The 57,671-nt window shown below is 43.3% G+C and carries 48 protein-coding genes and 2 pseudogenes (1 of these 50 running past the window's edge); 34 read left to right on the forward strand and 16 right to left on the reverse strand.

All coding sequences use genetic code 11. The annotated features are described in order from the left end of the window. On the forward strand, nucleotides 1–432 hold a 432-nt coding region (locus JMX94_RS10170; RefSeq protein ID WP_201565237.1), incomplete at its 5' end, for an NnrS family protein. 177 nt (nucleotides 433–609) lie between these two features. Next, nucleotides 610–1,197, forward strand: a complete 588-nt coding sequence (locus JMX94_RS10175; RefSeq protein WP_201565238.1) for an Rrf2 family transcriptional regulator — start codon at nucleotides 610–612, stop codon at nucleotides 1,195–1,197. 247 nt (nucleotides 1,198–1,444) lie between these two features. Here the strand turns inward: JMX94_RS10175 and JMX94_RS10180 are convergent, their stop codons facing one another. Continuing rightward, nucleotides 1,445–2,191 carry a hypothetical protein gene (locus JMX94_RS10180; protein ID WP_201565239.1) on the reverse strand — a complete coding sequence of 249 codons (747 nt, stop codon included), beginning with the start codon at nucleotides 2,189–2,191 and terminating at the stop codon, nucleotides 1,445–1,447. A 321-nt stretch (nucleotides 2,192–2,512) separates the two neighbouring features. Beyond that, nucleotides 2,513–3,517 (reverse strand): dienelactone hydrolase family protein, encoded by a 1,005-nt coding sequence (locus tag JMX94_RS10185; RefSeq protein ID WP_201565240.1) that lies wholly within the window; start codon nucleotides 3,515–3,517, stop codon nucleotides 2,513–2,515. Nucleotides 3,518–4,069: 552 nt separating this feature from the next. Here JMX94_RS10185 and JMX94_RS10190 point away from each other — a divergent pair. The 8 genes from JMX94_RS10190 (at nucleotide 4,070) to mmsB (ending at nucleotide 16,184) form a co-directional block, all read left to right on the forward strand. Continuing rightward, nucleotides 4,070–5,254 carry an MFS transporter gene (locus tag JMX94_RS10190; protein ID WP_201565281.1) on the forward strand — a complete coding sequence of 395 codons (1,185 nt, stop codon included), beginning with the start codon at nucleotides 4,070–4,072 and terminating at the stop codon, nucleotides 5,252–5,254. 415 nt (nucleotides 5,255–5,669) lie between these two features. Further along, nucleotides 5,670–7,340 (forward strand): fatty acid--CoA ligase, encoded by a 1,671-nt coding sequence (locus JMX94_RS10195; RefSeq protein ID WP_201565241.1) that lies wholly within the window; start codon nucleotides 5,670–5,672, stop codon nucleotides 7,338–7,340. 309 nt (nucleotides 7,341–7,649) lie between these two features. Further along, complete coding sequence (locus JMX94_RS10200) at nucleotides 7,650–9,758, forward strand: propionate--CoA ligase (RefSeq protein ID WP_227673603.1); 2,109 nt, start codon at nucleotides 7,650–7,652, stop codon at nucleotides 9,756–9,758. Between the two features lie 281 nt (nucleotides 9,759–10,039). Beyond that, complete coding sequence (locus tag JMX94_RS10205) at nucleotides 10,040–11,524, forward strand: CoA-acylating methylmalonate-semialdehyde dehydrogenase (RefSeq protein WP_201565242.1); 1,485 nt, start codon at nucleotides 10,040–10,042, stop codon at nucleotides 11,522–11,524. A 196-nt stretch (nucleotides 11,525–11,720) separates the two neighbouring features. Then, the gene (locus JMX94_RS10210; RefSeq protein ID WP_201565243.1) at nucleotides 11,721–12,881 is read left to right on the forward strand and encodes an acyl-CoA dehydrogenase family protein; all 1,161 of its coding nucleotides are present in this window, start codon (nucleotides 11,721–11,723) and stop codon (nucleotides 12,879–12,881) included. Nucleotides 12,882–12,999: 118 nt separating this feature from the next. Beyond that, on the forward strand, nucleotides 13,000–13,782 hold the full coding sequence (locus JMX94_RS10215) for an enoyl-CoA hydratase (protein ID WP_201565244.1): 783 nt from the start codon (nucleotides 13,000–13,002) through the stop codon (nucleotides 13,780–13,782). A gap of 72 nt (nucleotides 13,783–13,854) precedes the next feature. Further along, the gene (locus JMX94_RS10220) at nucleotides 13,855–15,123 is read left to right on the forward strand and encodes an enoyl-CoA hydratase/isomerase family protein (RefSeq protein ID WP_227673604.1); all 1,269 of its coding nucleotides are present in this window, start codon (nucleotides 13,855–13,857) and stop codon (nucleotides 15,121–15,123) included. Between the two features lie 101 nt (nucleotides 15,124–15,224). Next, entirely contained in the window at nucleotides 15,225–16,184 is a 960-nt protein-coding gene (mmsB, locus tag JMX94_RS10225; RefSeq protein ID WP_201565245.1) for a 3-hydroxyisobutyrate dehydrogenase, read from the forward strand. Between the two features lie 157 nt (nucleotides 16,185–16,341). On the opposite strand, the gene JMX94_RS10230 is transcribed toward mmsB, so the two are convergent. Then, nucleotides 16,342–17,100, reverse strand: a complete 759-nt coding sequence (locus tag JMX94_RS10230; RefSeq protein ID WP_201565246.1) for an IclR family transcriptional regulator — start codon at nucleotides 17,098–17,100, stop codon at nucleotides 16,342–16,344. 653 nt (nucleotides 17,101–17,753) lie between these two features. Between JMX94_RS10230 and JMX94_RS10235 the strand changes: the two genes are divergently transcribed. Further along, nucleotides 17,754–18,611, forward strand: a complete 858-nt coding sequence (locus JMX94_RS10235; protein ID WP_201565247.1) for a hypothetical protein — start codon at nucleotides 17,754–17,756, stop codon at nucleotides 18,609–18,611. 120 nt (nucleotides 18,612–18,731) lie between these two features. Here JMX94_RS10235 and JMX94_RS10240 read toward each other — a convergent pair whose 3' ends face one another. The 3 genes from JMX94_RS10240 to JMX94_RS10250 all read right to left on the reverse strand — a co-directional run bounded on the left by JMX94_RS10240 (nucleotide 18,732) and on the right by JMX94_RS10250 (nucleotide 21,074). Continuing rightward, nucleotides 18,732–19,532 carry a 4'-phosphopantetheinyl transferase superfamily protein gene (locus JMX94_RS10240; RefSeq protein WP_227673605.1) on the reverse strand — a complete coding sequence of 267 codons (801 nt, stop codon included), beginning with the start codon at nucleotides 19,530–19,532 and terminating at the stop codon, nucleotides 18,732–18,734. Between the two features lie 206 nt (nucleotides 19,533–19,738). Beyond that, nucleotides 19,739–20,257 (reverse strand): peptidoglycan-associated lipoprotein Pal, encoded by a 519-nt coding sequence (gene pal / locus JMX94_RS10245; RefSeq protein ID WP_183618461.1) that lies wholly within the window; start codon nucleotides 20,255–20,257, stop codon nucleotides 19,739–19,741. Between the two features lie 151 nt (nucleotides 20,258–20,408). Further along, nucleotides 20,409–21,074 carry a DUF6231 family protein gene (locus JMX94_RS10250; protein WP_201565248.1) on the reverse strand — a complete coding sequence of 222 codons (666 nt, stop codon included), beginning with the start codon at nucleotides 21,072–21,074 and terminating at the stop codon, nucleotides 20,409–20,411. A 272-nt stretch (nucleotides 21,075–21,346) separates the two neighbouring features. Here JMX94_RS10250 and pepN point away from each other — a divergent pair, with 272 nt between their 5' ends. Continuing rightward, nucleotides 21,347–23,989 (forward strand): aminopeptidase N, encoded by a 2,643-nt coding sequence (pepN, locus tag JMX94_RS10255; RefSeq protein WP_201565249.1) that lies wholly within the window; start codon nucleotides 21,347–21,349, stop codon nucleotides 23,987–23,989. Nucleotides 23,990–24,139: 150 nt separating this feature from the next. Here pepN and JMX94_RS10260 read toward each other — a convergent pair whose 3' ends face one another. After that, nucleotides 24,140–25,222 (reverse strand): 3-deoxy-7-phosphoheptulonate synthase, encoded by a 1,083-nt coding sequence (locus JMX94_RS10260; RefSeq protein ID WP_201565250.1) that lies wholly within the window; start codon nucleotides 25,220–25,222, stop codon nucleotides 24,140–24,142. A 552-nt stretch (nucleotides 25,223–25,774) separates the two neighbouring features. Between JMX94_RS10260 and lpxB the strand changes: the two genes are divergently transcribed. Next, on the forward strand, nucleotides 25,775–27,031 hold the full coding sequence (gene lpxB, locus JMX94_RS10265) for a lipid-A-disaccharide synthase (RefSeq protein ID WP_374220417.1): 1,257 nt from the start codon (nucleotides 25,775–25,777) through the stop codon (nucleotides 27,029–27,031). Between the two features lie 82 nt (nucleotides 27,032–27,113). Then, nucleotides 27,114–27,986 carry a ribonuclease HII gene (locus tag JMX94_RS10270; RefSeq protein ID WP_201565252.1) on the forward strand — a complete coding sequence of 291 codons (873 nt, stop codon included), beginning with the start codon at nucleotides 27,114–27,116 and terminating at the stop codon, nucleotides 27,984–27,986. 151 nt (nucleotides 27,987–28,137) lie between these two features. Here JMX94_RS10270 and JMX94_RS10275 read toward each other — a convergent pair whose 3' ends face one another. Beyond that, complete coding sequence (locus JMX94_RS10275) at nucleotides 28,138–28,803, reverse strand: DUF924 family protein (RefSeq protein ID WP_201565253.1); 666 nt, start codon at nucleotides 28,801–28,803, stop codon at nucleotides 28,138–28,140. Nucleotides 28,804–28,979: 176 nt separating this feature from the next. Between JMX94_RS10275 and JMX94_RS10280 the strand changes: the two genes are divergently transcribed. Together JMX94_RS10280 and JMX94_RS10285 are read left to right on the forward strand one after the other, a co-directional pair. Continuing rightward, nucleotides 28,980–30,206, forward strand: coding sequence for a carboxynorspermidine decarboxylase (locus JMX94_RS10280; RefSeq protein WP_201565254.1), 1,227 nt, complete (start codon nucleotides 28,980–28,982; stop codon nucleotides 30,204–30,206). Between the two features lie 271 nt (nucleotides 30,207–30,477). Further along, on the forward strand, nucleotides 30,478–31,752 hold the full coding sequence (locus JMX94_RS10285) for a saccharopine dehydrogenase family protein (protein ID WP_201565255.1): 1,275 nt from the start codon (nucleotides 30,478–30,480) through the stop codon (nucleotides 31,750–31,752). Between the two features lie 169 nt (nucleotides 31,753–31,921). On the opposite strand, the gene htpX is transcribed toward JMX94_RS10285, so the two are convergent. Next, on the reverse strand, nucleotides 31,922–32,836 hold the full coding sequence (gene htpX, locus JMX94_RS10290) for a protease HtpX (RefSeq protein WP_201565256.1): 915 nt from the start codon (nucleotides 32,834–32,836) through the stop codon (nucleotides 31,922–31,924). A gap of 301 nt (nucleotides 32,837–33,137) precedes the next feature. On the opposite strand from htpX, the gene JMX94_RS10295 reads away from it, so the two are divergent. The 4 genes from JMX94_RS10295 (at nucleotide 33,138) to JMX94_RS10310 (ending at nucleotide 35,201) form a co-directional block, all read left to right on the forward strand. After that, the gene (locus JMX94_RS10295) at nucleotides 33,138–33,599 is read left to right on the forward strand and encodes an isoprenylcysteine carboxylmethyltransferase family protein (RefSeq protein WP_201565257.1); all 462 of its coding nucleotides are present in this window, start codon (nucleotides 33,138–33,140) and stop codon (nucleotides 33,597–33,599) included. Between the two features lie 62 nt (nucleotides 33,600–33,661). Continuing rightward, nucleotides 33,662–33,991, forward strand: coding sequence for a DHCW motif cupin fold protein (locus JMX94_RS10300; protein WP_200662139.1), 330 nt, complete (start codon nucleotides 33,662–33,664; stop codon nucleotides 33,989–33,991). Between the two features lie 58 nt (nucleotides 33,992–34,049). Continuing rightward, entirely contained in the window at nucleotides 34,050–34,856 is an 807-nt protein-coding gene (locus JMX94_RS10305; protein WP_201565258.1) for a PhzF family phenazine biosynthesis protein, read from the forward strand. Nucleotides 34,857–34,868: 12 nt separating this feature from the next. Continuing rightward, nucleotides 34,869–35,201 carry a YnfA family protein gene (locus JMX94_RS10310; protein ID WP_200662141.1) on the forward strand — a complete coding sequence of 111 codons (333 nt, stop codon included), beginning with the start codon at nucleotides 34,869–34,871 and terminating at the stop codon, nucleotides 35,199–35,201. Between the two features lie 155 nt (nucleotides 35,202–35,356). On the opposite strand, the gene JMX94_RS13420 is transcribed toward JMX94_RS10310, so the two are convergent. Continuing rightward, on the reverse strand, nucleotides 35,357–35,479 hold the full coding sequence (locus JMX94_RS13420; RefSeq protein WP_020443648.1) for a hypothetical protein: 123 nt from the start codon (nucleotides 35,477–35,479) through the stop codon (nucleotides 35,357–35,359). Between the two features lie 389 nt (nucleotides 35,480–35,868). Here JMX94_RS13420 and JMX94_RS10315 point away from each other — a divergent pair, with 389 nt between their 5' ends. The 11 genes and pseudogenes from JMX94_RS10315 to radA all read left to right on the forward strand — a co-directional run bounded on the left by JMX94_RS10315 (nucleotide 35,869) and on the right by radA (nucleotide 47,184). Then, on the forward strand, nucleotides 35,869–36,492 hold the full coding sequence (locus JMX94_RS10315; RefSeq protein ID WP_201565259.1) for a 6-carboxytetrahydropterin synthase: 624 nt from the start codon (nucleotides 35,869–35,871) through the stop codon (nucleotides 36,490–36,492). Next, nucleotides 36,485–37,009 carry a tRNA (adenosine(37)-N6)-threonylcarbamoyltransferase complex ATPase subunit type 1 TsaE gene (tsaE, locus tag JMX94_RS10320; protein ID WP_201565260.1) on the forward strand — a complete coding sequence of 175 codons (525 nt, stop codon included), beginning with the start codon at nucleotides 36,485–36,487 and terminating at the stop codon, nucleotides 37,007–37,009. The genes JMX94_RS10315 and tsaE overlap by 8 nt, the downstream gene beginning before the upstream one ends. 93 nt (nucleotides 37,010–37,102) lie before the next feature. Beyond that, a complete protein-coding gene (gene mutL / locus JMX94_RS10325; protein WP_201565288.1) occupies nucleotides 37,103–38,875 on the forward strand; it encodes a DNA mismatch repair endonuclease MutL in 1,773 nt (590 codons plus the stop codon). A 100-nt stretch (nucleotides 38,876–38,975) separates the two neighbouring features. Beyond that, a pseudogene (miaA, locus tag JMX94_RS10330) lies at nucleotides 38,976–40,125 on the forward strand (tRNA (adenosine(37)-N6)-dimethylallyltransferase MiaA). A gap of 404 nt (nucleotides 40,126–40,529) precedes the next feature. Continuing rightward, entirely contained in the window at nucleotides 40,530–41,069 is a 540-nt protein-coding gene (gene hfq, locus JMX94_RS10335; protein WP_201565261.1) for an RNA chaperone Hfq, read from the forward strand. A 445-nt stretch (nucleotides 41,070–41,514) separates the two neighbouring features. Next, entirely contained in the window at nucleotides 41,515–42,507 is a 993-nt protein-coding gene (locus JMX94_RS10340) for a KpsF/GutQ family sugar-phosphate isomerase (RefSeq protein ID WP_201565262.1), read from the forward strand. A 97-nt stretch (nucleotides 42,508–42,604) separates the two neighbouring features. Beyond that, nucleotides 42,605–43,171 (forward strand): HAD family hydrolase, encoded by a 567-nt coding sequence (locus JMX94_RS10345; protein WP_201565263.1) that lies wholly within the window; start codon nucleotides 42,605–42,607, stop codon nucleotides 43,169–43,171. Further along, nucleotides 43,168–43,752, forward strand: a complete 585-nt coding sequence (lptC, locus tag JMX94_RS10350) for an LPS export ABC transporter periplasmic protein LptC (protein WP_201565264.1) — start codon at nucleotides 43,168–43,170, stop codon at nucleotides 43,750–43,752. Before JMX94_RS10345 ends, lptC begins: the two co-directional genes overlap by 4 nt. A 239-nt stretch (nucleotides 43,753–43,991) precedes the next feature. After that, the gene (gene lptA, locus JMX94_RS10355) at nucleotides 43,992–44,480 is read left to right on the forward strand and encodes a lipopolysaccharide transport periplasmic protein LptA (RefSeq protein WP_183619124.1); all 489 of its coding nucleotides are present in this window, start codon (nucleotides 43,992–43,994) and stop codon (nucleotides 44,478–44,480) included. A 258-nt stretch (nucleotides 44,481–44,738) separates the two neighbouring features. Beyond that, complete coding sequence (gene lptB, locus JMX94_RS10360) at nucleotides 44,739–45,449, forward strand: LPS export ABC transporter ATP-binding protein (protein ID WP_201565290.1); 711 nt, start codon at nucleotides 44,739–44,741, stop codon at nucleotides 45,447–45,449. Between the two features lie 295 nt (nucleotides 45,450–45,744). After that, a complete protein-coding gene (radA, locus tag JMX94_RS10365; protein ID WP_201565265.1) occupies nucleotides 45,745–47,184 on the forward strand; it encodes a DNA repair protein RadA in 1,440 nt (479 codons plus the stop codon). 167 nt (nucleotides 47,185–47,351) lie between these two features. On the opposite strand, the pseudogene JMX94_RS13590 reads toward radA, so the two are convergent. Beyond that, nucleotides 47,352–47,699, reverse strand: a pseudogene (locus JMX94_RS13590) (septal ring lytic transglycosylase RlpA family protein); the annotation flags it as partial. A gap of 1,257 nt (nucleotides 47,700–48,956) precedes the next feature. After that, a complete protein-coding gene (gene rodA, locus JMX94_RS10375; protein ID WP_201565291.1) occupies nucleotides 48,957–50,099 on the reverse strand; it encodes a rod shape-determining protein RodA in 1,143 nt (380 codons plus the stop codon). A 294-nt stretch (nucleotides 50,100–50,393) separates the two neighbouring features. On the opposite strand from rodA, the gene JMX94_RS10380 reads away from it, so the two are divergent. Continuing rightward, on the forward strand, nucleotides 50,394–51,383 hold the full coding sequence (locus JMX94_RS10380; RefSeq protein ID WP_201565267.1) for a D-Ala-D-Ala carboxypeptidase family metallohydrolase: 990 nt from the start codon (nucleotides 50,394–50,396) through the stop codon (nucleotides 51,381–51,383). A gap of 170 nt (nucleotides 51,384–51,553) precedes the next feature. On the opposite strand, the gene JMX94_RS10385 is transcribed toward JMX94_RS10380, so the two are convergent. The 3 genes from JMX94_RS10385 to JMX94_RS10395 all read right to left on the reverse strand — a co-directional run bounded on the left by JMX94_RS10385 (nucleotide 51,554) and on the right by JMX94_RS10395 (nucleotide 55,016). After that, complete coding sequence (locus JMX94_RS10385; protein ID WP_201565268.1) at nucleotides 51,554–53,086, reverse strand: pitrilysin family protein; 1,533 nt, start codon at nucleotides 53,084–53,086, stop codon at nucleotides 51,554–51,556. Between the two features lie 69 nt (nucleotides 53,087–53,155). Further along, entirely contained in the window at nucleotides 53,156–54,751 is a 1,596-nt protein-coding gene (locus JMX94_RS10390; RefSeq protein ID WP_201565269.1) for a pitrilysin family protein, read from the reverse strand. Nucleotides 54,752–54,863: 112 nt separating this feature from the next. Continuing rightward, nucleotides 54,864–55,016 carry a hypothetical protein gene (locus JMX94_RS10395; protein ID WP_201565270.1) on the reverse strand — a complete coding sequence of 51 codons (153 nt, stop codon included), beginning with the start codon at nucleotides 55,014–55,016 and terminating at the stop codon, nucleotides 54,864–54,866. Nucleotides 55,017–55,797: 781 nt separating this feature from the next. Here JMX94_RS10395 and ftsY point away from each other — a divergent pair. Both ftsY and JMX94_RS10405 read left to right on the forward strand, forming a co-directional pair. Continuing rightward, nucleotides 55,798–56,892 carry a signal recognition particle-docking protein FtsY gene (ftsY, locus tag JMX94_RS13425; RefSeq protein WP_201565293.1) on the forward strand — a complete coding sequence of 365 codons (1,095 nt, stop codon included), beginning with the start codon at nucleotides 55,798–55,800 and terminating at the stop codon, nucleotides 56,890–56,892. A gap of 65 nt (nucleotides 56,893–56,957) precedes the next feature. Beyond that, nucleotides 56,958–57,527, forward strand: a complete 570-nt coding sequence (locus tag JMX94_RS10405; RefSeq protein WP_201565271.1) for a methylated-DNA--[protein]-cysteine S-methyltransferase — start codon at nucleotides 56,958–56,960, stop codon at nucleotides 57,525–57,527. Between the two features lie 130 nt (nucleotides 57,528–57,657). Here JMX94_RS10405 and JMX94_RS10410 read toward each other — a convergent pair whose 3' ends face one another. Then, nucleotides 57,658–57,671, reverse strand: the 3' end of a protein-coding gene (locus JMX94_RS10410) for a YebC/PmpR family DNA-binding transcriptional regulator (RefSeq protein WP_201565272.1). It continues 736 nt past the right edge of the window; only the last 14 of its 750 coding nucleotides appear in the window; its start codon lies off the right edge, out of view; the stop codon is at nucleotides 57,658–57,660.

Below are 57,671 nucleotides of genomic sequence, written 5' to 3' on the forward strand. Positions count from 1 at the left end.
CGCTTAGTTGGCTGGTATCATCGTGGTATTTGGCAAAAACCGTTACTATGGTCGTTATATATCGCCTTTTTAGGGATGTGTGTGAGCTTTGTATTGTACGCACTGCAGCCATGGTTAGGCTATAATCACAGCATTGCGGTACATGGATTATCGATTTCCGGTATTGGCATGATGACGGTGGCGATGATGGCGCGGGTGTCGCTCGGTCATACGGGGCGCAGTATTCATCAGCCACCCAAAATCGTCAATGCGATGTTCGCGCTTATGGCAGTGGCGTTTGTCAGTCGGGTATTTTTGCCATTAATCGATATGAGTCATTACTTATTATGGATTATGCTGGCACAAAGCGCTTGGATAGCTTGTTTTGCCTTGTTTTGTATCAGTTATTTGCCGATACTGGCACGCCCGCGCCCAGATGGTTTATTTGGCTAATAAGGTGTTAAAACGGTTAAAATGCAACTGATTTAAAATTTAAGTCCTTCAAACGTTAAACAGCTTTAAAAGTTAAACCGTTTAAAAGCTAAAGCGACTTAAAACATAGCATTTTAAAAAATACCATTATTTCAAATTATAAAGTTAATAGTTATAACAAACATTGGAGTGCAAAAAATGCGACTGACCAACTATAGTGATTATGCGCTGCGCTCATTAATATATTTGGCGACCAAGCCTGAGCCGCACCTATTGGCAAATATCAGTGATATTGCCAACAGTTATCACATTTCTAGAAGTCATTTGACCAAAATTATTCATCAGCTCGGGCAACTTGGCTATATAGATAGCGTGCGCGGTAAAAACGGTGGGATTCGCTTGGCGTGTGCGCCAAAAGACATCAATTTGGGGGTGTTAATCAAACAGATTGAGCCTGATTTTAATTTGGTTGAATGTTTTTCGACCGATTTATTGATTAATCCTAAGCCTGACAACGCTAATTCTGACAGCTCTTTTAATGGTACTGATGATAATGCGGTTGCCAAAGATCTGTCTTTGACGCTGATTGATGAGGAAGCAAGTGCGGGGGTCAAGTCAGGCTGTATTATCAGTCCTGTCTGTCAGCTAAAACAGGTATTCTTTGAAGCATTGACCGCTTTTATCAACGTCCTTGAGCGTTATACATTGGCAGATATTATCAGTAATGAGGCAGAGCTTGCGGAGTTATTGTTTTATAGAAATGGACTAAATAGTTTTGTAGAATAGAGGTTTTATATAGTCAGTTCAAAATAAAAGCGCTACGTTATAGCTATGTGCGACTGGTATAAATTTTTCTTGCTTGCTGTGCGCCTTGCACTCCAGAGGCTTCGAAAAATTCATCCCAGTCGCACTGTATCAATTTTAAAGTGATTCTACTATATATAAAATCGCCACAAAAAAGGCTGCCCCGCTAGTAATAGTATGGGCAGCCTTTTTTATTATCAATTTTTAAAGCAGCTAAGCCTCTAAGCGTTTAAGCATTTTCAAGCTTAGGACGGGCTTTATCAATGGCTTTTAATAAGGCTTTTTCAAACTCACCCTCTTTAAACTTCACTAAATAAGAATGCGCGGCACAGAAGTTACGTACCTCGCGCCATTCATGCGCCAGATTGGTCGCCCAGTCGCAATACTGCTTGCCAGCATTGGGCTCATCTTTTAGTGCTTTTTTGGTCGTTGGGTGCAATAACAGTTCCGGTAGCACCGCTTCTAGTAATTTGGTTGGTGGACTCATAAAAGTATCATCGACGTGCAAGCTTTTACTGGCAGGATGGAATACCAACAGCGAGCCTGCATGAATCATCTCATTGGGCGAGATATAATGAATACCTTTTGACATAGAAAACTTCAGCTCAGGGTAGCGCTTGGCGACCGCATCACTTTCGACCAAATCGTCTGCCCATTGAATTTCGGGGATTTTTTTATGATGACGGCTACTGCCATAAAAAGTTGCTTGCGGGAAGTCCTTTGCCATTTGTGCGCAGTGGACAGTATGAAAGGGGTGGACATTGAGCACCGCTTCGACATCTTGCCCATTGTTGGTTAACGCCATTACCTCAGCGCGTACGTCGCCGGTGAGCTCGTAGCTGTCTAAAAATATAAAGCGACCTGAGGCTAATTTTACAAGCGAGCATTGAGTGCCTATATTTAGCACCCCGCCTAAGCGAAACGTGCCACGAATATTCCAAAATCCTGCACCCAAATCATGTATTTTATCGGTCATTGATACTTTTCCTTAATGGTTATTTTGTTAGTTTTTTAATTATTAGTAATAGCAATGAATTATGCATACGTTCTGATTATGGTTTTTTAAGTGCGTAAAGTCTGTAAGGAAAAGGATATTAGCAATATAAATATGTAAGTGTAAAAACGCGGCCAAATGGTCAGTTTAATAGAAAAGGGGCCATTCAGAATAGCATTTCAAAATAGCGATCTGCTGAGATAACTTCTTCTTCCTTCTGTGCTTGCTTGCTGTGTGCTTTAGTCTCCAGTGGCTGCGCAAAACTTATCCCAGCCGCGCTGTATTGTTTTTAGCTTAAATTGACTATACACAATTCTTATAATCGTAAGCCGATATACGGGGGCTGTTGCCATAATTTTCATTGTTGCATAAAAATTTATCGAAGCGAGTATCACCATTTATGTAGCGATGCATCCAAGCAATACCTGGTTTACTGAGTAATATCTCGTTAAAGCGATAGCTTGGACAAAAGTGGCTGCCATTTTTTATCTCAATCTTCATTTTTGCGCCAGCAGCATTATTATAAAATGGACTGCTGTACTTTTTATTAGAGGCAATACGGTCATTTTGACAGGTAATAAATAAAGCAGGCGTGTCCATGTTGCCGTAGTCTTTATCATGATAGGGCGTTTGCGGAATAATGGCTCGAACGTCACTGCGCTTGGTCGCTAACTGCAGCGCGCCACCACCGCCCATTGACCAGCCGATAGCGCCTAAACGTGTGCTATCTATTTGCGCACCCACCGTACTATCGCTAAGAATATGATCGAGTGCGGCGCTCAACTGCGTCGCACGGCTATCGGGGTCATCATAAATAGGGTTGGTATCGATAGTAATCACCACAAATCCCCAAGATGCCAGACGTGGCCCCCACCATTTGATAGAGGCTTCATAAGACACATAACCGGGAATCACCGCGATACCGCCTAACAGACCGCAGTCACCAGCATTGGTAGGATAATGAATGGTTCCGCCGCCGAAGCCATTGGCTAGTTGCCGAGGAACAGATTTACTTGCCACCGTAAAAGGACCATTATCGCGCGTAGCTGACAGCTCAGCCGCTGTAATGACACTGTCAGGAATACAGTTTGAGGTAGGCGATGCTGATGTTGTCGTGGTTAAAGGTATTTTAGTTGCGGGCACTTTGGTTGCTAAGGTGGCGGTTGACAGCTCATTAATTGACAGCTTTTCAATTACTGGCTGTTTAATTGGGGTTACTTGTTCTGATGTGACCGCTGCCACATGCATAGAAACAATCAGTGCGCCTGTCGCGGCAATCAATCTTGGATAAATAGCGTTGTTTAACATGATAAAGGGTCTATTATTTGAGGTCTTTTTGTATGTAAGGTTTATTCTGTGCGTTACTTTATTCTATGCATTACTTTGTCAGGCTAGGGCTAAAGTGGCGATATCAATCATAAATAGCAGGGCAAAATAATAGTAGACAGTAATCTATTAGCTGTCAAAAATATTAATCACCTCTACAGTGTTAAAATCAGCCTAGCGTTTTAGGGTTGAAAAATTTGTCATTAAAAGCACTTGAATAAAAATCCTTTATTATAAATAACATTCATAAATAGCATCGCGAATAACACACCGAAACCCGAGTCTGGTATTTGCTGTGATAAACTCACAAACCATGCATCGTTTTATAGTCAGTCATAAGTTTTATTATTATAACGATTTCATGCTATCGCTTTATTTCTCTCACCTATGCCGTCTAGCTTCCAGCTAAAAAAGGCGTCCAATATAGTCAGTAATACTTTGAATAATAATATAAATAACAGTATAGATAATGATAGCGATGTTAATGGCAAAGCCGCTGGTATTAGCCAAGATAACAGCGACATCAATCGCCGTATGAACACGCCCTTTAACGCGCCTTCATGGGTATTGAAGCTGACGATTGGCTTGATTGGGATGTTTGCTTTTTTGCAGGTCTATTCTATTCAGGCTATTTTGCCAGTATTGATGGTGGATATGTCCGCAACTGAGGTGCAGGCGGGCATGATTGTCGGCGCTACCATATTGGCGATTGCTATCATGTCGCCATTTTTGGGCATGCTTTCTGATGCCGTTGGTCGCAAATCATTTATCGTCGGGGCGCTCTTGTTTTTAGCGATACCTACTGCATTAATTGCCCAAAGTCCCAATATCGGTTGGATGGGCATGTGGCGATTTATGCAGGGATTGTCTGTACCGGGTATTACGGTGGTGACGATTGCTTATATCGGTGAAGAGTTTGAGGGGCGCGCGGTCACTGAGCTGATGTCGTTTTATGTGTCAGGCTCGGTACTTGGCGGCTTTATGGGGCGTTTTTTACTTGGGCACTTGCATGAGCTTATCGGTTGGCGCGCCGGATACTATGTGATGGCAGGTATGACGCTTATCGGGGCGCTATGGGTCGGTAAAATGCTACCATCGTCACGGCACTTTATTGCCAATCCTAATTTTCGCTCAGCCATGCAGACCCTTGGTGAGCATTTAGTCAACCGTTATGTCGTCACGTCCTGCTTGCTTGGTGCTTGTGTGCTGTTTTCTTTGGTAGGCTGTTTTACGTTTATTAATTTGCATTTGGCCGATACACCTTATGAATTAAGCACAGGTGCGCTTGCCAATATTTTTGCCGTGTATTTAATAGGCGTTATCATCACCCCATTATCAACGACGTTGCTACGCCGATTTGGCTCAGCGCGTACGGTTCGAGTAGCGATGGTTATCTCGATGCTTGGCGTGCTGCTAACATTGCTAACACCGCTTTGGGGAGTCGTGATAGGGCTTGCTGTTATGTCCACTGGCGTCTTTATTACGCAAGCTGCCACCATCAGTTATATCGCGGTCAATGTTAAAAAAGGACGTTCATTGGCGTCGGGCTTATATTATATGGGTTATTACGCAGGCGGCACGATGGGCGCGTGGCTCTGCGGCATCGCTTATGCGCGTGGCCAATGGTCGCTGACGGTTTGGTTATTATTGTTTGTACAAGTGCTGGCGTTATTGGTTGCTAGCATTGGTATGGTCAAAACAAATCCTCGCGCGAATTAAGAGGGTCTTTCGATAGCATTTTTTGAGCGCCTATTATTAAGAAAATGATTCTTTTGATAAACTGGCTTTTAGTGCAGCACATTTTAATATAGCAATTTTTAGCACTATATCTATTCACTTAATATGGCCTTGTCATAACATAATAACTCGTGTGTTTAAATGCCAATCAACGTACTGGCCATCGTATGCTACTTACGCAAGCACGCTTTACATAGCCTAGGTTTTTTCTTACTATCAATAGAGCTTATTAAGAATGACGATAAGCATCACAATCATTTATAACCGCGTTTATACCACTCATAATGGTAAAAAAGACAATAAAAATGCTAAGTTTTTATATGTTTCCTGACCTATTAAAATAGCTATCAAAAGTGCTTTTAAAATACGTAACGCCATCCACAAGGAAGTCAAATTTATGTCAAATATTTATCATAGTGCGCCGTCAGCCTACGATTATCCGCTAATCGTCAAGCAACTGTTAAATCGTGCCAAAACGGTGTCGCTAGAGCAAGAAATCGTTTATGCCGATAAAAAACGCTTCACTTATAAAGAGTTATTTGGACGTATCAATCGCTTAGCCAATGTTTTAGCAGATTTAAAGCTTGATGCCGGTGATGTGATTGCAGTCATGGATTGGGACAGTCATCGCTACTTAGAATCGTACTTTGCCATACCGATGTCAGAATATATCTTGCAAACCGTCAATATCCGCCTGTCACCTGAAAAAATCCTTTATACCATCAACCATGCTAAACCAAAAGTATTGCTGCTCAACTCTGAGTTTGCGCCCTTGGTGAAAGATTATCAGTTTGAAAACTCTAGTATTGAGCATATTATTTGGCTTGATGACAATGGCGTGACGCATGAAGGCGTCTTTGGCGGCAATCAAAATCGTGTCACCGGTGAATATGAAGCGCTGTTAGATGCCGCTAGTAGCGAGTTTGAATTCCCAGATTTTGATGAAAACACCATTGCCACCACCTTCTATACTTCAGGTACGACCGGCGATCCAAAAGGCGTGTTCTTTAGCCATCGTCAATTGGTATTACATACGCTGACGGAAGCGGCGTCATTGGGCATGCTGCCTAACAAGCAAGGCGTCAGTTATGGCGACGTTTATATGCCGATGACGCCGATGTTCCACGTTCATGCGTGGGGTTTCCCGTTTACCGCCACTATGGTTGGTTTAAAACAAGTCTATCCAGGTCGCTATGCACCCGATGTATTGATGGATTTAATTATCAATGAAAAGGTCAGTATCACCCATTGCGTACCAACGATTTTGCAGATGGTGCTCAAAGAAGCGCAAGATCGCGATGCCAGTTTTAATGGTTTAAAAATGATTATCGGTGGCTCTAAACTGACCGAAGGCTTAGCAAAAGCAGCATTGGCGCAAGGTATCGAAGTTTATACTGGCTATGGTATGTCTGAGACCGCCCCCCTTATTAGCTTGACAGAATTTAGCCTCAATGAGCCTGAAATGTCTGCAGAAGAAGATATCGCCCGCCGTTGTATGACCGGTAAGCCGGTACTGATGGTAGACGCTCAAGTATGGAATACTGACAATGAATCTGTCGGTATGGGTAAAGACAATACGGGCGAGTTGGTGCTGCGCGCGCCTTGGTTAACGCAAAGCTATCTGAAAAACGACGATGCGGGTAAAGAGCTGTGGGAAAATGGCTATATGCATACGCAAGATATCGCCTACATCCAGCCTGATGGTTATATTAAAATTACTGATCGTCTAAAAGACGTGATCAAATCAGGCGGTGAGTGGATATCGTCATTAGAGATTGAGACGATTTTATCGTTACATCCAGCGGTGGCTGACGTGTCAGTGATTGGTGTGCGTGATAAGCAGTGGGGCGAGCGTCCGCTAGCCTTGATTGTGCTTAAACCTGCTTGCCAAGATACCAGCGCCGATGACATCAAAGCGATTGCCGAGCAAGCTGTTGAGCGCGGTATTATTCCTAAGTATGGCGTGCCAAGTCAGTTTAAATTCGTCGATGAGCTACCAAAAACCTCGGTAGGGAAACATGACAAAAAAGTCATGCGCGAGATGTATGCCAATCAAACAGAGGTGTAATCGCTTAGAGTGGTTAACTTTTAATGCGATTATAGCTAGCAAAGTATCAAGTAGCTGACACGCTTAATAGTTGACCTTTATCACTAGCTCTGCTACATTTTAAACCGATACATAACGTATCGGTTTTTCAGTTCTGGCAGGGATAGCCAGTTTTATATTATGATATTATTGAATAAGAGCGTATCTTATAAAGCATCATATTATGAAGTTATATCTTATAAAATTGCTTCTTACAACATCGCTTCTTATAACATTGCTTTTTATAAAAACTTACAGCATTACCCATCGTTTACGCTAAGGACAGCCATTATGAACGAGCAAGCTAACTCTCAAACCAGCAATCAAAGCAGTCATCAAACCAGCAATCAAGCTGTGAATCACAATAATAATCAAAGCTTCAATCAATCCTCTAGCCAAAATTCTCAAGCGTCATTTGATAGCAAACAAACCTTTGCAGATATTTATCAGTCCTCCATTGATAATCGCGAGCAGTTTTGGGCTGAGCAAGCCAAGCGCATTTATTGGCATAAAGAGCCTGAGCAAATCCTTGATGACAGCAATCTGCCGTTTGCTAAGTGGTTCGTCGGCGGTGAGACCAACCTTTGTTATAACTGTGTCGATCGCCATCTTGCAGAGCGCGCAGAGCAGGATGCTTTTATTTGGCTATCCTCTGAGATTAACCAAGAATTAATAGAAACCTTTCCTACCGTCGTCGATGCCTTTAAAGATTTGGGCAATAACGTTGAGCTTTATACCGACTATACCAAGCGTCGTCTGACTTATAATGACCTTTATAAAGAAGTCAATTACTTTGCCGATGTGCTACAGCGTCACGGAATCGGCAAGGGCGATCGCGGCATCATCTATATGCCTATGATATTAGAAGCCGCTTATGCCATGCTAGCCTGCGCGCGTATCGGTGCGGTGCATTCGGTGGTATTTGGGGGCTTTGCTGCCCATAACTTGGCCATTCGTATGGATGATGCCGAAGCAAAAATGGTCATCACAGTAGATGCGGGTCTACGTGGCGGTAAGGTTGTTAATTATAAGAGCTTGGTCAATCAAGGCGTTGAGCAAGCAACGGTCAAGCCCGAGCATGTACTAGTCGTCAATCGTGGTGTGTTGCCGTTTGAGAAAAAAGCTATCGATGTCGATTATGCAACCCAGCGCCGTATCAGCTGTGAAGCCAATGCAATTGTTGAGCCAGTATGGTTAGAGTCCAATACGCCATCCTATCTGCTTTATACCTCAGGTACTACCGGTACACCAAAGGGTGTACAACGCGATACCGGCGGTCACGCAGTGGCGCTAACGACATCGATAGATTATATCTACGATGGCAAAGCGAGCGAGACCTTTTGGGCGATATCAGATATCGGCTGGGCAGTTGGACATTCTTATACCATTTATGCGCCATTGCTCGCTGGTATGACCAGTGTAATGTATGAAGGCTTGCCACATCGTCCAAACCCAGGTATTTGGTGGCGGATTGTCGAAGCCAATAAGGTTAATATTTTATTTACCGCACCGACCGGTGTGCGTATGCTAAAAAAACAAGATGAGACTTGGATGACCCGCTACGACGTCTCAAGCCTTAAGTCATTCTTTTTGGCAGGTGAGCCACTTGATGAGTCAACGGCCAATTGGCTGACCAAGCATTTAGGGGTGCCGATTTTAGATCATTATTGGCAGACAGAGTCAGGCTGGCCAATTCTAAGTAATACGCCCAAATTTAATCATAAACCGCACAAACAAGGCTCACCTGGTTATCCTATGTATGGTTATGATGCCCACGTGATAAACGAAGAAACCGGCGAGCTTTGTAAAGCTGGCGAAAAGGGCTTGCTCGCCATTCGCGCGCCCTTGCCACCAGGTTGTCTCACAACCGTATGGCGTAATGACGAGCGCTTTATCAGCAGCTATTTTGGTCTGTTTGATGGTAAGCAATACTCAACCTCGGACTATGCAGTGACGGATGAAGATGGTTATTTTTATATCTTAGGACGTACGGATGATGTGATTAACGTCGCCGGCCACCGTATCGGTACTCAAGAGATTGAAGAGGCGATAAGCACCCATCCAGAGATGGCAGAGTGTGCGGTCGTGGGTATTCAGGACGAATTAAAAGGCGAGTTGCCCATTGCTTTTTGTGTGTTAAAAGATCATGAACAAGTGGCGACGACCGAAAACCGTTTCCGTATTGAGCAGCAAGTCATCGGTGCGGTGGTAAAATCGCTTGGCGGTATTGCCAGACCGGCAGCGATTTATTTCCCGCAAGCATTACCAAAAACGCGCTCCGGCAAAATATTACGCCGCGCTATTCGTGCTTTAGCGGAAGGTAATGAGACGGGAGATATGTCAACGCTTGATAACCCAACCGCGATTGATGCGATTAAGCAGTCCATGAAAGATTATTGATTGCTTAGAAATAATGATCACTAATGTAGTTTAAAAGCTCATGAATAATCATGGGCTTTTTTTACTAAAGCGTGCCACTTATCAATGCTGATCACTAAGGTTACCAAAATTTCAACAAAGCACTTGACCCTAAAATTGATTTATTGCTATAGTCAATAACGATACGAAATAAATCATTTTAAAAATTAAGTTTGATTGATAAAAACTTATCGTTTTTATCTCTTTTTTGAATACTAGGACACCATAAAAGGGTAGTCTCGCAAACAAGATAAGGATATCTTATGCACCACGTTAAACAGCTTATTAATGGTCAATTCGTTGATTCTAATACCAGTGAATGGATTGATATCACCGATCCCGCCACGCAAGAAGTTATTGCCAAAGTTCCGCAAACCACTGACGATGAAATCAACCAAGCCGTCGCTGCCGCTCAGAAAGCCTTTCAGACATGGCGCAAAACGCCAATCACCACGCGTGCGCGTATCTTTTTAAAGTATCAAGCACTCATACGCGATCATATGGATGAGCTGGCAGAAATCCTGACAGCAGAGCAGGGCAAGACTATCGCTGATGCGCGCGGGGATGTATTCCGTGGTCTAGAAGTCGTCGAACATGCCGCAGGTATTGCCAATCTGCAAATCGGCGACTTCGTTGAAAACGTCGCCTCAGGCGTAGACACTTATAGTATCTGGCAGCCATTGGGCGTCTGTGCTGGTATCACGCCGTTTAACTTCCCAGCGATGATTCCACTATGGATGTTCCCAATGGCGATTGCCACGGGTAATACATTCATTCTAAAGCCTTCTGAACAAGACCCGATGGTCACCATGCGTTTGGTTGAGCTTGCGGTCGAAGCTGGCGTGCCTGAAGGTGTGTTAAACGTCGTACATGGCGGCAAGGCGACGGTTGATGCCATTTGTGATCACCCAGATATTAAGGCGGTTTCATTCGTTGGCTCAACCAACGTTGGCAAGCATGTCTATGAGCGCGCTAGTAAATCTGGTAAGCGCGCCCAGTGTATGATGGGTGCGAAAAACCATGGCGTTATCCTACCTGATGCCAATAAAGAGCAAACACTCAATCAGCTAGCGGGTGCAGCATTTGGTGCCGCCGGTCAACGTTGTATGGCGCTGTCAGTCGTGGTGCTAGTTGGCGCAGCAGGGGAATGGATTGACGATATTAAAGCTAAAGCAGAAGGCTTAGTGGTCTCAGCAGGTAAAAACGACAAGGACTTAGGTCCGCTCATTTCACCAGCAGCAAAAGCGCGTGTTGAGCATTTGATTGGTACAGGGGTAGAAGAGGGCGCCAGTCTACTTCTTGATGGTCGCGGTATCACGGTTGAAGGCTTTGAGAAAGGCAACTTTGTAGGACCAACTATCTTTGATAACGTCACCGCTGATATGCAAATTTATCAGCAAGAAATCTTTGGACCAGTACTTTGTATCATGCGTGCAGCCGACCTTGATGAAGCGATTGAGCTGCTAAATGCCAATCCATATGGTAATGGTACGGCGATCTTTACTCAGTCAGGCGCTGCTGCGCATAAATTCCAGCAGGATGTGCAGGTCGGTCAAATCGGTATTAACTTGCCAATTCCTGTGCCACTACCAATGTTCTCGTTCTCAGGCTCACGTGCTAGTAAGCTGGGTGATCTCGGTCCTTATGGTAAGCAAGCGGTGCAATTTTATACTCAAACCAAAACAGTCACTGCCCGCTGGTTCGATGATGAGGCAAGCCGCGGTGTCAATACCACTATTTCAATGTAATCGCTAATCCAATATATTGGCAGCATCTAAATAACATAGTGACAATCTTACTCAGTATGTTTTTAACAAAGCATAATTTATGATAGTCGTTATAGCGCTGCTATACTGTATAACCAACACGGTTTAAACCACAGTAGACTGACGGCTTATAACCTTCTCTCCACCATATTTGCTATGCAAGCACAAGGATGACCCTATGGATTTCTCATTGACCGAAGACCAAATTGCCTTTCGCCAAACCGCTCGGCAGTTTGCTCAAAAAGAGCTAAAGCCCAATGCGGCTGAATGGGATCGTACCTCACACTTCCCAGTCGATGTTATTAAGAAATCAGGCGAGCTTGGCTTTTTGGGGCTGTATACCAACCCAGACTATGATGGTTTAGGGTTACCACGCTTAGACTCTGCCATGGTGTTTGAGGAGCTGGCATGGGGTGATACGGCAGTCGCTGCTTATATGAGTATCCATAACATGGCGAGCTGGATGATTGGTGAATATGGTAGCGATGCTTTGTGTAAAAAGTATTTGCCCAATATGGTCAGCGGTGAATGGCTTGGTAGCTATTGCTTAACTGAGCCGAATGCCGGTTCTGATGCCGCCTCATTACGCACCAAAGCCGATAAGCAAGGCGACCATTACGTGCTCAATGGAGAGAAAACCTTTATCTCAGGCGCAGGCTCAACCGATGTGTTGGTAGTCTTGGCGCGTACAGGCGGCGCAGGACCAAAAGGGGTTTCTGCATTTGTGGTAGACGCTGATAGCGCTGGTATCGAATATGGTAAAAACGAGCATAAAATGGGCTGGAAAGCGCAGCCAACCCGTACTATCAGCTTTAAAGATGTCAAAGTACCAGTAGAAAATCTCATCGGTGAAGAAGGCCAAGGTTTTCGTATTGCGATGAAAGGCTTGGATGGCGGTCGTATTAATATTGGTATCTGTGCGGTAGGTACGGCGCAGTCAGCGCTAGAGACAGCGACCAATTACGTGCAAGAGCGTAGCCAGTTTGGTAGCCCGATTGCCAGCTTACAATCAGTACAGTTTAAGCTTGCTGACATGCTTACCCAAACCATTACTGCGCGGCAAATGCTGTATCTAGCGGCAAGTAAAGTCGATAACAATGATGGGCAAGCTTCTACTTACTGTGCGATGGCAAAGCGTCTCTCCACGGATCTTTGTTTCGATGTTGCCAATGAAGCCTTACAGTTGCATGGCGGTTATGGCTATCTAAATGAATATCCGCTTGAGCGCCATGTACGAGACTTGCGTGTGCATCAGATTTTGGAAGGCACCAATGAGATCATGCGAGTGATTGTCTCGCGCCAGCTTATGCAAGATGATGCATTGAGTCAATTGCGTTAATCGTAGTACACAGCAATTTTATAGCAATACTTTAAGTGCTCTATGATTTTCTAGGGCTCTTTTACCTAGCGTCTCACCAATAAATCGTACCAAATTCAGATAAAATAAAGGATTATTTATGACGGATTATACCAATCTCAAGTTATCAATTGACGGCCACATTGCTACCGTGACACTGAATAACCCACCAGCTCACACGTGGACGATGGACAGTCTGCCAGCGCTCAAACAGCTGGTTACTGACCTTAATGCCAACGATGATGTTTATGCCTTAATTATCCATGGCGATGGTGAGAAATTCTTTTCAGCAGGTGCGGATTTAAATAATTTCTCTGACGGTGATAAAGGCCAAGCAATCAGCATGGCAATCGCGTTTGGTGAAGCGTTTGAAGCACTATCAGCGTATCGCGGTGTCAGTATTGCAGTCATCAACGGCTATGCGATGGGCGGTGGACTTGAGTGCGCGTTGGCCTGTGATATCCGTATCGCAGAAGCGCATGCACAGATGGCCTTACCAGAGACCGGCGTGGGTTTATTGCCATGCGCGGGCGGTACGCAGAATCTGCCTTTGCTGATTGGTGAAGGCTGGGCGAAACGTATGATATTGTGCGGTGAGCGCGTCGATGCTGAGACAGCATTACGCATTGGCTTAGTCGAAGAAGTTACGGCAAAAGGTGGCGGTTTACTAGCGGCGCAAGCGCTAGCGCAAAAAGTCGCTAAGCAATCTCCTGTTGCCGTCAGTTACTCTAAACAGCTTATCCAAGCGGCAAGAAATACCCCGCCTGCCCAAAACCTTATCCATGAGCGCGAAGCTTTTGTTAAGTTGTTCGACACCAAAGATCAGCGCGAAGGCGTGCAAGCGTTTTTAGAGAAGCGCAAACCCACTTGGCAAAATAAATAGGCCAAAATAAATAGGCCAAATTAAATCAGACTTAGCGCTAATATTTTTCCTTTTAATTTTTAGGTTACTTTTATGACAGCAGCTACGACAGCGACGGACGATACTAATAATCAAAATTCCGTAGAAAACATCACACAAGAAGCGCCGGTATTGTTCGATACTGAGCCGACAGAGTGTGGCCATCTGATTGGAATCATGACGTTAAATACGCCCAAATCTCTCAATGCGCTCAGTGTCGAGATGTGTCAGTTATTAGCCCAGCAGCTAGAGCAGTGGCAAAATGACGATCAGATAGTGGCATTGGTATTAAAAGGAGCAGGTGACAAGGCATTTTGTGCTGGCGGCGATATCCGTAAGCTCTATGACAGCATGTCCAGCAGTGCGCCGCTACCGAATCCTTATGCGACAGAGTTTTTTGGTCATGAATACCGTCTTTATCGGCAGATGCATTTTTATCCAAAGCCATTAATCCTCTGGGGCGACGGCATTATTATGGGTGGCGGCATGGGTTTGATGGCAGGTTGTAGTCATCGTTTGGTCACTGAGCGCACCCGCTTTGCTATGCCAGAAGTGACTATTGGACTGTTCCCAGATGCTTCTGGTAGTTGGTTCTTGCAGCGTATGCCAGCTAAAACAGGTTTATTTTTAGGGCTAACAGGTGCGATGTGTAATGGCAATGACGCTTTATTAGCCAATCTTGCAGAGTATGCCGTTGCCAGTAGTGATTACGAGGCCATCATACAAAGTTTAAAACAGAGCGATTGGCAAGTGGCAGCAAGTAGCACCGATAAATGTCACAACAATAGCGCCCATAGTATCGTTAGCCGCGCACTGGCAGCACAACCAGTAGCCGAATTGCCTGCTAGCAAATTAGCGACATATTGGCATCCTATCCAACAGTTGATGAACAGCGGCGGACTGGGAGATATTGATGCACTTCTACAAAGCGATGAGGCGCTGGCAAAGCTAGATACAGACTTTGCAGCAGACAGCTGGACGCAGCGGGCAGTAGACACTTATCGTCAAGGTTGCCCAGTTACTGTCGCTCTGACCTACGCGCTTTATCATAAAGTCACGGACTTATCGCTAGAGCAGGTTCTGTATTTAGAGGCCAACGTAGCGGTGCATTGTGCGGCCAATCCTGACTTTAAAGAAGGCGTACGTGCGCTACTGATTGACAAAGATCGCAACCCACAATGGTCACGTTCATTAGCAGAGTGTCTCAGCACCGAAGGGCAGGAATATATACATCAGCACTTTGTAAACCCTTATGCTAAAGGCGAGCATCCCTTAGGCGATTGGTTGGGTGATGAAGCGTTAGGCAGCCAGCTTGTGCGCTAAGTATCTTTAACTATATATAAAGCACTATAAACAATCTAAATTAAATAATGCAATACCATATGTAGCACTGTCTGCATAAGCAATCATCAAGGAGCGATGAGATGGGAACAAAGGATTCAGGTTTAAGCAATACAGCTACGACCGATAATAATACTGCTAAGCCAAATATAGCTTTCATTGGGCTTGGCAATATGGGCGCACCGATGGCAGAGAACTTATTAAAGGCAGGTTATACGCTCTCTGTCTATGACTTGTCTGAGGAGGCGACCCAGCGCTTGCAGCAAGCAGGTGCCAGTGTAGCTAATAGCCCTAAAGATGCTGCGAGCAATGCACAAGTCATTATTAGCATGTTGCCTGCGGGCAAGCACGTTCATTCTGTCTATCTAGGAAATAATGGGGCTGAAGGCCTACTAGCAGAACTGCCCAAAGGCACATTGGTCATCGATAGCAGTACCATCGCTGCAGCTGATGCAAGATTGGTAGCAGAGGCAGCAAGTAAGCTTGGCATAGACTTCTTAGATGCGCCAGTCTCCGGCGGTACAGGCGGCGCCATCGCTGGTAGTTTAACCTTCATCGTTGGTGGCAGCGACGATGCGTTCGCCAAAGCTGAGCCGATACTAGCCGTTATGGGTAAAAACATCTTCCATGCTGGCGAGCACGGTGCTGGACAAGTTGCGAAAATCTGCAACAACATGCTGTTAGGCATTCTAATGGCGGGAACAGCAGAGGCGATTAATTTAGGCGTTAAAAATGGCCTCGACCCTAAAGTGCTATCAGATATTATGCTACAAAGCTCAGGTCGTAACTGGACACTAGAAGTCTATAACCCTTATCCGCAAGTGATGGAGAACGTCCCATCTAGCAATGGTTATAAAGGTGGCTTTATGAGTAAGCTGATGCAAAAGGATCTTAACCTTGCGATGCAAACGGCTAAGGATACCGATGTTGAAACTCCAATGGGTGCCAAAGCGACGGAGCTTTACGAAGCACATACGATAGACAACGGTGATAAAGACTTTTCTAGTATTATGGCGCGTCATGATAGCTCAGTACTATCTTAACGCTCTAAACGCTTAAAATTGTTAATTTATTTTGAATATTGTGCTTTAACGAAATATTAAAGACTATTTTCCAAAGCACTATCAAAAAAGGTCTGCGCTAGTTTTATAGCGCAGACCTTTTTGTGTTAGCTCATATTTTTTCTTAATGATACAGGCTCTAGTTTTGCAGCTCATACACCAAAGCTTGAATATCCTGCGCCGCTGTTTGTAAACGAGGCACGTGTGTCATTAGATCATCTAATGACACACGGATGGTTGGGGCATGAATATATAAAGAGGCCAAATAGCGTGACTTTTTATCCAGCACCGGTACCGATACCGCTACCATCTCTGAGATAAACTCTTCATTGTCGATACCGATACCGGTCTCCGCAATACGATCAAGCTCGGCATTTAACCCATCAATATCCGTAATCGTATTTTTGGTAAATTTATCTAGTGGTAGCCCTTGCAGTATTTTAGCGCGGCTGGTCGCCGATAACTGGCTTAAATAAAGCTTACCGGTGGCCGTACACCACATCGGTGATTTTGCGCCGACAGGGAGATAAATCTGTAACGGTAACGAGGTGTTAGCACGATTGGTATACATCATGTCCATCTGATAAGGAATGGCAATACCACAGGTCTCTTTAATCTCATCAACCAATTTTTGCAAAATTATTTGGCGCTCATTAAAGAACTGACGCTGTTGCCAAAGCTCGACGCTCAAATTACGTACCCGTTTGCCAGGAATAATACCGCCACCAATATCCACCGTAACAAACCCTTCATCGACCAAATTTTGAATCAATCGATGAATGGTCGGTTTTGGGATATCAAGCTCTTGCGATAGCTCAAGTGGCGAGAGGGGCTTGGAAGCGTAAGATACGGCTTCGATAATCTCTAACACACGGGTAATCGACGATACTTTAGGCATATAGATGGCTCAATAAGAATGATAAAAATAAAGCAGAGAACAAAAGACGCCGTAATCAGTCAGTTAAAGACCAGTAAATTCATAGTCTAAAAGCAACTTTATGACTAAGACTAATTTAGCATATTATGGCGCTTAGACAAGCTTATATCTTATTAAATATAAACACATTTATGTACCATACTGCTATTCATACTAAGTATTAACTAACAGCTTTCTAAATCATCTGGTTTTTAAGTTATTTGGCTTCTAAATTATCAGTGATTAGGTAATGTTAGATACGTTAACTCACAAACCACAACAAACTGTAGTAATAAACTCCATAACTGTAATTGAGTTAAAGTGTGACATAGGTCATTATACTGACATGTTTTGTAATACCTTTACATGAGCGTTAAGCGATTCAATATTCGTGTTTGTGCTATTCAGTTGCTTTGAGAGTATTGTGTAACAGGAAAGCGAAGTTTTGCGGATTGGTGTAGCAATTATTACAATATCTATGCAATCTTTACATAACGGCAAATAAAAAGCGCATCCATGGGGGTGACTTTTCAAGCCAAAATTGTTTTAATCTGCTCAACAAAATGGTTGTTTAAAAAAAGCTAAATTATCATTTTTTTACGGGCGAGTTATTTCACACTTTAGGAGAGTATTCTATGAAACTTATTAAATTAACGGCAATCTCTGCTGCTGTTTTAGCATCAAGTGCTGCATTAGCAGCTGAGCCAGTTATCGTTGTTGACGGTAATGAAGCAGTTGTATACGAAGCTGAGCCAGTAGCTGTTGCATATCAAGCACAACCTGGTTATGCAGATGATGCTGACGCTGGTGTTGTAGGCAACACACTTGGTGGTACTAAAGGTTTCTTCAAACAAGTAGTAAACCCAGCATCTGTTAGTGCTGAAGTTGGTACTTTAGGTTATGGCGCTAACATCGGTTGGTCTCTAAACGAGAAAACTGAACTACAAGCTGGTTGGGCAGGTGGCGATGTTGCTGACCTATTCGGCGGTGACTTTGATGCAAACGATGTAAACTATGACGTTGATTCTGATTTTAGCAACCCATACCTAGGCGTACAATTACGTCCTACTGGTAACTGGTTCACAATGGGTGCTGGTATCATCGTTCCTGATAATGATTTTGATGTACGTGCAAATGCAAAAGGTCCTAACTTTAGAATTAACAACGTTGACTATAATGCCGCTGAAACAGGTACTTTAGAAGGTACTATGGAGCATCGTAATAAGTTAGCTCCTTATGCTACTATCGGTTTCCGTCCTAACATCACCAATAACTTTGGTTTGTTTGGTGAAATCGGCGCAGCGTATATGGGCCAAACTGATGCTACTGTTACTTCAAGCAATGCAAACGGTAACGTTACAGCTACAACTGTAAATGGTACTACTACTGTTAAGGGTAGTGATGTAGCTAAAGCAGCAGAAAAAGAGCTAGAAGATAAAGATTGGTTAGAGTGGATGCCAATTGTTAAAGTTGGTGCAACTTACCGCTTCTAAGCTAATCACAGTCTAAGGACTGTTGTTAGAAGATAAGTAGTAATAAAAAAACGATCCTGAAAAGGGTCGTTTTTTTTGTCTAAAATAAAGTCAGAATGATGTGCCTACATTAAGTACTTTTTAATAAACAATTACTGTCTGCTGTTTAGGTAATAAGACGAGATAGTAACCAGTTTTATCATCGTTAAACGCTAACAAAGGTAGCTGTGCCTGTGCTTCGATACCGTTCACTAAACCAGTAATGAGATAGGAGTAATCCATACCTAAACCTTGCGCAAGTTTATACTGATGAATTTTAATAAAACACTCTTTTATTTGCCATAGTAACTTAGCGACAGTATCACGTTGCATAAAAGTTAGAGCTTGTAAGATAGCAATCTCATTAATATGATAAAAGCGCTTTGCCACCCGCCATTCAACGTTATTGGTTTCTATGTCGATGCCTACAGGACGATGACAACTAATAACAACCGCAACTTTATTATCTAACCCATTAAAAGATTTTTCTCCACTCGGCTGAGTAGAAGTATTTGGACTACTCGCCCCAGTATGACTAAAGCACACGTAATATTGGCTGTTAACAAGTCGATAGGGGAAGCTTACGTCATCCAAACTGTCAATAATATCTAGCTTGTTAAGTAGAGATTGTAATAACAGGCGCACACCAGCACGTTGCTGCTGGCGCTGTTGATAAGCGATTTTGCGCGCGGATAAAGAAACGTTAGAAATATGGTAGCGCCAAGTAATATGACTGAATTTATCAGTGTCGATGTTTAATAGGTTTGCGTTAAATAATAATGGATTGCTGAATAAGTGCAAAGAATTTAGATGGCAAAATGCAGGTACCTGAGCCGTCGCGCACCACGTCGTGGAATCAAGTTGACTGTATTGGATATTATGTAAGTTTAAGGTTGGCATCATTTATTTATAGTAAAGGCTATTAGCTTAAAGCTGTTGAGAGATAGGTTTCTTCGTATTTTTAAATTGGTCATAGCTGCAAGTTATCAAAATATAAACCACTTTTAACCATTCATTTTAGCGTAGCAGAATGCAAAAAGCCCAACAATATATTTGCTGGGCTTTTTGCTACTCATTAATTTAGGCTAACAAAGTCTTATCAACAGTGATTAGTAAGACAATTCAGCACGGCGGTTTTGTGCATAGGCATCTTCAGTCGTACCGGCAGCTGCTGGACGCTCTTCACCATAACTGATGACACGGATATTATTTACCGCAACACCTTGGGCAGCAAGATAATCACGTGCAGCTTGGGCACGGCGCTCACCTAGGGCGATGTTATATTCACGGCTACCGCGCTCATCAGTGTGACCAGCGATAACAACACCGGCGTTTGGATTTGAGCTTAATAGACCGGCATGTTGGTTTAATACGCCAGCCGCTTGTGAGGTGATTTCACTGCTATCAAAGGCAAAGTATACAACCGCTTGTAGGTTCTCAGCACCAGTAATAACAGCATTTGAGTTACCGACGATAACCGCGCCGTTATAACCCGCTTGACCACCTGGGATACCTAGTGGGGCCACGACAACTTCTGAAGTCGCGCGTTTGTTGGCACAACCTGATGCCAATACCACAGCACTTGATAATACTGCTAGAGCAGCGATTTTTGAAAAACTGGTTGACATAATGAGCTCCTAAAATTTTAATGACATTTGTTGTTGTAAACTGCTTTTGGTAAAACTTAGGCAATTGCTATCTATCATATACTAAATGTTACTTTATGTAAGTAGTATTACTGTAAATAATTCGAGAATTTACATATACCTATCCGATATTTTACCAACGGTTCTTACCCCAATTTTCAGGGTTCGCCCAGTATTCAGCGTTGAGCCAGTTTGGCAATTGCTTATAATCGTACAAATTAAACTGCCAAAGTGTGGCGGATATGGGCGACGATGCCATCAATAAAGTGGTGTCTTTTTGATGAGTGATATCCTTGGCTAAAGATGCTTCGCTCAAAATATCGAACGGTGTCAAACCGTAAGCGCGCAAATCTATTGCCTTATCAAGCACGATAAGTAAATGGGCGGCATAGATGTCCCGATAGCGCATGAGTAGGGGGATATACTGTTGTAGTAATTCTGCTGATAAGGTAGGTAGCCAAAAGCAGGCCAAATTATAACGCTCAGGCCGCGCTTGTTGGGTAAGCTCGGTTAAAGTCGCTATAGGCAATGCTGCCATTTCATCATTATTTTCATCGTTCTTATAGAGACTATCAGGCGCGCTGCTTTTTATAATAGCAATGCTATCTCTAAGTTGGGCTTGCAGATTTAAGCGTTCTTGCTTATCTGGTACGACCCACAATATTTCACCCTGATGATTATCGACAGAGGTTAGTTGCTCAGTTGCTTGGCTCTGGGTAGGCGCGGCTAATGAAGGTAGTAATGCCTCAATATAAGCACTTAATAATGGTAAAGTAATGTTTGAAGCATCAGTCGTCATAAGGTTGGTCGTTTAATTGGTAGTCAGGTTAGCAATCAGCCTATTAAATCATGTTACTACGCATTATCCAATGATTAACTGCTGTGATTGATAAAGGCGATAGTGATTAATAAATGAATAAAAAGGCGAGCGGTTCGTGCTAGCCATGACTACTACCTGAGTAATAAATGCTAAGCTGGTTTTTATTCATCCTCGCACTTGAAATTTGGTGGTTTAGAGCAATGTAGCTAAGTGTTGTAAGCTTTTTATCATAAATAATAATAGGAACTTTCATGTCCACCACTGAAACCGCTGCTCAAATTATCAATCCTGACATGCCAGATGTGCCATCACATGCTCCAAGTAAAATTCATTTAAAAGACTATAGACCACCAAGCTTTGATGTGGAAACCGTTGATTTGGATATTAAGCTATTTGATGATCATGCCATTGTAGATAGTACTTTGGTGATGCAGCGTCAGACTGACGGCGACTTGGTGCTGTATGGCGAAGCGCTTGAGCTGATGTCCATTAAGCTTAATGATGAGCCGCTTGCTCGTAATCGTTATACGCAAGCTGAGGGCACATTAACCATTACCGATGCGCCAAAAAACACCAAATTACAGCTGCAAGTACGCATCCATCCGCATACCAATACGGCGCTTGAAGGCTTATATATTGCCGGCAGTGGTGACGATACCATGTTTGTCAGCCAGTGTGAGCCAGAGGGCTTTCGCAAGATTACCTTTTATCCAGACCGTCCTGATGTGCTGGCGATATTTACCACACGCTTAGAAGCCGATAAGCGTTTTCCAACGCTACTGAGTAATGGTAGTTTGCTCGAAGCGGGTGAAGTGGTGGATGCACCTGAGCGTCATTATGCGATTTGGCAAGACCCGACCAATAAGCCAAGCTATTTATTTGCTTGCGTTATCGCTGACTTAGATGTATTGACTGATAGCTATACGACGAGCGAAGGGCGTGAGGTAATGCTTGAGCTCTATGCGAAGTCGGAAGATATCGATAAATGTGCTGTCGGCATGCAAGCTTTAAAGGATTCGATGCAATGGGATGAGGTCAATTATGGTCGCGCTTACGATTTAGACCGTTATATGATTGTTGCGGTTAGCCAGTTTAATATGGGCGCGATGGAAAACAAGGGTTTAAATATCTTTAACACCGCTTGTGTACTGTCTAGCCCTGAGACCACCACAGATTCACGTAGCTTTAGTGTCAAATCTATCATTGCCCATGAATACTTTCATAACTGGACGGGCAATCGCATTACGTGCCGTGATTGGTTTCAGCTGTGTCTAAAAGAAGGCTTTACCGTTTATCGTGATCAATCATTTTCAGCCGACCAGCAGTCAAGTGCCGTCCAGCGTATCGATGATGTGGCAACCTTGCGTGCGCATCAGTTTGCTGAGGATGCAGGACCGTTAGCGCACCCTGTACGCCCTGAAAGTTTCGTTGAGATTAATAACTTTTATACCACCACTATTTATGAAAAAGGTGCTGAAATTGTCCGTATGATCGCCAATACGTTAGGGCCTGATAATTTCCGCAAAGGGACGGATGAATACTTCCGTCGTTACGATGGGCAAGCGGTCACGGTTGAAGACTTTTTATCGGCGCTTAGTATTACCGATAGCAAGATTGAGGACTTTATCGATTGGTATCGTCAGCCCGGTACGCCAGTGGTCTCTGGTCACCAAGTTTATGACAGCGCGACGCAAATATTGACCATTACCTTGAGTCAGCAAACTCGTCATGTTGCAGGCTTTGATGCACCAAAACCATTGCCGATACCCGTAGCGACCGCACTATTTGATAAAGATTCTGGTGCTATCGTCGCTGAGCGTATGTTGCTGCTCGATCAAGCCACACAAACCTTTACCTTTGAAAATGTAGTAAGCGAGCCAGTAGTATCCTTGCTACGTGATTTTAGCGCGCCAGTGCAGCTCAATTATGATTATCAAGATGAAGATTTGGCGTTTTTGCTTCAATATGAGAACAATGGCTTTAACCGCTGGCAAGTGACGCAAATGCTCGTCAATCGCATTTTACTGCAAGGTCAAGGCGCGAAAAGCAGCCCTGAGATATATTTGCAAGCAGTGGCGCAGACCTTACCTGAATTGGCTGCTAGTGATGCGATGTTGGCGGCGCGTTTGCTTGATATTCCGTCAGCACCAGAGTTGGCATCTGCTATTCATAAAGATTACGATCCAGAGCTGGTAAAAGCACAGCGTGAAGGCTTATATCAACAGCTGGCAGAGGCGCTAAAAGATCAATGGTCTGAGCTTTATAAGCAGCTACCGATGCAGGCTTATGAAGACAGTGCCGCCGCTCGTGGCACCCGTGCTTTACGTAATGTGGTACTCGATATGGCATTGACCGCCAACGTTGCCGGTGCAGATGAATGGGCGCAGCAGCAGTATGATAATGCCAGCTGTATGACAGAACGTTTTGGCGCGTTAAAAGTGATGGTCAATCATCAACTGGCAAATGCTGATGCCTATTTGGCAGACTTTTATAAGCGCTTCCAAAATAATGATTTGGTTATTGATTTATGGTTCAGCGTGCAAGCCTCCGCTGATACGGTCACACCTGATACTATTAAATCCTTACTTGCGCATGCAGATTTTGATTGGAATACGCCCAACCGTGTACGCTCAGTCATCAGCGCCTTTACCTCGCAACCAACAGTCTTATGGACACAAGAAGGTTTAGATATTTATATCGCTGTGATTAAAAAGCTGGATGACGCCAATCCGGTGTTAGCATCGCGTTTATTACAAGTGCTGGCACGTTGGAATACCTTGGCTGAACCACGTCGTCAAATGGCGCATGAGCAGTTGCTTGAACTGCAGAAGCAAGCGACTTCTAAGCACGTAATTGAAAGTTTGAACAGTGTTTTAGGGTCAGCGAGCGAGTAGGGTGAGTTAAATGACTCTATAACCATAAACTAAATTATTTTATAAGAAAAAGCCCGTCCGATATTATTATCGGACGGGCTTTTTTATGAAACACTTAATAATGCTTAAAAAACTTAATAACCTGTGCTTATGGGCAATTGTTATTAAAGATTAACGATTCGGTAATACGTCTTTAACCATGCCACGTAGATTGCGCATGGCAGTGACCGTGCTATCCCAATCTAAGCAACCTTCGGTGATAGATTTGCCATATTCAAGTTGGCTCAAATCAGCCGTCAGCTTTTGATTGCCGCCTTTTAGATGGCTCTCAATCATCAGACCGATGATAGATTTATTACCGTTTTTAATCTGCTCGGCAACGTTTTGGATGACCATCGGTTGTAGATACGGGTCTTTACCTGAGTTGGCATGGCTTGAGTTAATCATAATCTTACTATTGGTCTTGCCTTTTGCCAGCTCGTTTTCTACTCGCGCAACAGCGGTTTCATCATAGTTTGGCTTACCGTTACCACCGCGTAGTACCACGTGTGCGTAAGGATTGCCTTTTGATTTGATGATAGAAACTTTGCCATCTGCTGATAAGCCAAGGAAGCTATGGCCTTCTTTGACTGCTTGCATGGCATTAACAGCAACCGTCATGCCGCCATCTGTACCGTTTTTGAAGCCAACTGGGCACGATAAGCCCGAGCTCATTTCACGATGCGTTTGGCTTTCGGTCGTACGCGCGCCAATCGCTGACCAGCTAATCAAATCCTGCATGTACTGCGGCGTGTTTGGGTCTAATGCCTCAGTTGCACACGGCAGACCTTTTTCGTTTAAATCAAGTAGTAGCTTACGGGCAGTACGCAGACCTTTTTCGATATCAAAGCTGTCGTTCATATCAGGGTCGTTAATCATGCCTTTCCAGCCAACCGTGGTACGCGGCTTTTCAAAATAGACGCGCATCACAACGAAGATGCTGTCTTCAATCTCTTTTGCCAATACAGCTAAGCGATCGGCATATTCGTGGGCGGCTTTAATATCGTGAATAGAGCAGGGGCCAATAACCACAAATAGGCGCTTGTCTTTACCATCGAGGATATCTTGGATGGTATTGCGACCTTTTAGAACCGTGTTATAGGCGTCATTCGACAAAGGTAGCTCAGACTTTAGCTCAGCGGGAGTGATTAAAGGAATGAATTTTTCAATATTCACGTCGTCAATATCTGCATTATGGATAACTGGTGTTGTCATGGTTATATATCGTCTAGCTGATTTATAGGGATATTCATTATGCGGACAAAAGCGCCGGTTGACAAGGGCAGTCGCACAGTTAATTGACTGCTAACTGGAATACTGAGGTTAAAACTTCGTTATCATTGCCGAGTCTGAGCTATATGCTGGGGTTAATAGGTATCAAAATTAGGTGTTAAAATGAGAGTTAATTTTGTCTGTGTTAATGAATAAGCGTTGTGGTTTTAGACAGTAATTATCGAGCTTTTATTGGCTAATTTAGCTATTTTAAGCACTGTCACGTATGATGAGCTTATAAACAACTGCATTTAAGACTTATAAATTGAGCTTGAGCCTAATAAATGCTGCTAAGGTGGCTTTTAATAGGCATCTTATGCGCGATTTCATATACTATATTTTATAATATCCATATTGTATTTTTTGTCCTATTTTAACTGTACTGCTTTGATGGTACTAACTTGATATTGAGAGCTTGTCATGACAGATTCTGCTACGCCTCACCAACCTTCTGATTTAACGTCAGCGCCTGATGGCTATAATGCTTATGAGGCAATGCCTGCTGTGACGGGTGCGCCACTGGTCATAGGGATTGTCGCTGGTGAAGTGTCAGGGGATAGCTTGGGCGCAGATTTTATGCAGCAGATGAATAACCTGCGCGATGATATCATTTGGGTTGGTGTTGGCGGCGCAAAAATGAAAGCGCAAGGGCTACAAAGTATTTTTCCATTATCGCGTTTGGCAGTGATGGGCTTGGTAGAAGTGATGGCGCAATTGCCAGATTTGCTTAAAGCGCGGTGTGAATTATTAACGGCCTTTAAAGCCGCCGATATTGATTGGTTTATCGGTATCGATGCGCCTGATTTTAATCTACGAGTGGCGAAGAAGCTTAAGCCACAAGGGGTGTTTTGCGTACAATATGTCAGCCCTTCTATTTGGGCATGGCGTGAGTCGCGTATTCACAATATCAAAGCGGCGACCAATTTGGTGCTTTGCTTATTCCCATTTGAGCTGCCCGTTTATGAGCGTCATAATCATCCGGCGATATGTGTCGGTCATCCGCTGCTACGGACTATTGATCAGACGCTACTTGAGACGCCAGTCAATCAGCGCCGTAGTGAATTGGTCTGGCATAATGACGGCTTGCAGCAATTTTTTATCGACCGCTTTGATGATGTCAGCCAGCTTATCTGTGTCATGCCAGGCTCTAGACGCGGTGAGATTACGGCTATTTTGCCGCTCATGCTCGATGGTATCCAAAAGCTGATTTTATTAGACCCAAAGCTGTGTTTTATCATTCCAACGGTCGATCAAAATCATCAATATATTGTGCAAGATGTCATTGATAAGCGCTCAGAACAGCTGCGCGCGGCGATTGTGGTGGTCTATGATGACAGTCAGCCAACCTTTAGTCAGCAAGCGATGGCGGCATCAGATATGGTGATGCTGGCATCGGGTACTGCAACCTTGGAAGCCATGTTACTTGAGCGTCCAATGGTGGTGATTTACCAGTTAAATCAGCTGACCTATCAGATTGCTAAACGTTTGGTTAAAGTTCCTTATGTGGGTTTGCCTAATATTTTGGCAGATAGCGCGATTGTCCCTGAGCTTATCCAAGAGCAGGCAAGTGGTGATAACATCTGTCGTACCGTGATGCGTCTGCTGCAGCCTCGCGCCTATGCTGAGCAATTAAAGGCGCTCATTGATACCAAGCATTTATTACAACAGCAGAGCAATCATGACCCTGCTAATAGCGTGATTGAACAGTGGTTTTTGCAGGATAATCACCAATCCCAAGTTCAAAAAAGGTAAATTCCCTAAGCATAATTAAACTAGCTTGAATATTATTTGCATCACACTTAAATTTATTTAATAAATAAGACAGTACAATTTTATGAGTAACACACCTTGCAGCGCAAATCCTTTCACGCCAATTAGCATCTGTATCGAGCAAGTAGATATTAAAGGTCAATACATTCAACTGGCTGCTCCCATACATTTATCAGGTCAAATAAATTTATTTGAGTTACTTGCGCAATATCCGATAAATGAAGAGCGCGAACAAGTACCTATACAAATTGGTGTCGATGAGGCAGGGCGCGGACCTCTGCTAGGCAGTGTCAATGTTGCTGCTGCAATATTACCTGCTGCTTGGTCAGGGCTAATCGAGGACGCGCCCCTCAAAGGTACGCCGTTATCTATATTGACGGATTCTAAGCAGCTGAGTGAAAAAAAACGCGACATTCTTTATCCATTGGTTCAGCAATATGCCGTCGGTCACATCGTCGCTGATATACCGGCAGCGGTCATCGACCAGGTCAATATTTTGCAAGCAACGATGCTGGGTATGCGTTTATGTACTGAGGTTTTGTTAGAAATAGTTGCCAAGCACCTGAATGCCGGTGATAAAAGGCAGTTTGAGGTATTAATTGATGGCAATCGCTGTCCGGATTTGGATTATGCAAGCCTTGCTAAATCAGGCATAGAGCGTTCAGTCATTGATTGTCAAGCGTGGGTAAAAGGCGATGCGCGTCATACCAGTATTGCAGCTGCTAGTATCTTAGCAAAGGTGAGCCGTGATAAAACCATGTATGCGCTTGATACCCAATATCCTGAATATGGTATTGCTAAGCATAAAGGCTATCCGACGCGCGCCCATATGGAAGCTATTTCAGCTCATGGTGTGTTAGCCGCGCATAGACGTAGCTTTGCACCGGTAAGAAAAGCGCTTGAAAACGTAACGCATACCGAGAGTGGCAATAGGTAAGTGGTTAAGATATTTAGAAAATAGCCTAAGCAAACGTATTAGATAAATTGCTATCACTCAAATATAAAAAACCACCTATTTAATAAATAGGTGGTTTTTAGTCCATTATTCAACAGTTAGGTTCTATTAAGGCTTAAAGTTTAACAATTGCTTAAAAAGACGAGTTGGGCTGCTGCAAAAATGCCTCTTCTTCGAGAGTTGATTCACGACCCAAGGTCTTATTGCGATGCGGATAACGGCCAAACTTATCAATAATGTCTTTGTGACGACGCTCAAAGTCTAAAGTGTCGGCATCGTTTAGTTGCTCAAAAAGCGGTAGATAACGTTTATGAATCATCGCTGACTCAGAATGCATAAAAGGCATAATAATAAATTTACGCCACGGCGTTGGTAGGGTATCAAAATGTGGCTGCCCAATGGCTTCTTGTGCCAATACCAACGCCATACCATCTTGAGCAAATGCGCATGCTTGCTCGCGACATAAATTACGCGAAAACTGATCTAAGACAATGATTTCAGCCAAGCGTCCCGCCAACGCTGTAATTGAGCTGTTGCTATCGGCTGGCGCGTCTGCAATGCGCCACGTGACGCATTCACCTTGTTTTGCGGCTTGCCAAATCTTGCCAAACTTATCATTTATCTGCTTATCAAAGTCATCATTTTGCGCAAACCAGTATGGCTCATTGTCTTTGTCAAACCAAAAATCCAACACGGCACGCGCCTCTGAATCGAGATGCTCTAAATTTATATTTTTGAGCTCGAGTGACGATAAATTGGTATGGCTTTTTGAGGTAGAATAATCGGTTGAGAGTGACATAAGCTATTCTAATTGTGATGAATTTATACTACTATAGCGCACTTATTTGGCCCTGTCATTTGGCCTTGTCACAATGTGTGATAACGTGTCATGACTGTATCACAGTGCGCCATTAAGCCATCGTTAGCATTAAGCTATTATCGCCGTATATTGTTAAAGCTATTAGGTTATCTCTTATGAATTCAACACCAGCTGTCTCTCTTGCGGCGCTAAAAACGCCTTACTATTTGCTTGATGAAGCGGCGATTGTCGCAAATATGCAGATTATCGCTCGTCTGTGCGAGCTATCGGGCGCCAAGGCTTTACTCGCGCTCAAATGTTTCGCAACTTGGGGTGTTTTTGATGTGATGGAACCCTATTTGCATGGCACCACCTCATCTTCATTAAATGAGGTGCGATTGGGCTACGAGACTTTTGGTAATAATAGTGCCGATAATAACAATAATGTTAATAACCAAGATAAAAAAGAAACCCATGCCTACAGCGTCGCTTATAGCGCGGGTGAAATTGACGAAGTATTAAGTTATGCAGATAAAATTATTTTTAATTCTATCTCGCAATTAAATGCGTTTAAAGGTCAAGCAGCAGCAAAAAACATCCCAGTTGGATTACGCTTAAATCCAAAGACCAGTAATTCATCGTTTATTATCGCTGATCCTGCCCGTCCTTTTAGTCGACTGGGTGAGCATGATAAAGATAAGATTGCAGCGGTACTTGGTGATATCACTGGGGTTATGATTCATAACAACTGTGAAAATGACAGCTTTGAGGCATTTAGTGCAAGCTTGGCCGATATTGAAGATAGATTTGGTGACGTCTTAGCACATCTTGAATGGGTGAGTTTGGGCGGAGGTATTCATTTTATCGCGCCTGATTATCCATTGGAAAAATTGGCAGACAGATTAAAAGGCTTTAGCGAAAAATACGGCGTACAAGTTTATCTTGAGCCGGGTGAGGCAAGCATTCATGGCGCTGGCTCATTGGTCACGACAGTATTAGACACCATGCATAACGAAAAAAATCTTGCCGTTGTTGATGCCTCTATCGAAGCGCATATGCTTGATTTGCTGATTTATCGTGAGTCGGCGCCTATAGCGTCTATTAATGGTGAGTTCATGGCTATTGCACCTGTTAACAAAGACCAAGTAGATGATGCTATAGATAACACTATTATTTACGGTCGTTCTTGCTTGGCGGGTGATATTTTTGGCGAATATATTTTACCTAGCAATTTACAGATCGGCGATAAGATTGCGTTTGGTAATGCCGCAGGCTATACCATGGTGAAGAAAAACTGGTTTAATGGCGTTAATATGCCTGCAATTGTTATCCGTCGTCTGGACGGCAGTATCGATATTCAGCGCGAGTTTGATTATCAAGATTATAAGGCGAGTTTGTCATAACGCTGTTATGCTTGGCATTATTAAATCATACTGCCAAACAACTATCTAGAAATGAGGGTTGGTCTTGAATTTTCTAAGTTATGTTGTAATTTTTGCCGAAAAGTAAGTAAAAATTGTTATAATTGCCACTGGCAAAGGCAGTCGGATTTGTCTAACGGGTGCGTGGGTTTTCCTCGGTCTTCCTTTTTAATTCACGCATATCATTCACTCGTTTCTGTTTTGCATAGCCAATATCAATGGTATCGACAGGGACACAAAGGAGGATTGTTCTTTGAACACAAACCAACAAGCTAAGTCCAACAAAAAAGATGTACTTATCATCGGCGCAGGCGGCGTTGCTCAAGTGGTCGCGCATAAATGTGCGATGCATAATGATGTGCTCGGCGAGATTCATATCGCCTCACGTACTAGAGATAAGTGCGATGCCATCGCCCAAAGCGTCAAAGACAAACATAGCTTTAAGCAAGCTGCTGTCTTGCATACGCATCAAGTCGATGCCATGGATAGCCAAGCGCTGATACAACTGATTCAAGATACTGGCGTACAAATCGTTATCAATGTCGGTTCGGCATTTGTGAATATGACGGTTTTGGAAGCTTGTATTGAGACGGGTACTGCCTATATCGATACTGCGATTCATGAAGATCCGCGCAAAATTTGCGAGACGCCGCCATGGTATGACAACTATGAATGGAAGCGTAAGCAGCGCTGTGCGGACAATAATGTCACGGCAATCTTGGGTGCAGGATTTGATCCCGGCATGGTCAACGCTTATGCGCGCCTTGGCTATGACATGATGGATGCAGGCTCTGTGACTGATATTGACATTATCGATATCAATGCGGGCAGCCACGGTAAGTACTTCGCCACCAACTTCGATCCTGAGATTAACTTCCGTGAATTTACCGGTACGGTTTATTCTTGGCAGGACAGTAAGTGGCAGTCGAATAAGATGTTTGAAGTAAAGCGTACCGATGATTTGCCAGTCGTTGGCGTACAAAACAGCTATTTAAGTGGTCATGACGAGATTCATTCCTTATCAGCCAATTTAGATGTGCCAAACATTCGCTTTTGGATGGGCTTTGGTGAGCATTATATTAATGTTTTCACCGTGCTACAAAACCTAGGTTTATTGTCTGAGCAGCCGGTGATGACTGCGGAAGGGCAAGAAGTGATACCGTTAAAAGTGGTCAAAGCGGTACTACCAGACCCAAGCTCACTGGCGCCAAATTATACTGGCAAGACCTGCATCGGTGATAAGGTTAAAGGTAAAGTCAATGGCGTTGATAGCGAGGTATTTATCTATAATATCTCAGATCATAAAGAAGCCTATAACGAAGTCGGTAGCCAAGGTATCTCTTATACTGCTGGCGTGCCACCTGTCGCTGCTGCGATGTTAGTCGCAACTGGTGAGTGGGATGCGGGCAAAATGGTCAACGTCGAAGAGCTTGATGCCAAGCCATTTATTAATCTATTGAATAAGATTGGCTTGCCAACGCGTATCAAAGATAGCGAAGGCGATAGAGCGCTTGAGTTCGATATTTAGTCAGTAAGTTTATCTAATAAAAAGCCTATCTTTTAAAGATAGGCTTTTTTTATGTTTGGTTGTAGTGTGACTTTACGGGAAGGTAGAGGGAGCTGATCCTGCCATGCGCTTTATCTACTAAACTGGGCGGGGCGCACCCTACGGCCTAAACAAATCATCACACTTTTTACTATGCTTCCCGAGGATTATACTTCCTCAACGCCGCAATACGATCATCAAGCGTTGGGTGTGAGCGGAAAAGGTTAGCGATGCTAAAGCCTGTAGATTGTCCAGACGAGATTGCAAATGCTTTCATACTCTCTGGCATTTGATCTGGCCGCTGTGCAGAAGGACGTAACGCATCAAGCGCACTAATCATCTTGTCTTTGCTAGCAAGCTTAGCACCCATCTCATCAGCACGGAATTCACGCAGACGTGAGAACCACATAACGATGGCAGACGCCAAAAATCCAAGCAAAATATCCATCACAATACTCGTCACAAAGTAGCCAATGCCGGGGCTATCACTGGTATTTTTAAAGACAGTACGGTCGACGAAGCTGCCGATAATACGCGCAAAGAACATCACAAAGGCGTTTACCACGCCTTGGATAAGCGCAAGCGTTACCATATCACCATTGGCCACGTGACCGATCTCATGCGCCAATACCGCTTCTACTTCATCTTGATTCATATTTTGCAACAGACCAGATGAAACCGCGACCAGCGCTTTATTTTTATTCCAACCGGTTGCAAACGCGTTCGGCTGGGAATTATTAAATATCCCCACTTCTGGCATGCCAATATTTACCGCTCGTGCTTGCTTAGCGACGGTATCTACCAGCCATTGTTCGGTGGCGTTGCTTGGCGTTTCAATGACCACCGTTCCCGTTGATCTTTTGGCCATCCATTTTGAGATAAATAGCGAAACCATCGAGCCAACCATGCCGTATATACCGCACATAATGGCAAGGCTGGTGTAATTTAGCCCGCCTGCGCCATGTACGCCACCAATCCCAAAAAATCGAGATAAAATACCAAACACGATGCTAAATACCACAATCACCGCTAAGTTGGTTAATAAAAACAATCCGATACGCATCATGACGCTAACTTCCTCATTAAATTCAACGACAGTGTTAGGAGTAATCCCTTTACTGTAATAAAGACTAAAAATTAAACAGGGGACAATTATAACCTTCTAGAAGTAATATAGGCGCCAATTCTAGTATGAATAAAGTTTTATAATATGGAAAATACCAATGATAGCGGTGTGAAATGTGCAGTTGCTAGATACAGGCGCAAGTAGAAAAATAAACACACAAATAGTTAGCAGTTATAATAGATAATGAATGGTTTAGGTTCGTTATTTAAATTCGTTGTTTAGTCATATATAAGGTGCAACCATGAACGCTCTAGCGCTTAAAGTACCACCAGTAGCACAAGTCATTATTACGGCAGCTGCCATGTATGGCGTCTCTAAAATGGTTCCTGCTTTGACGTTCTCACTCAACGGCTCAACTGCACTGGCAGTGGGTTTGGGTGTGATCGGAATGAGCTTAGGTGTCATGGGTGTGACGCAATTTAAAAAGGCGCAGACCACACCCAATCCGCAGGCGCTTGAGAAAGTATCTAGTTTAGTAACCAGTGGCATATATCGATATAGTCGCAATCCGATGTATTTAGGCTTGGTGCTTATCTTGTTAGGCTGGGCATTCTATCTGTCTCACTTTCTTGCGTTTGTGTTATTACCCGTTTTTATACTTTATATGACGCGCTTTCAGATACAGCCAGAAGAGCAAATGATGGCACGAAAATTTGGTAAAACTTATCAAGCATATCTAAATAAAGTGCGGCGCTGGATTTGAAGTATAGTAACTAATGAGAGTTATTATGCATAAATGATCGGTTAAATCAGGAAGATGACGTCATGGAAATGAAAAACATACCTTTTGCTACTACCGACTGGACGACAGTAGAAGCAGTAGAAATCAAAGGCGAAACGGGCACAGGGTATTGGAAGACTCGTGAATTTGATACTATCAATGTGCATATGGTTGAGTATTCTGCCGGCTACCTTGCCGATCACTGGTGCGATAAAGGGCATATTTTGTTTTGTATTGAGGGCGAGCTAAACACCGAATTAAAGGATGGGCGTACTTTTACCTTAACAGCCGGTATGACTTATCAAGTAGCGGACAATACGATTGCACATCGTTCATCAACGAAGACAGGCGCTAAGCTATTTATCGTTGATTGATATTGGCGGTAAACTCATAAAACCATAAAGTTATAAAAAATAACAGCGAGAACATAAAATGCAGCTAGAAATCAATGTCATTGATGCTTTTACGGATACGGTTTTTAAGGGCAATTCAGCGGCGGTTATCATTACAGATAATTGGTTAAGTGATGATTTGATGCAGTCGATTGCCTTTGAGAACAATTTATCTGAGACGGCCTTTATTGTTCTTAGTGATGACGGCATTTATCATATCCGCTGGTTTTCACCATTGACTGAGATTGCTTTTTGCGGTCATGCAACCTTGGCGTCAGCCTTTGTGTTATTTAACAAAAATCCTAGTATAGAAACCATTAAATTTTCCGCCAAAGCCGTTGGTGTTTTAACTATCGTGCAAACAGACGATGGCAAAATACAAATGGATTTTCCCAATACTAAACCTGAAAAAGTCGATAATATTCCCGAGAGTTTGCTGGCAGGATTGTCTATTGCACCAGTCGAAGTTTATAAAAACACCCAAGCATATTTTGTGATTTATAATGCTGAAGCAGATGTCCTAAACGTAGAGCGCGATAACGAGCGACTAAAACAGCTTGCGCGATTAGATGTAGTGGTCACTTGTCAGGCTACCTCTGCTGACCACAAAGATTACGATTTTATCTCACGTTATTTTTGGCCAGCCAATGGTGGCGATGAAGACCCAGTGACAGGCTCGGCTCATACTGCTTTAGCACCATTATGGGCGGAGCGTTTGGGTAAAAATGAATTGATTGCTTATCAAGCATCAAAACGAGGCGGTATTTTAAACTGTGTCGTCGCAGGTGACAGAGTAATGATTTCTGGCAATGCCGTACAGTATATGACCGGATTTATCACCGTTTAGGAGTAGATGGTTTTGACTGAGTTAAAAACCGTTGGATTGTTTGCGCTGACCGCATTGGCAGAGATAGCAGGCTGCTATTTGCCTTATTTATGGCTGCGAGAAGGTAAGTCGATTTGGCTGCTTGTTCCGGGTGCGCTAAGTTTAGTTGCTTTTGTTTGGCTATTGTCTTTGCATCCAACCGCAGCTGGTCGAGTTTATGCCGCTTACGGCGGTGTTTATATTTCGATGGCAATTATCTGGCTGTGGACAGTGAACGGCATCAGGCCGACCACGTGGGATATATTGGGTTCTGTCGTAGCGCTGCTAGGCATGGCGATTATTATGTTTGCACCGCGCAGTACTTAGCATAAAAACAGTAGTTAGTATGAAAATAATAGCTACTATAAAAACAGTACCTAGCATAAAAAATGCCAATCAAACCGTGAGGTTCAATTGGCATAGCTTTAATTAGTATGGTTTAGATTAATATAGTTTCAGTTAGCATACTGATGCACTAAATATTAATGTTTACCTAAGATACTGCCGTTGTCATCTTTTTTAGATTGCTTAGCGGCTTTTTTCTCTTTTGCCGTTAATAGCGGTTTCTTTTTTACGTTCTTTTTACTGTCTTGACCTTTACTCATGGTATTTTCCTCTTGAGATAAGCCGTAATCCCTTTAAAACCAGTGTAAACAAGCTTAAAGGTTAGGTTATATGCTGATGACGCAAATTTTGCGTACTGCAATGAGTATAGGCTTAAGGTGTCGCAATAGATAGCGTCAGCACAATTCACCTACGATTGGATTTAGACATCTCTTTTTAATCCTGCTCCTCAAATTATTTTTGATAAATAGATTTGATAAAGGGGTGTTTAGTGTTATGGATTTATTTAGTCAATATGGCTATTAATAAGTGCTTACTTACGGAGTCATTGCGATTTGCTATAATGAGCCACAAGCCGATGAGTCGTCGCGGCAAGCTTTTGTAATACTCATATTTAGCACAACGATGCTTACTGTTTTGGTTGATTATTATGCGTATCCGTAAACTGTTCAAATTTGAAAATGCGCATATTGTGCGTAATTGTAGCTCAGAGCGCTGCAAGCATTCTATCCATGGTCATAGTTATCAAATCGAATTGATTCTTGAGGCTAAGCGCTTAGACCATGGGCAGATGGTCTATGATTTCGGTTTATTAAAATCGTCTATAAAAGATATTATCGACAGCTTCGATCATGCGATTTGCTTTTGGAACAAAGACGACCCTGAGTATATCGCCGCCTGCAAAAAATTCAGTGCACGCTGGATAAGCTTGCCGGTATCGCCATCAGCAGAGCAGTTCTCACGTGTGATATTCTTTTGGGCGCAAGAGATTTTAAAACAAACCCAAATGCAAAACGGTGAATCTGATGTCAGCGTTTACTCGGTGATTGCACACGAAACTGCAACCGGTTATGCGCAGTGTTTTGCTGATGATGTGGCCAATGAGCAAATGGGCAAGCTTAATTTAGAAGCGTTTGAGTTTAGCGATCAAGTCAGCAGTGAATGGCATGACCCTGAGTTATATGCCAAGCTGATTCGCGGTGAGAATTTTGTTAACCCGTCAGTCACGATGCAAGTACAGACGCAAGTACAGGCAGGTAACTCTGATGTCTAATAGTATAAAAGAAGACAAAAACGTTAAAACGTTGACACTGTACTCTGAAGCCGATACTCAGTGTTTGGCAGCGCAATTAGCGGCGTTATCCTTATCCGGTAGCGTTTGGCTGGCGGGTGATTTGGGTGCAGGTAAAACCACGCTGACTCGTTATTGGTTGCAAGCGCTCGGACATACGGGTGCCGTTAAAAGCCCGACTTATACCTTAGTTGAACCTTATAGTATCGAGCAAAATGATGGGTCAATTAAGCCAGTTTATCATGCTGACTTATATCGTTTTCAAGATCCAGAAGAGCTATCTTTTATCGGTTTCGATGAGTATTTAGATGAGCCAAATGCCTTGGTTATTATCGAATGGGCCAGTCGTGCGGACAGCTATTTACCGCCGCCGACTTTATTTATTGATATGACGCAAGCTGATGGCGATGATAATGATAAAGAAGCGCGTCAGGTTGAGCTGCGACTATCAAAGTCAGGTCAAGCGCAAGGCTTGGATTTATCTTCTCTTAAGATTTAGTTTGCATCTCATATCTGTAGCCAATGTAAATCATCAATAGCCGACAGCATCATTTATCACCACGCAAAATAACGATACCTCTTAATGCCACAAATGCCAGACGATAATTCTCATACTCGCATCAAAAAGCTATCGCCGCTGCTGATTAATCAATTGGCAGCGGGCGAGGTAGTAACGCGTCCAGCAGCGGTGGTTAAAGAGCTGCTTGAAAACGCGATAGACGCTGGTGCGACCAATATTGCGATTCATATTACCCAAGGCGGCATGGGGATGATTGAAGTGGTCGATAATGGCACAGGTATCCATCCTGATGATATGGTTATGGCGATTACCCGTCATGCAACCAGTAAAGTCGCTGACGTCGCTAATTTGCATGGTATTACGACATTGGGTTTTCGCGGCGAAGCATTGGCAGCAACGGCGGCAGTTTCTCGTTTGACCTTAAGCAGTAGTCATGATGACAGTGGTGTTGGTCGCCAGTTGCAAGTCGCCGGTGTATTGGACGATGTGCCAAAGTTGCTGCCAGTTGTGCATAGTCGTGGTACGACCATTACCGTTAAAGATTTATACTTTAACGTACCAGCCCGTCGCGGCAACTTAAAATCTATTGCCACCGAGTTTGGTCATATCGAAACGATAGTGCGCGAAGTGGCTTTGGCGCGCGCAGGTGTGGCGCTGACGCTGTTTCATGATAATAAAAAGCGGCTGTCCCTTTCTTCAAGAGCAAGCTCTTCAAGAGTCATGTCTGCCAATGACAACAGCAACAATAATGCTAATCGTCTGCCTTTATCACGTCTCGAGCAAGCGACTGGGCTACCATTAACGGATAACGCCTTAGAAATATCCATAGACCTCACCAGTTTAATGCAGTCGCCTAAAGCCTATATTGATAGTAGCTTTAGCGCTCAAGCAAGCATTAATGGATGGTTATGGCCAATCACTGATTCGCAGGATGCTTTACCAAAGTTGATTTATGTGAATGGACGACTGGTAAAAGAAGCATTGATTAGCAATCAGCTACGCCAACTTGCTCAAAGCGCAAAGTTAGCAGGTATTGGCTATGCGCTTTATTTTGATCTGCCAACTGAGTGGCTTAATATTAATGTACACCCATCTAAACAGCGTATCAAAATCAGTCCATTGAACAACATCATGGCGCATCTCAGTCATGCGATTCGGACAAAGCTTAAAAATGTAATTAGCAAAAAGACCATTAATTCCGTTAATGATGATAGTCAGGTATTAAATAATAGTCTGTCTATAAATAATACCTTCGCTGCTCAAATGGAACAGACATCATCGACTACTCATTCAACCAAAAGCCAGCAAGTCCAAGCACCCAAACAGCCCTATCAGTTATCAGAAAATACGCCTACTTCTCAAACCGTAGACACATTATTTGTTTCTGAAAATATTAATCAAAATAACATTCAAAACACCCGTAATATCTCTAACGATGTAGCAATAAATCCGACATCTTTGCCTTATTGTCTGGACGTGATTGACGATTTAAATAAGGTGTTAACTGAATCTGCTAGTACGACATACATCGAAGATAAAGCGCTGCCGCTGTTATTGTTTTATTACCAAAGCCAATATTTACTGATTAGTGCTGAAGTTTGGCAGGCAAAGCTCAGTTCATTATTTGAGTCACATGTATTTCGCGATAGGGTATTTAAAAAAGAAAAGGTGTTGAACAGCGCAGCTGCCATTAATCAGCAACTTGCTACCGTGAGAATGCAAATGTCACCGCAAGACTTAATGGTTTTCATAGCAGATATGGAAAGCGTACTTGTTAAACATGCGATCAAATCTATCGATAGTCATCGATTGGTTGCATTGATGCTGTCATCTGCCCCTGAGTAAATGTGTATCTAACGACATAAAAAATATAATAAGCAAATCTTAGCAGTGACAAGTCGCAAATTTCCTTAGCGCTAATCATATAATTAATAAAGGCAATTCTATGCAAATTTCGTCTGACAGCTCATCTTATCGCCTCAATTCCAAGCTAACGGATAATAGCGTGGTGTGTTTGATGGCACCAACCGCGAGTGGCAAGACAGCACTGGCTTATGAGTTATTTGATACGGGGCGTTATGAGCTGATTTCGGTCGATTCAGCATTGATATATCGTGATATGAATATCGGTACGGCGAAACCAACGGCTGCTAAGCTGGCGCGCTATCCGCATCATTTAGTCGATATCATTGACCCGATGCAGAGCTATAGCGTCGCTGAGTTTGTGCATGATGTTGCCCGTTTGATTGATAGCTGTCATGAGAATGGCAAAATTCCCTTGCTCGTCGGTGGTACCATGATGTATTACATGGCGCTACTTGATGGGCTATCTCCCGTACCCGATAGTGATGAGAGCGTTCGCGCACGCGTGGAGCAGTGGCGGCAAGAGGAAGGTATTAGTGCGCTGTATGACTATCTCAGTAAGATAGATCCGATTAGCCATGAGCGTCTTAATGCAACGGATACTCAACGTATTACTCGAGCGGTTGAAGTCTATCTACAAACCAATATGCCCATCAGTGATTGGCAAAAAAGCCTAAAAAGCCTTAGCTCATAATCCCAATCAAAATTGGCATGCGTTGGCAGTAATGCCTGAGCGCCCATGGTTGCATAAGCGTATCGAGCGACGTTTGGGTATCATGTGGAATGAAGGATTGGTCGCTGAAGTGATAGGGTTGCTTGAGCAGTATCCACTGACGCCTAATTTGCCATCGATGCGCTGTGTTGGCTATCGGCAAGTATTGGAGTACCTTGTGCATATTAATCACCCAATATTTGAGCAAGCACATTTAGATAAAGCACAGTTTTATGATGCCTTTGACGCAGTTGATGATTCAATAAGTGATCAATCAAAGCCGCAGATCCAAGCAACTGAGCACATTGGTCAGGCTGAAGCGCTTGCTTGTCAGCAAATGCAAAATAAGGCATTATATGCGACAAGACAGCTAGCAAAGCGCCAATACACTTGGCTGCGTAAACTTACTCAATTGTCTGATTTATCTGGTGATGTGCCTAACGATGATAAGCAGATAGACAATGCTATAACGATAAAAACGTTTGATACCATGGCACAGGTGCGAGATTATTTATATTGATGCCTATTTATATCGACGCCTGCTTATATTGCTGACGGATTAAACCGATAGCGTAATTAGCAATGCGTAAAAAATAATGACAATTAGTTTCAAAGTATAATGTAGATAGCTGCTATAATTTAAACCCAGTAGCACAGTGGGAATTATATTTATATAACCGCTTGTTTAATGGCTATTAGTTAACGTTTGTTGATAAAATAGCTTTTGAAACAAGTGGTTACTTAATAATTTACAATAATAACGTATTCACGATAAAGTGGAATCACTTAACAACAATGAGCGCTTATTTAGATACGTTTTATAAATAAAACTTATTATTGTATCTGCCCTTAGCCATCATAATTAAAGCGACACTTAAAATAATTGGCATTAAAAATAATTATACAATATTTAGGAGAGATTTCATGTCAAAAGGACAAACCTTACAAGATCCGTTCTTGAATTCGCTGCGCAAAGATCGCATTCCCGTTTCTATCTTTTTGGTAAACGGTATTAAACTACAAGGTCAAATCGAGTCATTTGACCAATACGTGGTATTGCTAAAAAATACCGTTAGCCAAATGGTTTATAAACATGCCATCTCAACAGTAGTGCCAGCGCGCAATCCTAGAAGTAGCACAGCAACTGGCACCAGTACAGCCACGCCAAGTGCCGCACCCGTTGGTTATCAAGGTGGTGGTATGAGTAGTGGCTTTGAGCGCGGTAGCAACCTTGCGAGCACGGGTGGTTTTGAAGAGCGCGGTTTTGCCAATCGTAGTGGCTTTAATCGCGGCGGCTTTAGCCAAGGTCAAGAGCGCGGTTTTGAGCGTGGCAGCTTTGGTCAAAGTCAAGAACGCGGTTTTGAGCGCGGTGGTTTTGGTCAAGACCGTGGTTTTGAGGCGCCGTCAGATAATGCGGGCTTCGAAAATAAACCAAATGACGATACTGACGACAGTAATAACTAAAATCTACGTTGAAAGTACTGTGTTTAAGTTTTATGCCTAAAATATCGTACTTAAGAGGTTGTGCTTGCAATAATGAGCTAGAAACATATTGCTCAAATCTAAAGTAATGCTTAATTAAAAAGTATGTTATTAAAATGTTCTATATCTGATTGAGACCTACTATATTATAGTGGGTTTTTTTTGTATAAATAGACGTATAATTGCATCTAGCAATGCCAATGTTAGTGCTAAAATGATGGCATATCATCATGCGCGATACTATTAATCTAGAATGTTATTAATCGAGAGCATTATTAATTGAGAGCATAGTATAGTAAAATATTCTATTGATTCACCGCATATTCCAATTTGAAGAATTTAAAGTCATTAAATTTTAAGTTATATCATTAAAAATTACTAAATTGAAAGTCGCTGAATGTAAAGTCACTAAATATCGAGCTGCTGTATGAGTAATCCCCAACGCAATTTAACCCATCAACAATTTATTAGTACTGCTATCGAAGCGATTCATACTGAGATGGCGGCACTAGAATTGTTAACTGAACAAATCGATGATAGATTTGCCCAAGCCTGCGATATTATCTTAGCCTGTCAAGGGCGAGTGGTGGTGACGGGAATGGGTAAGTCAGGACTCATTGGGCGCAAAATAGCAGCGACCTTTGCTTCTACAGGCACGCCAGCATTTTTTATGCACCCAGGTGAAGCAGGGCATGGTGACTTAGGGATGTTAGTACAGGGCGACGTCTTACTTGCCATCTCAAACTCGGGTGAATCGGACGAGATTAGAATGCTGCTGCCCGTAGTTAAGCGCTTGAATATTCCGCTGATTAGTATCAGCCGAGATAAACGCGGCATGCTACCACGTGCAGCGGACATCGTATTGACGCTTGGTAAATCACAGGAAGCTTGCCCGCTTAATCTTGCCCCGACTTCCAGTACCACGGCGACTTTGGCATTAGGCGATGCATTGGCAGTGGCTTTGGTTCATGCCCGCAACTTTACTTCAGAAGATTTTGCATTATCGCATCCCGCTGGCGCGCTAGGACGACAGCTACTGACGCGCGTTGAAGATTTGATGCATACCAATTCAGAAAACTTACCGCTGATTAATCAACAAGCGCCACTACAAGACGCTTTATTTACCATGTCGGCTGGGCGTTTGGGTATGACAGTGGTCACTGATGACGAACAAAAAGTGGTCGGTGTATTTACCGATGGTGATTTGCGCCGCGGCTTAGAAAAAGGCATTGATTTGCAAACTCCGATGCGTGATTTGATGGTAAGCAATCCACGTCGCGTCAGTAAAAACATGCGCGCATCAGATGCGCTAAGTGTAATGAATGAAAATGGGATTAGCCAGCTGCTGATTATTGATGAGGCAGAGCGCTTGGAAGCTGTCATTACGGTGCATGATTTATTACAAGCCGGTGTGAAGTAAGGGCTGCATTAACAATGATGGCATTCATGATTATTGTATTAATAAGTACTATATTAATAACTACCATGTTAAAAAAGCCTTTAATAAGAGAGCACTGATGCAAGACTTAATTAAAAAAGCTGGACAAGTAAAGCTATTGGTCATGGATGTTGATGGTATTTTGTCAAACGGTCAAATTATTTATGATGCCAATGGTATTGAAACCAAGGCTTTTTCAGTACAAGATGGCGTGGGCGTTAAGTCGTTGGCACGTTATGGTATTTTAACCGCCATTATTACCGGTCGTAGCAGCCCTATGGTAGATAAGCGCGCTGCTGAGATGGGTGTCAATCACATTGTCCAAGGCCGTGATGATAAGCTGATTGCTCTAAACGAGCTATTAGCCACGCTTGATCCTGCGCTCAATATCACCGCTGCCGATTGTGCGTATATGGGCGATGATTTACCCGATATTAAAGCCATGCAAACCGTTGGTTTTGCTGCAACTGTTCCAAACGCGCATGCAGAAGTCATAAAACGTAGCCATATGGTGACCACGCGCGCAGGCGGCACCGGCGCTGTACGTGAAATATGTGATCTGATTTTAAAGGGTCATGGCCACTATCAAAACTTTATTGCATCTTATACGCTTGATGAAGCAAAAACTCAGGATAACTTGTCGTGAATACTCGTGTTTTAATCGTTCTTGCGTTGATTCTCGCTGTGATTGCTGGCTGGTTTTTTAAGCAGCAAGGAGAGATTACGCCACCGGTCAGTATCGAAGCGACGGATGTTGATTATGAAGCCACCGATATCAAGGCGGTGCAGACCAATGAGAAAGGTGAAACTGAGTACGAGCTGAGTGCTGAATCATTGACCCACAATCCTGTGACCAATAAGGATGAGATGAAAGGCATCACGATGAATTGGGAGCCTTCAGATGAGCAGCGCTATCGTATTGAAGCGGGCAGTGCCGCTATCAGTCAGCAGACGGGTGAAATGAGCTTATCAGGCGGTTTCTCCTTGGTCAGCGAAGGTAAAGCCGGTGCGTCCGATGTTGAGCCTATTAAAGTGACGGGTACTACATTAAAAGGCAATACCAAGTCAGGTCAAGTTTATAGTGATGAGCCAGTCAAAGTCGAGCAAGGTATGAATCGCTTTGAAGCCTCTAGCATGACTGCCAATCTTGAAACCGGTGACTATGAATTTGGCAAGGTTGCGGTTGCCTTTACGCCAGCGAAACGCCAAGACAAAGCCTTGTTTTAATAGCGACTTAAGCTTCAAATTAATATCAGCTGCCGCTTTAATATTGTCCTAATCACTTGATTATTTTAGCCTTTATACTGATATTAGATGCATATTAACAGCAGCACCTAGCAGGAAGTTTGCAAACTCTACTACCCATAACGACACGAGTAACTTTTATGAAATCCACTTTTTTGCCTACTTTACGCTTGCTATCGACGCGCTCTATCCAAGTATCAAACGGATTACGTGCGCTGCCGATGGTGATGCTGTTAGCCTTGCCGTTATATAGCCATGCCTTGCCATCAGATGCCAATCAAGAAATCAAATTATTGGCCGATAAAGCCACTTATAGCGAACGCACAGGAATTACCAGCTATTCGGGTACGGTAGTGATTACGCAAGGGACGTTCAAGATGACCGCTGATAATATTACGGTCAATTTATCACAGGGTCGCAGTATCAATTCGGCCGTCGCAACCGGTCGTCCAGCCACCATGCAGCAGGTGGTTACACAAGAAAAAGGCTTGGCAAAAGGTCAGGCCAATAAAATCGACTATAACGCGGTCACAGGCATCGTTACGCTTACGGGTAATGCAAAACTGGTACAAAATGGCGCAAGCTTTGCCGGTAATGTCATTCGTTATAGCTTAAAAGCGGGCGATGTAGAAGCAACCGCTGGTGGCAATCAACGCGTAGAGTTGGTTTTCCCGCCTAATAACAGCACCAATCAAAGCAGCATACGCTAAGTAATTAAACCGATTAACATGTTAAATGACAATTGATTAGATGGCTAATAAAGCTGCATGCATTACAATCGTTAAACTTTTAAACATGTAAGCCGTCCGTATTTACGCTATCCATATTAGCGCTTGAGTGTTGCAACTTTACAAGTGAGTGATGAGTAAGTTATGAGTGATATTAAAAATAATGTTGTTAATAGCAATGAGCTTAATAATGACTCAGTAGCGTCAGCTAATAGCTCTGAACCTGTCGCTCGTTTAACGATGCAAAATTTAGGTAAGCGCTATGGTAAACGCTGGGTGGTGAAAGATGTGTCATTCTCTGTTGAACAAGGACAAGTCGTCGGATTACTAGGTCCAAACGGCGCAGGCAAAACCACCAGCTTTTATATGGTGGTAGGTCTTGTTAATATGGATAAGGGCCGTGTGACCTTAGGAAAAATGGATTTATCCAAATATGCCATGCATGAGCGCGCGCGCGCCGGTATTGGTTATTTGCCGCAAGAAGCTTCTATTTTCCGTAAATTATCGATTGAAGACAATATCTTAGCTATTCTACAAACTCGTAAAGAATTGAGTGCCTCTGAGCAGCGCCAAGAGCTTGAAAAACTCATCGGTGAGTTCCATTTAGAACATGTGCGCAAGTCACTCGGCATGAGTGTTTCAGGCGGTGAGCGTCGTCGCTGTGAGATTGCGCGCGCTTTGGCTGCCGACCCCAAATTTATCTTATTGGATGAGCCTTTTGCTGGTGTCGATCCTATCTCTGTAGGGGATATTAAAGACGTTATTTTAACTCTAAAAAATCGCGGTATTGGGGTTTTAATTACTGACCATAATGTACGTGATACTTTAGCGATTTGTGAAAAAGCCTATATCGTTTCAGAAGGCGCTATTATTGCTGAAGGGACGTCGAGCGAAGTATTAGAAAATGAATTGGTGAAGTCAGTTTATCTTGGTAAGGATTTTCAGGTATAAAAAATCTCATGTCTTAATTAATATAATTTTCTAAAACCTCATCTGTATTTTTAGCCAAATATTTCGTTATTAGGCAGATCTTCAACGGATATTTGGTGATTGCTTTAATATAAGAGCAATCCTTGTCAGTACATTCTTTGCAAGCACAGGCCTCTATAAATTACCGCCTGATTCTACAGGCTGATATATCATCTCTAACACTCTTATATTAAAGCTTTTACAGAGCTTCATAAATTCTATCTATTCTTCTCTATTTATTACTTTCGATTGACCAGCTGAATAAGGTTCATACGTTATGGCAAAAAATAAAAGTAGCTATGTCTGCCAAGGCTGCGGTGCACATTTTGGTAAATGGTCAGGACAGTGCTCTGATTGCGGCGAATGGAACAGCTTAGTTGAAGCCCCAAACGTCAGTATGCCTCATCATAACAAAAGCACTGCTAAACCAGCAGCAAATCGTGCAACACCGCGCTCATCGGGTGGAGCACCAACCGGGAACTATTCCGGCACACATAGTGCGGTCATGCCACTCAATGCCGTAAGCGTCGGTTTAGATACGCGTTTACCAACCGGTATCAGTGAGTTTGATCGGGTATTAGGTGGCGGATTGGTAGCCGGTTCTGTCGTTTTGATAGGTGGTGACCCAGGTATCGGTAAATCGACGATTTTGCTGCAAACCGCGACTAATATGGCAAAGGCTGATTCATTGGCGGGTAGTGCTTTATATGTGACGGGTGAGGAATCATTGGCGCAGGTGGCTATGCGTGCCAAGCGTTTAGATTTACCGGCGGATAGATTGCGTGTACTTGCTGAAACCAATGTAGAGACTATTTGCGCGGCATTGACCCAAGAGCAGCCTGCGATTGCTATTATTGACTCGATTCAGACCATTTATACCGATGCAATCAATTCGGCACCGGGCGGCGTCAGTCAGATTCGAGAGTCGGCGGCTATTTTGACCCGTTATGCCAAGCAAACCGGTACGGCATTATTCTTAGTCGGGCATGTGACCAAAGAAGGTACGCTTGCCGGTCCGCGTGTGCTTGAGCATATGGTTGATACGGTTTTATATTTTGAAGGTCAGTCTGACTCGCGTTTTCGTATGATACGTGCGGTGAAAAACCGTTTTGGCGCGGTCAATGAGTTAGGGATTTTTGGCATGACCGATATGGGGCTTAAAGAGGTCGCCAATCCGTCAGCGATATTTTTAAGCCGTTATGACAAACCCGTAGCAGGCTCTGTGGTCATGGTGAGTCGTGAAGGTACCAGACCGCTACTGGTGGAAGTACAAGCCTTGGTTGATGATTCACAAGGCTCACCGAGGCGCATGGCATTAGGACTAGATTTTCAACGACTATCGATGTTGCTAGCGGTCATGCATCGCCATGGCGGTATCCATACCAGCGGACAAGACGTCTATGTCAACGTCGTCGGCGGTGTGAAAGTAATAGAAACAGGGTCTGATTTGGCAGTGCTCTTAGCTTGTGCCTCTAGTATCAAAGAAAAACCTTTACCGTCATCACTTGCCGTATTTGGTGAAGTCGGCTTATCAGGTGAAATTCGCCCTGTACCTAATGGTCAAGAACGCTTAAAAGAAGCAATGAAGCACGGCTTTAAACATGCGATTATTCCTAAAGCCAATGCGCCTGCTAAAGATGCGCCGCAGTTCAAAGGTATTAATGTGATTGCGGTAGAACGCTTAGACGATGCGATTGAAAGGGCGTTTGAGCTGTAAGGTTTTAATAGCAAACCCTTTTATATTCATAATTAAAATTTACACAACAAAAAAGCGCCTAACTTTGAATGAGTTAGGCGCTTTTTATTTGAAGCTAAAAGTATGATTTTTCTATAATACGAAACCGTTAAGGGCTTAAAACGCTATTGTTCTAAGACGTTAATGGTTTAAGAGGATGGGCCTGAAACACGTTCAATAGCCACATTACCCACACCTTTACCGGTAATACCAAGTTGCTTGGCGGCACCATAAGACAAATCTAACACACGGTTACCATGGAATGGACCACGATCATTGACTTTTACCACAACGCTTTTACCATTGTTTTTATTGGTCACTTTAACGTAGCAGTTCAGTGGTAGTGAACGGTGCGCAGCGGTTAGGCCATTCATATCAAAAGTCTCACCGCTAGCGGTTTTGCGACCATGAAACTGACGACCATACCAAGAGGCTAAGCCGGTTTGTTTAAATTTGCTCACAGAGTTAGAGGCGACTGCTGTTAGGCGTTCTAGCACATCTTCGTCTTTAGATACTTGTGCGGTGTCACTGGCCAACAGTGAGCTGCTCAGCGCCAATGAAGTAGGTTGGCGGGCAGACTTAACTAAGCTTGATGCGCCGTCGTGCTGACGACTAAGTTCACCGAGTACACGGTCAATATGGGAGGCGTTATCTTGCGAGATCATTGCAAGGGAGGTTTTTGATTCTACCGCATTTGCATTAGAAGCGACTGCAGAGCCAGCAAATAAAACCGCTGACATTGTAAGTAAACCAGATAAACGCTTATTCATAAATACCTCTATAACTTATACATCAAAACTTAACACTAAAAACCTCTTAGATGGAGCGAGGCAGCGTTAGACCAATCTAACCCTGCCGCAAACCCTAAAACCGAGATCAATCACCTTTCTCATAATGACTGACGTTACTGCCCGGCTTCAATAAATTTTAATATATGGTAATTTTTATTTCATCATCATAAGTGAGTAGGCGTTTATGATTTAGGGACAAATCACCAAACTTAACTTATGACACGCTCAAATGATAGTTAACAATATGAATTAAATAACGCATCAACCACTAAAATGGGATACTGCTATTCGATAACCAAACTTTCACACAATGCTAAATTAATAAAGAGTTTAAAGTGTATTACGTATTACTTTGTTATTAAACCGTTAATTAAGTAGTAACTTTGAAAGTCTGAAATCTACAAGTTGCTAACTATACGGAGGAGCTACAACGACAATATAATTGAATGATAAGTTTGTTAGTAGCTATGTACGGGTTATGTATCATATCTACCATAAAACGAGGTTAACGCAATTATTTGTAAAAAACAAGGAATAAAACCTATCAGTATGAGTGGACTAATAATGGGTTTTTATAGGGGTGTAGTTGGTAGGTTGTTGGTATAATTTGTAAGAATTACAATGACTTATGATTATCAATAAGTGCGTGATGTTAGGGTTTTTATGACAATCTATGTAGAATTGATTACAAATAAAATTAGGTTAAGCCGGCAAATGTCCGCCTAATTTTGCAAATTCTGTAGTGATATTGCATAAAGGCTGAATGAATGCTGATGGCAAATTCTTCCTAAATTTGCCCACCGATTTGCTGCCTAATGACTTTTTAAATGACTAAATTGGATGCTTAATAGCGTGTTTTTATCGTTATTTTAACCAAGGCTAAAACGGCCATTATGCATAAAAATTGCTATACATAATTGCACTTTGCAAGCTGTTTAAATTTGCAAGCTGCTTAAAAAAGCATTAGTCAGATTTATGAGTATGGATTGACATCAATAAGCCGAAACCCGCCATCAAGGTAACGATAGCTGTACCGCCATAACTAATAAAAGGCAAAGGCACGCCGACAACCGGCAAAATGCCGCCGACCATACCGACATTGACGAAGACATAGACAAAAAAGGACATAGCAATCGCGCCTGCCAATAATCGACTATAGGTATCAGGATGGCTGAATGCGATATATAAGGCACGAGTCAGCACACAGGCATAAATAGACATGAGTAATATCACGCCAAGCAGGCCAAATTCTTCAGAAAAGGCGGCAATGATAAAGTCAGTATGACCTTCTGGTAAAAAATGTAGATGAGACTGCGTGCCTTCTAGATAGCCTTTGCCAGTGAGGCCGCCTGCACCAATAGCGGTCTTGGATTGAATGATATTCCAGCCAGCTCCTTGTACATCAGCCTCAGGATTAAATAGGGTTAAGACGCGCGTACGTTGGTAATCATGTAATAAGAAATTCCAAGCGAAGGCGACCAAAGGCACCGCCAAAGCCGCCGCACTCGCAATCAATCGCCACGAAAGCCCTGCCAAAAACAACACAAAAATGCCACTGGCCGCGACCAGTAATGAAGTACCAAGGTCAGGCTCTTTAGCGATTAACAATACCGGCACTACGATTAATGCCAAAGTGATGGCAATGCTGGATAGTGAGGGCGGCAAGTCACGTTTGGATAAAAACCACGCACACATCATCGGCATGCCAAGTTTCATAAACTCTGAAGGCTGTACGCTGCCAAATCCCGGTAAGTTAATCCAGCGCTGCGCACCCATGCGTACCTCGCCAATGATATCAACCAGTACCAATAATATCAGCCCTAAGACATAAAATATGGGGGTAAAGGTGCGATAGAGGCTAGGCGGTATCTGCGCCATGATAAACATCACCGTAAAGGCAACGCCATAGCTGACCATTTGGCGTATGACCATGTCGCTATCTTGGCCAGATGCGCTGTATAAAATTGTCAAACCAATACAGCAAACCGTTAATAGCAGTAAGGTTAGCCACGGGTCAATATGAGTACGTTGCCATAGTGTCGGCGCATGACCTTGACCTAGATGATGGCTCTGACGTGAAAAACGGTATTGCGGGTTAGAAGACATAGGCAAAATGTGACTGGCAGTTGGTGTGAAAGAAAAGTCAGGTTTGACGGATAATAGCTCATCAATTAGGCAATTAAGCAACTAATCACTAAGCAAGCAGCGATTATAAGGCGTTCATTTAACCAGATAATAGCGAATAACGTAACTTGCTGGTAATAAAGTAACGTCAATATGAACATTATAAGGATAAGTGTTAATAACGAATAGGTGACCGCTGATTCGCTGCGATAGTTTAGCCTGCTTGCTTAAAATTTGATAGTATCGATAAAACGTTTTTAGCGGTAGTTTCTAATAATGATAAAGACAAAAAAATCTGTTTATAGGCAAATATATAAGCCTGTTATTGCCCTATGTATTTGTGCCAGCAGTGTCTCGGCTTCTGCCGCTATTATAAGTGATAATAGTGAGCGCCGTATCCAAATCCGCCATGGCAGTAGCGCTACTGATAGCACTTCTAACGCCTATATCACGCCTGCTAGAAATTATGGCAGTCAAAGCAATAGTTATAGTGGCGGCGCGACAATATTAAGCGAGGGCAGGAGTGGGTCAAATAGCTTAGGCGGCGATAGTATGCAAGGGCTCATTCAACAAAAACAGCGTGAATTTAATTTTGATAGTGGTTTGTCGATAGAAGAGAGCAAACGCGTCATTACCAATAAAGTTACGCCACGTTATAACACCACTTATAACACTGGTAATAATAACTTCGGAAATAGTAATTATAACGATTTTACCAGTATGGATTTTAATACGTGGTTAAATAGTAATAGCTACCGCGCCGGACAAGTGGCCAATTATCAGCGCTATTTAAGCTCACGAGTGGGGGCGAGAAATGTCCCGCCCTTATCACAGCTGCTAACGACCGCCCGTAGTTGGGATAAATGCGGCTATGAGCCTTACCAGCTACCGCCGCAGGAGCTATGGGCGAATATTGTGCCGACCTTGCAGCTTTATAGTCAGCTCAAAAACCAAGGTATCTTGCCTGCCAATACCGAGATACGTTCAGTCTATCGCAGTCCTGGGTTAAATGGCTGTGCAGGCGGGGCAAACGCCAGTAAGCACATGACGGCAGGCGCGATGGATATTTGGGTGCCAGAATATGAAAGTAGCCCATGGCAGCTGAGTCGTATGCAAGACAGCTTATGTGAGTTTTGGCAATATCAGGGCCAATCGCACAACTTTGGCCTAGGGTTATATTCTACCGGTGCGATTCATTTAGATACTGATGGTTATCGTAAATGGGGCTTTAATCATGCCAGTAGCAGCTCTGCTTGCCGCTATTAAATAGTATATTTTTAAAAACTATATCGTGAATTAAAGAAGCTCAGCCAGTCAATATTACTAGCTGAGCTTTTTTTTAGTTGGTTTTTTATAGATAATTGATTATCAATAAAGGTATATCAACGCTCAATCGATATTCTTAAACGCCTATAAAGAATCTGCTATTAGGCTTATTATTTTTTCTTAGACGTCTTCTCATGCCAAGGGTTCACCTCCCCAACGGTAACGATTAAAAAGTTATCAGGTTTTAGTGTTCCGCGCAGGGTTTGGTTAACCTCTGACAGTTTGACCTGTTCAATACGACTGACATAATTGGTCAGGTAGCTGTTGGGTAGCTGATAAAAATTCATCATGCCAAGTAGACTATTGATTCCTGCGTTACTGGCGAAACCCATCGGAAAACTGTTTTTTAAATTATCCGTGGTCAATCTCATCTCATCGCTGGTGATACCTTTATCTAACGTCTCATTAATCACCGCCAAGCTGGCATCAATCGCCGCGCGCGCTTTATCATTACGAGTCGAAAAACCAATCTGATAAGGTCCGCGCGCCAGCATCGGGTTCATAGAGCCTGAAATGCCATAGGTATAACCAAGGTTTTGCCTGACTTCGGTCATCAAGCGCGCGTTAAAATCGCCACCTGCTAGCACTTCATTACCGACGGCAAAGTTGGTTTGCTTTTGCTGCGCTTGGGGGTCAGTCGCGCGCTTATCGCCCAATTGACCCATTAATACCGTGGTTTGACTACTAGGAAACGGAATATGAATATGCTGAGATTGGGTTAATGGTTTTGGTTCGGGCAGGGTAGCCGCCGCCTGACCAATCGGTAGGTCAGCCGTTATTTCTTCAGCCAAATTTTTTGCTTGTGCCAAAGTCAAATTACCAGTCATGGCAAGCGACGCATTGGCGGCGACTAGATAGCGGTTTTTAAAGTCGATTAGCTGTTGTCTTTTAATATTAGGAACCGTTTCCAGCGTGCCAACCGATGGATGGGCGTAAGGATGGTCGCCATAGAGTGCCTTGCTAAAGGCAATGCTAGCAAGACTGCCTGGGTCTTGTTTTTGCTGCTGTAGACCGACCAGTAAGCGTGCTTTATTACGGGCTAATATTTGCTCATCAAAGCTGGGTTCAGTAAGCATTTGCGTCATTAAGTCAACGGCAGGCAGTAAATGCTTATCATCAGATAAACTACGCAACGAGACAATAAACATGTCTTTATAAGCGCCACTGCTTAGATTGATACCCAAGGTTTCGACCGCCCGCGTGAACTCATTTTCATCTAAGCGTTTGGAGCCTTGTTCAAGCATCGTCGCGGTCATATTGGCGATACCAAAGCCCGATTTACTGATACTACCATCACGTGCGCTACCGGCGTTAAAGCGCAAATCAATATCGACAATGGGCAAAGTATTCGTCGGCACGAAAAGCACAGGAATACCGGCTTTGGTCTTAAAGGTTTGAATCTTTGGAACAGTGACTTCTAAAGGTTTGGCATTATCAAGGCTACTAAGCTTAGCTAAAGCGGCAATAGGCGCGCTAGTATCGACTGCGGCAGCCGGCGTGCGAGCATCTTCGCCGTCTGCCATATCTGCCTGAGCGATAGTAGTTAAGGTCATCATCCCAAAGAATATACCTGCACTCAGATAAGGAAGCTGATTAACATTAGATGAGAATTTGGTTTTCTTAAGAAAAGGTATTTGAGTCATGTCTTTCTTCTTATTAATAAGGTCATAAGTATCGGGTTTTTGCCAAGGTAACTAGAGAGCATGTTGATGTTATTTAGCTTTGCTTGCCGTTTCTTTAGTAGCGGTATTAGTAGCATCATTTTTACTAACGGTATCTTTGCTCATCTTATCTTGGCTAGCTTTATCTTTATCGGCAGTCTCTTTAGGCGGGATGATATGCATCACCGTTAAATTGTCTTTGACCAAATACTTTTTACTTGCCGCTTGGATATCCGCAATCGTTACGTTATCAAGCTTGGTTGGCAATTTAGCCAGTAGCCTATCATCAAGACCGATAGACTGCAGGGAGCCAATCATACGCGCCTGACCTTCCATGCTGTCCTGTGCATACACCAAACCGGTGACAGTATTGGTTTTGGCGCGCTCGATTTCATCGGCAGCAATCGGGTCGGTCGATAGCTTATTAATCTCATTGATAATGGCTTGTTGTGCTTGCGCTAAGCTGACGCCTTCACGCGGGGTTGCTTGTATCAAAAACAGTCCATCGCCGCGATCAAGCAAATCGTAAGACGTACCTACCGTAGTAAGTAGTCCTTGCTCACGTACCAGTCTGCTCTCTAGCCGCGCTGATAAACCACCATCTAATACATCTTGGGCAAGTGATAGCGCATAGGCTTGTTTTTCATTATTAGCACCAGCGCTCACCAGACTGGGCACGTTATAACCCATTAATAAAACTGGCACTTGCACCGCTTGCTCGGATTCTACTTGCTGATAACCGCGAAAGCCCTTTTGCGTGACCGCAGGACGCTTGGGTAGCGCGCTTGGTTTCAGCGCCCCAAAGTAGCGTTTAACCTGCGCCAATACTTCGGTTGGTTCGACATCACCGACGATAACCAACGTCGCATTATTGGGCGCGTACCATATTTTATACCAGTCTTTTAAATCGTTAAGAGTAATCGACTCAAGCTCGCTCATGGGTCCAATGACCGATTCGCCTTTCGGGCTGTTCGGCAAGGCCAGCAAGCGAAATGACTCATAAGCTTTGGCAAGGGGGTTGTCATCCGTACGCTGACGACGCTCTTCCATCACCACTTGATGCTCTTTGGCAAATGCTTTGTCATCAAAAACCAAATTGGTCATGCGATCCGCTTCTAGCTCTAAAGCTAACGGCAAACGATTGGCAGGGAAAAGCTCGTAATAGCCAGTATAGTCGTAACTGGTAAAGGCATTATTAACGCCGCCAAATTTAGCAATCAAACGCTCATAATCGTCGCTTGATACATCAGTGGTGCCTTTAAACATCATATGCTCTAGCACATGGGAGATGCCGCCTTTATCAAGTGGCTCATCTGCTGACCCGACGCGATACCAAATCTGGGTCATAACCACAGGCGCGCGGTGGTCTTCTTTGACCACTATCTTTAAACCATTTGCGAGCTTATATTCATGGCGACCAGACATATCCATGGTCAATGCTGAAGATTGCTCGGTGTCTTTAAGCGTTTGGTTTTTATTTATCACATCTGTAGTTGTAGTATTTTTATTTGTAGCAACTCCACTTGCCGAAGAAATCGCGCTGGTTTGGCAAGCCGCAAGGGTAGTGGCCATGGCCAAAGCGCAGGCAAGGCGTAGAGAGTGAGCAGATGATGGTAAAGACAGTGATGAAGGCAGTGACAATGACATGATAGGTTCTACTTATATAAAAAGGCAGCTGATAAGTAACTGATTTATAGAATGAGAAGAGCGTATGTTAATGCGTCTAGTAATATACGTATTTATAATGAGCATAAAGCCGTTATAACGACTTATGCGCCCCAACCATGACGCTAGCGGTCGGCTTAAATTCTTGAGTGGTGCTACAGCCTGTTGATGATAATGCAATGGTAGCGAGAAGCACGGCGGCGCCCATTTGGGTCATTTTTTTATAGTTATTCGATAGTGATAACATAGGTCATTTCCAATATAAGTGGTTGAGTAAATTAAAAAATACAAGGGTTTAGCGCTCGCTAAGAGTAGGCGAAGTTTGGCCTATCAAAGGTTAGATTTTTGTGTCCAAACCTTAAGCGAAACTTGCTTAGACCAGCGTATGGTTTACAGTATGATTGCTATCATAATTTTTAGTCTTGTTTAAAGCAGTCTGTTTGGCACGGTTTTTGGCATGGCTGTTTGTTATGGATTGCCACGTTTTTATAATTTGACAGCGCTCTACAATGCTAAAGGCTAAGGACCACTTGAATTATGCTAAACTAGACTAAAAATAATCGCCCGTTAAATAATAAAAAGCGGGCGGCATAGCCATTTTAAAACAGCCATTTTAAAAAACCACTTTAAAGACAGTTACTTTAAAAACAGTCACTTTAAAACAAATTACTGATAATGATAACTTTTAGGGCAAGCTTATGAATAATCCCAATAATAGCAATCGTGTGGTCATCAACCTTGACGGCGGTCTTGATGATTTGGATGACGATGATATTACCTTACCCAGTCTGCCAGCGCAAACGGTACCCATCGTCGATGCGTCAGACAGCGTTGCAAGCAGTAATACAGAAAAGAGTGATGCAGAAAAGAGTGATGCAGCGGATATGGCATTAGGTTCGCCCATCGTTGAGATAGAAAAACAAAGTTCTTCTGAAAACACTTTAGAAGCTACTGTAGAAACTGCAACAGGCGCTGTAAATACTAATAAAGCCGCTATTCCGTCGCAGTCTATAACTACCATTCCTACCATGCCTTTGCAAGATCATCTGGGGGATAGACCAAGCGCTACATCTGCCACTAGTGATACCAGTGCTATAAATAAAGCACAAACCGAGATACAGCAGTTATCAGCCGCGCCAGAAGAGTCACAAGAGTCACAAGAGTCAAAACAGACTGAGGAAAATAAGAAAAAAGGCAGCTGGTTTAATCGTATGAAAACGGGACTAAGTAAGTCACGTAAAAATCTTGCCGAAGGTATGGTCAGTATTCTTATCGGTGGTAAAGAGATTGATGATGAGCTATTAGAGGAAGTTGAAGACCAGCTGTTGGTGGCTGATATCGGCGTCAATGCAACCAATCGTATTATCAAAAGTCTCACTGAGCAAACCGCTCGTGGTGATTTGATTTATGCCCATTCATTGTATAAAGCCTTGCAAACTGAGCTGGTCGATATCTTAACGCCAAAAGTTGCGCCACTCGTTATTGATACTAGTAAAAAGCCCTTTGTTATCTTGGTAGTGGGCGTGAATGGTGTTGGTAAAACGACGACTATTGGTAAACTTGCTAAGCGTCTACAAGGTGAAGGTAAGTCCGTTATGTTGGCAGCGGGCGATACGTTCCGTGCGGCGGCGACTGAACAGCTGCAGATTTGGGGTGAGCGCAATAATATTCCAGTCGTTGCCCAAGGTCATGGCTCTGACAGCGCCTCTGTTATCTTTGATGCCATGCAGTCTGCGAAAGCAAAAAATATCGACGTATTAATCGCTGATACGGCAGGGCGTTTGCAAAATAAAACCCACCTAATGGCGGAGCTTGAAAAAGTCGTGCGCGTCATGCGTAAAGCCGATCCAAGCGCGCCGCACGAAGGTATGATTGTCCTCGACGCTGGCACGGGTCAAAATGCGATTAACCAAGTGGAATTGTTTAATAAAGTCGTGCCATTAACCGGCATTACTATTACTAAATTAGACGGTACTGCAAAAGGGGGTGTGGTCTTTAATATCGCTGAAACCTCGGATGTGCCGATTCGTTATATTGGGGTCGGTGAGTCGATTGATGATTTGCGTGCCTTTAGTCCAAAACAGTTTGTCGCCGCTTTATTTGAGACTGACGATAAAGAGTAGCGCTTGGTAGTTTTTTTCAATGAATAAATAAGCGTTAAAAATATGAGTGTTTAGAGGGAAGAATCATGATAGTCACCATCGCAGCTGTTGAGTCGCACCAGTTAGCACTGATTGCTAGTGCGCATAGCAGCAGCCCTAAGCTGGTCGAAGTCAATTGGCTGCAGGTGGGCGATTCTTGGCACAGCTCAAAATCCATTCCTAAACTTAAAAAGCATTATGGGCTTGTCGATCAAGATTTTACCTTTATCGCTCAAAACAGCCTAAGCAAAGACGTGCCTGCTCAAGCGCTACTTATAGAAGCGATAGCGCAATTAATCACGTATTTTGAGGGTAAGCGTCAAGTATTTGATTTGCCATTAGATATAAGCTTAGGCACTGAGTTTCAACAACAGGTATGGCGGGCGTTACAAGGCATCAAGCATGGTGAAACGATTAGCTATGCCACACTGGCGCAGCGCGTAGGTAATCCTAAAGGCTTTCGTGCGGTTGCTAATGCCAATGGTAAAAACCCTTTTAGCATCATTATTCCTTGTCATCGAGTAATTGCCAGCGATGGTAAGCTGGGTGGTTATACAGGCGGCTTAGATAAGAAAGCGTATTTGTTAGCGCTGGAAGGGGTGAGCTACAAAACTTAGTATGGAAAAAGCGCTCATCACCCGCGCTTAAACACTAAAAAAGGCGAAACATTAAATATGTTTCGCCTTTTTATTAATAATCGATAAGGTGTTGATAAATGGTTATATTGCTTAGAAACTATTGCTCGAACTACTGCTCAAGCT

It is taken from the genome of Psychrobacter sp. CMS30 (assembly GCF_904846565.1).
Classification (GTDB): Bacteria; Pseudomonadota; Gammaproteobacteria; order Pseudomonadales; family Moraxellaceae; genus Psychrobacter; species Psychrobacter maritimus.

Bases quoted from the DNA above. Each gene is read 5' to 3' on its own strand.
- JMX94_RS10175 (WP_201565238.1), top strand. From the start codon at position 610: ATGCGACTGACCAACTATAGTGATTATGCGCTGCGCTCATTAATATAT.
- JMX94_RS10180 (WP_201565239.1), bottom strand. From the start codon at position 2,191: ATGACCGATAAAATACATGATTTGGGTGCAGGATTTTGGAATATTCGT.
- JMX94_RS10185 (WP_201565240.1), bottom strand. From the start codon at position 3,517: ATGTTAAACAACGCTATTTATCCAAGATTGATTGCCGCGACAGGCGCA.
- JMX94_RS10190 (WP_201565281.1), top strand. From the start codon at position 4,070: ATGAACACGCCCTTTAACGCGCCTTCATGGGTATTGAAGCTGACGATT.
- JMX94_RS10195 (WP_201565241.1), top strand. From the start codon at position 5,670: ATGTCAAATATTTATCATAGTGCGCCGTCAGCCTACGATTATCCGCTA.
- JMX94_RS10200 (WP_227673603.1), top strand. From the start codon at position 7,650: ATGAACGAGCAAGCTAACTCTCAAACCAGCAATCAAAGCAGTCATCAA.
- JMX94_RS10205 (WP_201565242.1), top strand. From the start codon at position 10,040: ATGCACCACGTTAAACAGCTTATTAATGGTCAATTCGTTGATTCTAAT.
- JMX94_RS10210 (WP_201565243.1), top strand. From the start codon at position 11,721: ATGGATTTCTCATTGACCGAAGACCAAATTGCCTTTCGCCAAACCGCT.
- JMX94_RS10215 (WP_201565244.1), top strand. From the start codon at position 13,000: ATGACGGATTATACCAATCTCAAGTTATCAATTGACGGCCACATTGCT.
- JMX94_RS10220 (WP_227673604.1), top strand. From the start codon at position 13,855: ATGACAGCAGCTACGACAGCGACGGACGATACTAATAATCAAAATTCC.
- mmsB (WP_201565245.1), top strand. From the start codon at position 15,225: ATGGGAACAAAGGATTCAGGTTTAAGCAATACAGCTACGACCGATAAT.
- JMX94_RS10230 (WP_201565246.1), bottom strand. From the start codon at position 17,100: ATGCCTAAAGTATCGTCGATTACCCGTGTGTTAGAGATTATCGAAGCC.
- JMX94_RS10235 (WP_201565247.1), top strand. From the start codon at position 17,754: ATGAAACTTATTAAATTAACGGCAATCTCTGCTGCTGTTTTAGCATCA.
- JMX94_RS10240 (WP_227673605.1), bottom strand. From the start codon at position 19,532: ATGATGCCAACCTTAAACTTACATAATATCCAATACAGTCAACTTGAT.
- pal (WP_183618461.1), bottom strand. From the start codon at position 20,257: ATGTCAACCAGTTTTTCAAAAATCGCTGCTCTAGCAGTATTATCAAGT.
- JMX94_RS10250 (WP_201565248.1), bottom strand. From the start codon at position 21,074: ATGACGACTGATGCTTCAAACATTACTTTACCATTATTAAGTGCTTAT.
- pepN (WP_201565249.1), top strand. From the start codon at position 21,347: ATGTCCACCACTGAAACCGCTGCTCAAATTATCAATCCTGACATGCCA.
- JMX94_RS10260 (WP_201565250.1), bottom strand. From the start codon at position 25,222: ATGACAACACCAGTTATCCATAATGCAGATATTGACGACGTGAATATT.
- lpxB (WP_374220417.1), top strand. From the start codon at position 25,775: ATGCCTGCTGTGACGGGTGCGCCACTGGTCATAGGGATTGTCGCTGGT.
- JMX94_RS10270 (WP_201565252.1), top strand. From the start codon at position 27,114: ATGAGTAACACACCTTGCAGCGCAAATCCTTTCACGCCAATTAGCATC.
- JMX94_RS10275 (WP_201565253.1), bottom strand. From the start codon at position 28,803: ATGTCACTCTCAACCGATTATTCTACCTCAAAAAGCCATACCAATTTA.
- JMX94_RS10280 (WP_201565254.1), top strand. From the start codon at position 28,980: ATGAATTCAACACCAGCTGTCTCTCTTGCGGCGCTAAAAACGCCTTAC.
- htpX (WP_201565256.1), bottom strand. From the start codon at position 32,836: ATGATGCGTATCGGATTGTTTTTATTAACCAACTTAGCGGTGATTGTG.
- JMX94_RS10295 (WP_201565257.1), top strand. From the start codon at position 33,138: ATGAACGCTCTAGCGCTTAAAGTACCACCAGTAGCACAAGTCATTATT.
- JMX94_RS10300 (WP_200662139.1), top strand. From the start codon at position 33,662: ATGGAAATGAAAAACATACCTTTTGCTACTACCGACTGGACGACAGTA.
- JMX94_RS10305 (WP_201565258.1), top strand. From the start codon at position 34,050: ATGCAGCTAGAAATCAATGTCATTGATGCTTTTACGGATACGGTTTTT.
- JMX94_RS13420 (WP_020443648.1), bottom strand. From the start codon at position 35,479: ATGAGTAAAGGTCAAGACAGTAAAAAGAACGTAAAAAAGAAACCGCTA.
- JMX94_RS10315 (WP_201565259.1), top strand. From the start codon at position 35,869: ATGCGTATCCGTAAACTGTTCAAATTTGAAAATGCGCATATTGTGCGT.
- tsaE (WP_201565260.1), top strand. From the start codon at position 36,485: ATGTCTAATAGTATAAAAGAAGACAAAAACGTTAAAACGTTGACACTG.
- mutL (WP_201565288.1), top strand. From the start codon at position 37,103: ATGCCAGACGATAATTCTCATACTCGCATCAAAAAGCTATCGCCGCTG.
- hfq (WP_201565261.1), top strand. From the start codon at position 40,530: ATGTCAAAAGGACAAACCTTACAAGATCCGTTCTTGAATTCGCTGCGC.
- JMX94_RS10340 (WP_201565262.1), top strand. From the start codon at position 41,515: ATGAGTAATCCCCAACGCAATTTAACCCATCAACAATTTATTAGTACT.
- JMX94_RS10345 (WP_201565263.1), top strand. From the start codon at position 42,605: ATGCAAGACTTAATTAAAAAAGCTGGACAAGTAAAGCTATTGGTCATG.
- lptA (WP_183619124.1), top strand. From the start codon at position 43,992: ATGGTGATGCTGTTAGCCTTGCCGTTATATAGCCATGCCTTGCCATCA.
- lptB (WP_201565290.1), top strand. From the start codon at position 44,739: ATGCAAAATTTAGGTAAGCGCTATGGTAAACGCTGGGTGGTGAAAGAT.
- radA (WP_201565265.1), top strand. From the start codon at position 45,745: ATGGCAAAAAATAAAAGTAGCTATGTCTGCCAAGGCTGCGGTGCACAT.
- rodA (WP_201565291.1), bottom strand. From the start codon at position 50,099: ATGTCTTCTAACCCGCAATACCGTTTTTCACGTCAGAGCCATCATCTA.
- JMX94_RS10380 (WP_201565267.1), top strand. From the start codon at position 50,394: ATGATAAAGACAAAAAAATCTGTTTATAGGCAAATATATAAGCCTGTT.
- JMX94_RS10385 (WP_201565268.1), bottom strand. From the start codon at position 53,086: ATGACTCAAATACCTTTTCTTAAGAAAACCAAATTCTCATCTAATGTT.
- JMX94_RS10390 (WP_201565269.1), bottom strand. From the start codon at position 54,751: ATGTCATTGTCACTGCCTTCATCACTGTCTTTACCATCATCTGCTCAC.
- JMX94_RS10395 (WP_201565270.1), bottom strand. From the start codon at position 55,016: ATGTTATCACTATCGAATAACTATAAAAAAATGACCCAAATGGGCGCC.
- ftsY (WP_201565293.1), top strand. From the start codon at position 55,798: ATGCCTTTGCAAGATCATCTGGGGGATAGACCAAGCGCTACATCTGCC.
- JMX94_RS10405 (WP_201565271.1), top strand. From the start codon at position 56,958: ATGATAGTCACCATCGCAGCTGTTGAGTCGCACCAGTTAGCACTGATT.